The following is a 57,671-nucleotide window of genomic DNA, read 5'->3' as shown; positions in this document are numbered from 1 at the left end:
TTTATTATCCAGAGTTCAGGCTAAGTACTTATCCTACGAGGCTAAAAATATCGTACTGCGATTAAACCGCCCCTAGATAGAACAAATTTTAATCCTGAAAGGTCAGCAGGCCTTAGAGTTTATATTATGAAATACGTATTTTTGTTTTGCCAAAAACTGCAATTAACACAATCTTTTGCCATATTTTTAATGGTTGTATTTTCAACAAACTTAGCTTGTAAAGAGCAAAGCCAAACGTTGGTTTTAGCCGGTAGCACATTTTCGGTATGCTCTAGTTCGAATTTAAAAAGTTGTAAAAATAACACGAAAGTTCTAGGTAAAAAGCATCGTTTATTTACAATCACAAGCGCTAAAATTAATCAAATTAACTCACGCTGGCCCAATAATAACAGCGTAACTAAGTTGGAAACGTTTAACTCGTTGACCGCATTACATCCTAAAAGTACTTCACCAATGACTAAAGCTGAATTGCTTTGGCTATGGCGTGATATAAATAACGAAGAGCTAAGTCGTTTGACAGATCAAGAGTTCGATTTTTTGTTTGATATGTTAGAAACACATCAATTAGATAATGATGGCGAGCGTTTAAAAGAACAAGTAAACACTGAACTCAATAACGAGAGCGCGACTAATAATATTTTACAATTTGTGTCGGGCAGTTTAAAAGTTAATAACGCAAAACCTACAATGCTTGCTATTACGGCATCGAGCCGCGACCCTTATGAGTCGGCAGATGTAGCGCAAAGTCTTTTGGCACAATCAAATATAAACACTCAATGGTTAGCACTAACGCCAGCGCTTGCTAAAGCGATTACGAGTAACTCGTGCGATAAATTACCAGCGCTCAGAAATACATTAATGAATGTGTATAACCGTGAAGTGATTTATCCCGATCGCACAAAGGCCGAATACGCTTTATGTAAAAATGGCACTAATGCACTTGTATCACTTATTAAAAATAGTACCGGTGTGATGTTTAATAGCGGTAATGCAGCATTAACTCATAAGGTATTATTTGATCAAAACAATAACCCATACCCGTGGACGCAAGCATTGCAAACTCGCCCAGTAATTGTAGGTGAAGGAGCGGGCGCAGCAATCCAAAGTAAAGTGACGGGCATGCTTACAAATACGACAAGCCTTGAGGCACTTCGTAAAAGTGAAAATAACACTAATGCTGGTGGGCTGGGCAGTTTTAACTTTGGTGTACTAGATACTCAATTTAGCGAGCAAAACCGTACATTTAGGCTTGCAGCAGCGCTAAATAAAAACGAAGTCAAAAATATTAAAACAGAGATTCAACATGGTTTTGGTATTGATGAAAATACGGCTTTGGTTGTTATTAAATCACCAGAAGATAGTTTAATAACCGTAATAGGCAAAAGTGGTGTAGTGCATTTAGCTAACCAAGGTAAGGTACAGCCAAATAGTAAAAGTTATAGCTACTCCTACTGGCCTACAGGCAGTGTAATTGATATTACCAATAACACGTTTACTCTAAGTGATCGCACTATAAGCCAAGCGTTACCGGCTATAAAAATACCTCCACTGCCTGTGCAGCGTTTTGGTGCAATTTTAACAAATTCAAAACTGCGCTCACTAACTCAAGCTATGTGCCTAAGCCAAGAGCAAAGTGCGGTAGCCCAACAAGACGAGTTTATAATTAGCCTCACAGCAACGAGTGACACACAGTATCATCGCATCAATGCAAAAGAGTTTGGTTGTGCGCTAAGCAATTTAGAGTTAGCTATAAAGTCGATTTAGTGACTAACCTGAGCCAAGGGTTTAAGTTTTTGGCTCTTCTCTATAAAATAGCCACCATAATGATTTAAAAGCCTTACTAAAAGAGTATTAAAATGAATAAAGAAAATGATGTAATTTCTAGTCTAGCCGAATTAGAAAGCTTTTTATTAAATGTAGAAAACGGCGGTCTTGGCCTTAAGGGTGTTTCGGGCGTTGGTATGGCAACAAACAATAGTGATAGTAGTCGTTTTGTAGCCGTGTTTGACGACCAACAAAAATTACTTTTAGCGCGCGGTATTACAGAAGACGTATTCCAAACCGGGCAAGACATGGTACGCAATGGTGTAGGTCGTAAGCACTAAAGTAGTACCTTTTAAATATTATAGATGCGCCTTTAGGCGCTTTTATAACTTAGTTTTTATAAAATAAATGCTTAGCTTGTCATCTTATCTTAAAGTTAAACTATCAAAAAATTCCTTTCATAAAATAACCAATGTGAACTCTGATATAAATATTTAATAACATAGATTTATTATCGATTTGCTCGGTTTTTACTTAGCCCACAAGGGTACTAAAGCATGTCTGTCATACCGTTTAAAAAGTAAGAATATTTCTTTTAAAGGGAATTAATAAAATATAGAAGTAAATGCACCAAAAGAGAGCATTATTTTTCGTTATCATCATAATAGTTAATTACTTATAAATTAAAAAATAAAATACTGTTTAAAATCAGGTCATTAAATATTGGTTCGTATCTTGCAATTAAAAATCATCCGCATTCTTAATTGGACTGCACTACTTTGATAATATTTTTACCTATAACTTTATTAATAAAAAATTTAGGATTAAAAATTTATTTTTGGATAACATTAACTATCTTCTTTGGCTTTTTTGTAAGTTTATTTTATTTTCCAATAGTGAAGTTAATCTTTGTTTTTGTCGTTCTTTTATATCTTCTATCGGGCATTGCTTGTATTGCAAGTTCACAATTAAAACAAATAAAGAGTGTTATTGAACACATTAATACTAAAAATTTCGATCACCGCGATATTCATTTTAACAGTTTGGCAAACTCAGAATTTATTGAGGAGTTACTAGTAAAATATCGTGAGTTAGGTCGAGTTATTACCCATCATAATGAAAAAAATAAAGAGGTTGAGTATTCCGCGATTCAGGTTATTGAAATTTCATCGGAAGTAAAAAATAATGTTTTGCTTCAATCCGACGCTATAAATTCAACAGCATCAGCAGTGACACAAATGAGCCATTCACTAAGCGAGATCAATAACGAAATATCTAAAACACATCACTCTTCATGTTTAGCTTCAGAAATAGCTAATCAGGGTAGAGACACTTTAGTGTCACTAAGTAATGCGGTAACCAACGTAAATAAAAGGGCCAAAATAACCCAGCAGCGTATGGTTTCGTTGAATGAATTAGTTATAAATGTTGAAAAGATCACTGAATCGATACAACAAATTTCTCAACAAATAAATCTACTAGCACTTAATGCTTCAATTGAAGCGGCTCGAGCAGGAGAGTTTGGTTTAGGTTTTGCTGTTGTTGCAGAAGAAGTTCGAGCTTTAGCTAAACGTACACATAATTCTACGGACAGTATTGTGGCCAATATTGATGATGTATTGAAAGAAAGCAGTGAGATTGTTAGCACGATGAGTGAGGTCGTTATACAAACTGATGTTTGCCTTCAAAAAGTTAATGAGGTCGATATTTCATTTAACGATATCGAAAAAGCAACTGAGCAGGTTAAGCATCAAATGGAAATAGTGAGTAATGTGTCAACCGAGCAGGCAGCTGCAACCCATGAGATTTCTGAACATATTGCGCAAGTTGTTCTTGGTGCACAAGCTAATTCAGATATAGCGGTCCAATCTCAATTAGTTGCAAATCATTTACGTAAATTAACCCAAAGGCAATAGTCGTTCTTATTAAGGAGTGTAATATGCAATGGATAACCTTAACTACAGCTACTTTTTGTATCCTTATTATTTTTTTGATAAAAAAATGAAAATAAGCAACAATAAAAAAATACAAAAAGACGGACTCGTACATATTTGTCAGATCAAAAGGATAATTATTTTCGCTCAACAACACCGAGGACTCACTGCTGCTTGGTTAAATGGCGATACTAACGCAGAGGCTAAATTGACTGGTATTAAAAAATTAATTTCTCAAGAAATTAACTCTTTAATGCTTTCACCTGTTGCTAAAAATGAGCGTTGGGCAGCCTTTACTGATCATTGGGGTAGACTTCTTAGTTTTAACAATAAATCATCGGTCAGTAATAGTTTTGAACAACATACGATGATGATTAAAAACTTAGCCTATTTATTAGAGGATACCGCTGAAAGCTCGCATTTAACGGCCGATTTTTTACCAAAAATAAATAATATAGGGTATGTTTGGCGCGAGTTAATATTAACGACAGAAAATATAGGCCAGTCACGAGCCATTGGAGTGAGCGTTGCTGTTCAACAATGCTGTTCAAGTGTTGATAAAATCAGGTTAAATTTTTTAATTCAAACAATGGCAAAAACCACTATTGATACTTTACAACGATTATCACACCTACCAGAAGAGCACCATACCCATACTAATCTAGTGAAAAAAGCGACTGAAAGTATGAATAAATTAATAGAAGTGATGACGTCAGAATTAGTTGGTGCAGCTAAAGTTGCGATAGATAGTAATCAGTACTTTGAACTCGCAACTGAGACTATGTCAAAGATGAATGATATTTTTGATCACCAAGTGAAGCAATTAAATAAAGTTATATAAGATTTAAAATTAATTTCATATAGCTCTGCGGCCTCCGTTAGAAATGGAGATTACCAACGCTCAACCCAAGAAAGTAAATTTAGTGCATAGGTTTGCTTAATTAATGAGGCTGTCTAATTTAGTTAATGATAGTAAAACTCATTTACCTCACCTCTTAATGGTTATATGCTTTGATACCATTAAAAAAATAACCCTTAAGACACTTAGTTTTCTAAATGGCTGCCTTAAATCTCGATAATTTAAATCTCATTTACAAATCATGCAAAGGAATACAGAAGTGCGTCTTTATAAATTAGCAGTGCTCTCAGTACTAGCTTCAGGCTGTCTTTCAGCAAATGAATCAACCATCCCACTAAATGAAATTGCCCTAATGGATCGTAAATCTTTAATTGAAATCTTCAAAGAATCTCCGACGGTTGAAATCGAAGTTAATCTTACCTTCAATGAGATTGGGAGTGATAAAGAGGATTTATTAAAAAAATCACAGCTAAACCATTACCTAATTTTGAAGGTTTAACCTTTTCCGTACCCAATAAGCAACAATATTTATCGAAAAAGAACAATCTCATTTCCACACAACCTATTTGCAAAGTAGGACTAGTATCTGCGGGTAAAACTGTTTATAAAAAATCTAAAACGAGTGCATTAGAGTTAATTCATAGTTGTGGTACGAGTGGTTGTGGGTATGACTTCAAACTCCACCTTTTACCTGCTAAGGAGGTTTGCAAAGTGCTGTAGTGGTCAAAAGTTAATTCATTAAACGATGAAATTAAGGGAGGCAGAAAAAGCAGCTACAGACACTGCGGTTAAAAAGCAGTTAAAAAACCAAAGAAACGGGCGAAAAACCAACTCAACAGGCTGCTGTACTTTATACCAGTCTTAGTTTAAGAACATAAAAGGTATTGGATAGCATAATGTGACAGGGCACTTAGATTAAAATTAAACAGCAAAATATGAAACTGAGACAATAAGGTTTAGAACTTTCAGGACTAGTTCCCCGACCGCTTAGTGCCAAGGGCAGCCGTTGATAACCTTAGCCTATTTTTTATAATTCTAATTTTACAAGTGCATCTTGCTCACCTTGATATAAATAAACTGGGACGATTTCATGTTTTCCATTATTTTTTCTAAGCTGAAAGTAATTTTCAGTACACTCATAAGAGTACGAGTTGTTTTCCCGGGGTATGATTTTTAGTTTATTCTCACCTTCATATTGGGAATAAAGTGTACCGTTTTCGAACGAAATATTTAAAATTTTCGAATCGGAAGAACGATAACTTCCAACTAAAGATGCTGCTAGGGCCTTTGCTTTTTGACTATTTACTTGCTTAGGAGATAAGTTTAGTTGTAGCGCTATCATGTCTAATAGAGCAGGGCCTGGGTGTTTTGTGTCGATGTTGGTTAAAGCTGTAGCGGTTAAATCTTCATTTGGGAAATAGACATGCCAAGCAAAAAATCCGGGAACCTGACCTTGGTGGCTAAAGCTATCTAATCCACTTATTTTGTATATATCTAAGCCGTATCCATAATCCACATGCGAATTATTATTTAATAATGCCTTGGTGGTCATTAGTTTATAGTTTTCTTTTGAAATTACATGCCCTGACTTTAATGCATTTTGCCAAAGGTGCATATCAGCAAGTGTAGAAGCAATAGCGCCCGCAGAATAGATCCAACTACGATCAACATTCCATTGCCTTTCAGTTGAATCTTCAGGGTTAATATACTTTTTAGGCTCATTACGACTAGTAGTGTAGCCGTTTACTTTCCCAGCAGATGTTCCTTTAGTAATAACAAAAGTATTATCCATTTTCAGAGGTTTAAAAAATGTGTTTGACATGAACTGGTCATATGGAGTATCAGAAGCAACTTCAATGACTTTTCCCAGAAAGACGTAACCCAAATTTGAATAACTATATTTTTTACCAGACTCAGAGTTAAGAGGTTGTTTACTTATACTTTGTATAACTAAGTCAATAGAAGCATACTTATCATAAATTTTACTTACTGAAGGTTCCCCTAAGTAATCTGGCAGGCCAGAAGTATGGCTTAAAATTCTATCAATCGTTAAATACCTAAACTCAGGGTTAATATCAGGAATAAATTGCTCTAATGTATCTTGTAATGATAGCTTTTTTCTTCCGATAGTTTCAAGATCGCTGCAGCAGTAAATGTTTTCGTGACAGAACCTATTTGAAATATGTCATCTACATTGAGAGGCCTCTCAGTATCAATATTTGCCAAACCAACCGCACCACTATAAATATGTTTACCTGACTGTTCTAATCTAACAACCATGCCAGGAGCTTCTGAAGAGTTATGGCACTGCATTAATTCAGCAAAGTTGTGTTGTTGTGCAACAGCTTTTACTCCATACAACCCTACAAAAAGACAAAAAAATATATTTTTTCCCATAAACTATGTTCCCTTAATCATTTAATAAATCTGTAAATAAAAACACAGATTACACTTGTAATCAATGATATTACATATAGCAGCTGCTTGCAATTTAATAAATAAAACCAATATTATTCAATAGCTTATTTAATTTTTTCAATGAAGGTATATTTGCTTATAATGGCCAAGTGAATGTAACAGCTTTATCAGAGGTCATTTTTTACCTTAACGTGGTAGGGTTCTTATTTTAGTCTTTTCTATTAATAGTAAAAGGGTAAGTTATTGCTAATTAAGAGTATTATTAGAAGCGAAGATTGTTTTTATATAAAAACTAAAAAACTTCTTTTATCATATTACTTAGATGGTACGAGTTAAATCAACTAGCTACTCAATGTCTACTTTATCGGGTCAGGTCAACCCGCTGCTTAGTCCCAATTGCGGACATTAGTCACGCCTCGTTAACGGGACGATTTTAAAAATGTAATTTTTCTGACCGTCTCTGACATAACTGATTTCCATACACTGGCCTTCAGTGATGAAGTTATCGGTATGATCATCGCCAGTAAAATATAAACTTTGAGTGTAATTGCTAAATTGGAATTTTGTATTTTCGATTACGAACGTTTCCGTACGGTAGTTTGTTGGTGAAGTCTCAGAATTGTAATGTTTCACGCATCCAACTACCATCTGATACTTTTTCTCATCAATGATTTGGCGTAAATGTGAAACTTTAAAGTAACCAAAGATACTATCCGATACCAAAACGCAAGATAAAAAACCAAAACCCAAAAGAAATTTGTTGCTACTTATTTTTAAAATCTCTGAAATATATTGAGTAACGTCAGAAAATTTAAATAATATAAATAAAAGCAGTGCTATCGGGAAAATAGGCAAAAGCTGAACTAAAGCAAAACCTATCTGAGTTTCAAAATATGCACCTGAGTTCAATTTAGTCCTGCTAATAATTTAATAGTGCGATAAAGAAGATAATTTAATTTGTAACAAGTTGAAATAAAGAGGGATTAATTGGTCGGTATGGAGAGATTCGAACTCTCGACCCCTGCCACCCCATGACAGTGCGCTACCAAGCTGCGCCACATACCGATTTGTATGCAATAGTACGTGTATTTTTTTAAAAATCAATAAGCGATTGTTTGTTTGGATGTTTATTGCGCAAGAACGCTAAAATAGCACATCTTGCGATGTACTAATTGGCTAGTCTTTATTTAACCACTTTTTGATCGAGTCATACATCTCATCTCGTATTATTGGCTGAGCTTTTTTGTTAGGGTGTAAACTATCGTTTTGCATTAGCTCAGCTTGGCTGGCAATGTTTAGCATAAAAAAGTTCATTAAATGCGCACTTGTCTCTTCGCTAACGCGCGAAAAAGTGTCAGTAAACATTTTACTGTAACGCGGGCCGTAATTAGGGGGAATGTAAATCTCCATTAAGGCGGTCATCGCATTAGCTGCTTGGCTTTTTTGAATAAGAGACGTTAAGTTAGTTTGCATTTTTTTTACTGGGAAACCACGTAAACCGTCATTAGCACCTAGCTCAATAAGTACATGAGTGGGCTCGTATTGCTCAAGCAATGCATCTAAACGGCGTAGGGCTCCACCAGATGTTTCGCCACTAATACTGGCGTTGATAAGTTCAATGTCGGCTTGTTCGTCATCGTATTTATCTTGTAACAATTTTACCCAGCCTTCTTCTTGTTGAAGTCCGTAGGCTGCGCTTAAACTGTCACCGAGTATTAAAATCGTGTTGTCGGCTGCTGCGATCAGCGGTTTGATAACTAAAAATAAAATGAATACTAAACGAAGGATTGAATGAGTCATATGTCAGCGCTTTCTCAATTAAATATAATTCAGGTTAATGGTTTGTCTAAAGTAGTCTCTACCTTTGAAGGTGAGCTGCCCATCCTCAGCGACATCAGCTTTAATGTCAAGCATGGCGAGTCTGTTGCTATTGTTGGCACGTCGGGCTCTGGTAAATCAACGTTACTCAGTTTATTAGCAGGGCTGGATACCGCAAGCAGCGGAGAGGTGTTTTTAGATGGTGAGCCATTACACAATTTAGATGAAGAAGAGCGTGCTGCACTGCGCGCGGCTAAAATTGGATTTGTGTTTCAATCGTTTATGTTAGTACAAAGCTTAACGGCACTTGAAAACGTTATGCTACCAGCAGAGCTTGCTGGCGAAAGTGATGCGAAAGAGCAAGCAATTGCTTTGCTTGAAAAAGTAGGCTTGAGCCATCGAATTGATCATTACCCGTCGCAACTTTCTGGCGGTGAGCAACAACGTGTTGCTATTGCGCGAGCATTTATTGGTACACCTAAAATACTATTTGCTGATGAGCCTTCGGCTAATTTAGACAGCAAAAACGGTAAAATGATTGAATCCTTATTATTTGATTTAAACACGCAACACGGCACTACCCTTATTTTGGTGACTCACGATGAAGGGCTTGCACAAAAATGTGAGCACATTATTCAAATAGAAGCGGGTTTACTGGTAAAAAGCCAAGTAGAGGACGTTGCCGATGTGGGTTGAGTTAGCGCTTAAATTATTTTCGCGAGAATTTCGCCGTGGTGAGCTCACGGTTATAAGCGCAGCTATCGCTCTTGCTGTGTTAACCGTGCTTACATTGTCGATGGTTACTGAGCGAATAGGGCAAAGTATTGCGCAAAAAAGCAGTGCTTTTATTGCAGCAGACCGTGTACTTGCAAGCGATCATGTTCTGGACACCGCTTTTATTACTCAAGCACAGAGCCAAAATTTAAAAACAGCGCAAATGGTGTATTTCGACACTATGTTGTTTGCCGATGATGAAATGCAGTTTAGCTCAGTAAAAGCGGCATCTAATGCGTACCCGCTAAAAGGGCAGTTAAAAGTTAAAGATACCCTAACCGGTGAAACTAAAGTTGCTAATAGCGGACCAACGACGGGTAATGTGTGGCTAAGTGAGTCGGTATTTTACAGTTTAAATATTGATATTGGCGCGCAAGTAGAGCTTGGCGCTGCATTATTTAATGTTTCAAAAGTTATTGTAGAGGAGCCAGACGCGCCATTTAATGTATTTTCAAGCAGCCGTCGTGTGCTTATTAATATTGACGATGTGGCAAAAACTGAAGTCGTGCAGCCGGGTAGTCGTGTTTATTACCGCCAACTTTATGCAGGTAGTGAGGCCGACATAAATAGCTTTTACGAGTGGCTTAAACCACAAATGAAAGAAAACCAACAATGGTATGGTGTTAAAGACCGCCAATCACCCATTTCAAACAGTTTAAACCGCGCAGAGAGCTTTTTATTACTTGCCGGCCTATTAGGTATTATTTTGGCTGCAGTGGCTATAGCTGTTTCAGCAAAACGTTATTGTGAACGCCAATACGACCCAGTAGCGATGATGAAAACGCTAGGCGGTAGCCGCTCAATGATCCGCAAAATATACATGCTGCATTTATTGCTTGTATGTGCAATGGCGGTAAGTATAGGGCTGTTAATTGGTTATGGCTTGCAAGAAATAGCAACAAGTTACTTATCAAAAAGTATGGGCACAGAGTTACCCTTAGGTGGCTTTAAACCTTGGCTGGTGGCTATAAGCACTGGCGTAATTTGTGCTGTTATGTTTTCTATTAAACCATTATTTGATTTATTTGATATTCCGCCGCTTAGAGTACTGCGCCGTAACTTAGGTGACAAGTTGGCAGTAAGTCGTGTGCATTTAGGTATGAGTGCGCTAACCGTGTTTTTATTAATGTGGTTATTTAGCAACAACATAAAAATAACGCTTATTTTGTTTATATCAACACTTGCGCTAATTGGTGTGCTGTTTTTAGTATCTAAATTAATATTTGGTGGTGGTCGAAAACTAGGATTAAAGCCAGGTAATAGTTGGTCGCTTGCAATTGCATCTATTCAAAAGCGTGCAAATGTGAATGCGGTACAGTTAATTAGTTTTTCGTTAGCGATTAAATTACTGCTGTTTTTAGTGGTACTTAAAAACGACATGATATCTGATTGGCAGTCGCAACTACCAAACGACGCGCCTAATGCGTTTTTAGTTAATATTACGCAAAATGAGCTTGAGCCAATTAATGAATATTTAGCTCAAAAAGATATTCAGGTATCAGAGTTTTATCCGACTATTCGTGGACGTGTAAATGCGGTAAACGGCGAGTTGGTAGCACGTTCTGTATCGCTGCAAGACAACGAGAAAAAAGACGAAGAAGCACGTGCAGGTATTGGTCGTGAGCTAAATCTTACATGGCTTAAAGATGTGCCTGATCAAAATGAAGTAACACAAGGCACGTGGTTTGGTGAAAATGCGATGGCTGAGGCTTCAGTAGAGGAGTCGATGCTTGAGCGTTTAGATGTTGAGATAGGCGATACGCTTACATTTTTAATTGGTTCGCAGTCGTTCGACGCTAAAATCACCAGTGTGCGCAAAGTAAATTGGGCCACGCTTAAACCTAACTTTTTTATTATTTTAAGCCCAGATGTACTTGCAGATTTTCCGGCAACGTATATTTCGTCGGTGCGTATAAACCCGGATCAAAAGCGTGACTTTAGCCAGTTATTACGTACTTACCCTACTATTACAGCCATTGATATTGATAACTTTGTTAAGCAAATACAAACAACTATTTCGCAAGTATCACTCGCCATTGGTTTTGTACTTGCAATTGTAGTGCTGTGTGGCGCGCTTGTACTTATATCGCAAGTTCAAGCTAGTTTAGGTGAGCGTATGCAAGAAATTGTCATACTGCGAACGCTTGGCGCTAAAAGCCGATTAATTAAAAACGCGACCTTGTATGAGTTTTTATTACTAGGCGGTTTAGCTGGTTTAGTGGCCGCACTTTTTAGCGACATAGCGCTTTTAATTGTGCAGCAACAAATGTTTGATTTAGCAGGTAAGTTACACCCACGTATATGGATTATAGGTCCGGTAGCTGGCGGCGTATTTGTGGCAGGTTTAGGTTATTTAATGATTGCCCGAACACTTAAACAAAACACCCAAGGATTAGTGCGTGCCCTAGGGTAAGCTTAAACTAACATGCTCTGTAAATGCCCACCTAGTACGTGGGCATTTTTGTTTTTCTTTGTACTGGTAATTTATACAGTGCTCTGGCATTATTAGCGTAATTTAAAAATAATAACAATGGAGCGCTGTTTGGCCATCATTTTAGGGATCGATCCTGGTTCACGTTTGACCGGATATGGTGTTGTTGCCCATCAAGGTTCTAAATTTACATACTTAGGCAGTGGCTGTATTAAGTTAGCCGATCATCCTTTTCCGGTTAGGCTTAAAATGATCTACCAAGGCATTACACAGCTTATTGAGCAGTTTTCGCCAGAAACCTTTGCCATTGAAAAAGTATTTATGGCGCACAACCCCGATTCAGCTTTAAAACTAGGCCAAGCTAGAGGCGCTGCGATTGTTGGGGCGGCAATGGCCGACTTACCTGTATTTGAATACTCAGCTAGGCAAATTAAGCAAGCAGTAGTAGGCAACGGTGGCGCAGATAAAACACAAGTGCAACACATGGTAAAAAATATTTTAAAACTACCCGGTACGCCACAGGCCGATGCAGCTGATGCACTCGCTATTGCGATTTGCCACGCTCACTCAGAACAAAATTTAATTAAACTAGCGGGCAGCGCAAGCAAAACCGTTAGAGGACGTTTAAGGAAATAATTATGATAGGCCGCTTAAATGGTATTTTAGTCGAAAAACAGCCACCAGAAATATTACTCGAAGTAAGTGGTGTAGGTTACGAAGTACAAATGCCAATGACCTGTTTTTACGATTTACCAAAAATTGGTGAAAACGCGATTGTTTACACTCACTTTGTAGTGCGTGAAGATGCTCAACTATTATTTGGTTTTAATAATAAAGTTGAACGTGCCTTGTTTAGAGAGCTTTTAAAAGCAAATGGCGTAGGGCCAAAACTTGGCTTAGCTATTTTATCGGGCATGTCGGCAAAACAATTTGTAAGTTGTGTAAATAACGAAGACTCAACATCGCTTGTTAAATTACCCGGTGTAGGTAAAAAAACAGCCGAGCGTTTAGTACTCGAAATGAAAGATAGACTAAAAGATTGGGGTAATGATTTATTTACGCCATTTAGCGACAGCGCAGTAATAGAGCCAATGAGCGATGCGACAATAGCTAATAACGCAGCCGATGATGCCGTATCGGCACTGCTTGCATTAGGTTATAAATTGCCACAAGCTCAAAAAGCAGTAAAATCGATAAGCAAACCCGATATGTCTACTGAGGTTCTTATTAGAGAATCTTTAAAATCTATGTTGTGAGTAACCCATGATTGAAGCGGATCGCTTAATTGATGCGACTGAAAAAACAAATGAAGACTCTATAGATCGTGCAATAAGACCAAAACTTTTAGCCGATTACAGAGGCCAGCCTCATGTTAAACAGCAAATGGAAATTTTTATTGAAGCTGCCCGAACCCGTGGTGAAGCGCTCGATCATTTATTAATATTTGGCCCACCTGGGCTTGGTAAAACCACGCTTGCAAATATTGTCGCTAACGAATTACACGTAAGTATTAAAACAACATCAGGCCCTGTACTTGAAAAAGCAGGCGATTTAGCTGCGCTGCTCACAAATTTAGAGGAAGGCGATGTACTGTTTATTGATGAAATACACAGACTCAGCCCGCAAGTTGAAGAAATACTCTACCCCGCAATGGAAGACTACCAGCTTGATATAATGATTGGTGAAGGCCCAGCTGCGCGTTCTATTAAATTAGACCTACCTGCATTTACACTTATTGGAGCAACCACCCGAGCAGGCTCGCTTACATCGCCACTACGTGACCGTTTTGGTATTGTGCAGCGATTAGAGTTTTATTCTGTAGAAGATTTGTCGCACATAGTAGGGCGCTCTGCACATTATCTAGGTTTAGAAATGTGTGACGATGGCGCAACCGAAATTGCACAGCGTTCGCGCGGTACACCACGTATAGCTAACCGCTTATTGCGCCGTGTACGTGATTACACACAGGTAAAATCTGACGGTACAGTAAACGCCGAAGTAGCTAAGCAAGCGCTTGACATGATTGACGTAGATAAAAGTGGTTTTGACTATATGGATCGCAAATATTTACTCGCCATAATTGAAAAATTTATGGGCGGCCCAGTAGGGCTCGACAATGTAGCGGCTGCTATTGGCGAAGAGCGCGAAACAATAGAAGATGTGATAGAACCATTTTTGATCCAACAAGGATTTATTCAGCGCACACCTCGCGGGCGAATAGTCTCTGACAGTGCATACCATCACTTTGGATTAATGCCAAAAAAGACGACTTAATCTAAATTTCAATTAATCACTTGCGCTTGCATAAGTAAATGTACAGCAAGCGCGTATACCTAATTTTATAATGTTACCCACCATATTTTCACATCGTTACTCTAAACCAAGTTATTACAATTTTACCCACTATATAATCAGTTAACGCTTAATTCACAGAGCGTTAAGACTTGCGTGGCTATGCTGCGGGCTATTCGATAGATAGAGTATATTGCATAGCCGTTATCGTATTAGGCTGTTACAGTGTTGTTTAGTTTGCAATAATACTTAATCAATTAGAGGGGTTGAATCTGACGTTAACCGTGTTAAAAATTTCTGATATACGACTGCATGGATGCAGAGCAATGCAGGAGCATGAGTGATAACAACTAAATAACGAAATTTTTGCCTTGTTATAGATACGATTTTCTTACCTCAAAATAGATCACTCAATTAAGCAAATTGGTATTAAATGATTTCAATTTTTTTGGCAAAAAAAACCCGCAAAAAATGCGGGTAAACAACAAGTTGAAGGAAGTAATCTTGGGGAACTACATTTTACACAACTAGGTTTTATCCTAAAAATGTAAAACAATGTAATACGATAAAATATCCTATTACTAAGAACTTTGCTTAATGAAGCTATTTCACTCAGTGCCAGCTCGGTATGGGGAGATAATACGCAATATATATTTATTATTCAAACTAGAAAATTTATAATTTCGGATTATAAAAACTAATGCAATGAAATTTCTGGTTGTTTAAAACTTGTTCATTAATGTTTTTTTCTGTTTGTAAGTTAATGAAAATTAGTGATTAAGTTTGAGTTTGCACTGCTTGTCGCTATTAGTTTTACTATTACCTTTAGGTTTTGTTTAAGTTTTTTGAGTGTTTATGCAGTGATTTTGAATAAATGAGGCGTTTTATGGTGTTTTGCTTGTATATTTAAGCATATCTTGAGCGCATTATTAAATAGCGGAAATGGCTTTAAATTCTTTTGCTAGATAATTGCGAAATAAAGGTTATTTCAACGTTTTTTGTTGCTTGTTCATAGCAATATCGTTGTCAGTTTGAAATGGACTCGATACACTATGTGCAACTTTTGGCTGCACGAGCGGTCATATTTACACAAATCAATCAATTTGACGTATTTTGATACTATTTAGGAGTTTCACGTGGGATCAGGGCTTAATTTTTTGGATTTAATATTAGAAGCCAGTTTGCTTGTTCAACTAGTAATGTTAGGGCTAGTTGCTATGTCTGTAATGTCATGGGCAATTATTTTTCAGCGTAAAAAAGCAATATCAGATGCGTTAGCAAGTGCTAAAAAGTTTGAACAAAAATTTTGGTCTGGTATTGATTTAAGTAAACTATATAACGAAATTTCATCACGTAACGGTCAATCTGAAGGTATTGAAGCTCTATTTACAGCTGGTTTTAAAGAGTTTGCGCGACATAAGAAAAATACCTTTCAAAGTGCGAGTATTGTAATGGAAGGTACACACCGCTCTATGCGCGTGGCACTCTCTCGAGAAATAGAGAAAATAGAGTCAAGCTTATCATTTTTAGCGACAGTGGGTTCAATTAGCCCATATATAGGCTTGTTTGGTACTGTATGGGGCATTATGAATGCTTTTATAGCATTAGGTGAAGTTAAACAAGCTACGTTGCAGATGGTAGCACCTGGTATAGCAGAAGCACTTATTGCCACAGCAATGGGTTTGTTTGCAGCTATTCCTGCTGTTATTGCTTACAACCGTTTTTCTAATAAAGTTGAAAAGCTAGAATCTCACTACATTAATTTTATGGAAGAGTTTGCTAATATTTTACACCGTCAAGCAGCTACACAAATAGAGGCCCAAGCGAATGTATCAGCGTAAGAAGCGCCGTCCGGTCGCAGAAATTAATGTAGTTCCTTACATTGATGTAATGTTGGTGCTACTGATTATATTTATGGCAACAGCGCCACTTATTACACATGGTGTTAAAGTCGACTTGCCTAAAATGACGGAGTCAGATTTAGTTGATACTAAAGATGCGCCACCTATTATTGCTTCGATTGACGCACAAGGTAAATATTACGTTAGTGTAGGGACTGATCCAGAGGCTCCGATGGAGGCGTTTGATGTAGCGGCTGTGATTAAGTTACAGCTAATGAAAAATCCTGATGTACCTGTAATGATAAAGGGATCTGGAAAAGTATCATACCAAGAGGTATTGCTCTTAATGGACTTTTTAAAAAGTGCTGGTGTACCGTCAGTTGGATTAATGACAGAATCCTTCGAAGGGACAAAATAACGGTATGAGTAGTTCATTAATTAAATCAGTAGTTTTGCATGTGGCGCTGGGTGGTTTTTTATATGCATCGGCAAACATTCACCCGCCAGCACCAAAGGTTATGGAAGTAACGCTTAATAAAGCTATACCTGATGTTGATAAAGCGGTGTCAGCTGTGACAGTTGACCAAAAAATGGTTGAGCAGAAAATAGCTGAACTCCAAAAGCAAGAAAAAGACAAAAAAAGGCAGAAGACAAACGCATCCGTGATTTAGAGCGCAGAGCTGCAAATGCACGCAAACAGCGCGAGTCAGAAACCCGTCATATTAAGAAATTAGAGCAAGAACGTAAGGCTAAAGAAAAAGAAACAGCCGAGGCGCAAGCACAAGCTAAAAAAGCACGCGCAATAGAACAAAAGGAACGTGCTAAAGCAAAACAAGCCGAAAAACAAAAGCAAGAGTCTGAAAGTGCAGCAAAAGCAGCTGCCGATAAGCGTAAAGCTGAGGAAGAAGCACTTAAAAAAGCTGAAGATGAACGTAAAAAGCGTGATGAAGAGGCTAAAGAACGTGCTAAAAAGGCTGAACAACAGCGTCAACAGGCCCTACAAGAACAAATGTTACAAGAACAACTTGCTAAAGAGCAGGCTGCGCGTAGTAAAATACGTCAACAACAGGTCGTGGGTGAAGTTGATAAATATCGCGCTCTAATTATGGCGCGTATTCAGCAGAACTTACTGATCGACGAGAAAATGAAAAATCAGCAGTGCCGAGTAAATATTCGTTTAGGCTTTAATGGTTTAGTAACACAAGTTAAATCATTAGGCGGCGATAAACTAGTCTGTGAGGCTGCACTTAGGGCTGTTCGTATGGCTGACACATTACCGGTATCTAAAGACAAAGACGTATTCGAACAACTTAAGAATATTAATTTAACAATCAAGCCAGAATTTTAAAGGAATGATATGTTCAACAAAGTAAAAATTGCCTCGTTTAGTGCTGTTATTTGGTTTTCAGGGCATTGCTAACGCAGCCCTTGAAATTGTAATAACAGAAGGTGTAGATGGTGCAAGACCTATTGCAATTGTGCCGTTTAAATACAATGGTGTTGGTCCAATTCCTGAAAAAATAAGTGATGTTATTGCTGCAGATCTCATGCGTAGTGGTAAGTTTAAGCCTGTAGATGTTATGCAAATGCCGCAACAACCAAACAAAGATGCTGACATTGATTATGCATCTTGGGTTAATAAAGGTGTTGAAGCGATACTTGTTGGCGAGGTTGAGCAACAGACTGATGGACGTTATTTAGTACGTTATGAGTTAGTCGATGTTATTCGTGGTCAAATCACGGGTGGTGAAACGCAAATGATGAGTAATGGTAAGTTACTTAAAAGCCAAGATCATATTTTAGAAGCACGAGATAGTGTTATTGGCATAAGTGGTTTCCGTCGTTATTCACATCGTATTAGTGATGTCATTTATGAGAAATTAACGGGTGAGAAAGGTGCTTTTTTAACCAAGATTGCGTACGTAATTGTACGTGATGGTGATGATAAGCCTTATCAGCTTGTTGTATCAGATTATGACGGGTTTAACGAACAGGTGTTACTACGTTCGAAAGAGCCACTAATGTCACCGGCTTGGTCACCTGATGGCACAAAATTAGCGTATGTGACATTTGAAAACCGTCAAAGCCAAATTTATATTCAAGATTTGTATACCGGTAAGCGTGAAGTTATTGCAAGTTATCGCGGTATTAACGGTGCTCCGCAGTTTTCGCCAGATGGTAAAAAGCTTCTTTTAGTGCTCTCTAAAGACAAAACGGGTGCTACAGAAGTTTACTTATTAGACTTGGCAACACGCAAAGAAATACGTCTTACGCGACATCGTAGTATAGATACTGAACCATCTTGGTATCCAAATGGTCAAGATATAGTGTTTACCTCTGAAAGGGGTGGTAATGCTCAGATTTATAAGTTAAATTTAAAAAATGGTAGGTCACAGCGATTGACCTTTGATGGTGATATGAACCTTGCGGGTTCGATAACACCAGACGGTAAAGAATTAGTGATGGTTAACCGTACCAACGGGCAGTACCATCTTGCTAAGAAAGAGCTTGCTACGGGCGCGTTTCAAGTATTAACGCGAACTCGCCTAGATGAATCACCGAGCATAGCACCAAATGGTTCGATGATTATTTATAGCACGCTTCATAATAATAAACAGGTACTCGCGCTGGTATCAATGGACGGTCGCTTTAAAGCTCGTTTACCTGTGCTTGACGGACAAGTAAAGGCGCCAGCTTGGTCGCCATATTTACAGTAATATTACTGGTTTACTCAAAATAGGAATCTACTTAATGCAACTTAACAAAATACTTAAAGGCCTGCTAATTGCTGTGCCAGTAATGACATTAGCAGCTTGTAGCTCATCTTCGGATATTGATGAAGGTGCTGCAAATCAAACAAATGAAGCTGTTGTTGAACAATCGACAAATACAGACACAGTTGAAGTGGCTACAATTTCTCCTGAGCAACAAGCAGAAGAGCAACTTCGTCAAAAATACGAAGCACTACGCCAAGAGCAAGTAATCTACTTTGATTTTGATAAAGCGACAGTTGAAGGCAAATACGCTGACTTACTTCGTGCTCATGCTGAATTTTTAGTTCAAAATTCATCAGTTAAAGTACTAATTGAAGGCCACGCAGATGAGCGCGGTACGCCAGAGTACAATATTGCACTAGGTGAGCACCGTGGCCAAGCTGTTGAGAAATACTTACAAAGTTTAGGTGTTTCAGCTAGCCAAATGTCAGTAGTAAGCTACGGTGAAGAGAAGCCAATGGTTAAATCTCGCACTGAATCAGCTTTCGCTAAAAACCGCCGTGCGGTACTCGTTTACTAAGATAAGAGATATTATGAAGCCGAAACTTATTTTGGCAGCCATGATATTGAGCGGGAGCACCCAGTTAATGGCTGCTCCCGCTCCTGTTTCAGAAGCTGCAGGTTCACAATCAAGTATTGAGAAGCGTTTAGCATCATTAGAGAGCATGATGCAGTCGCGTAATTTTTTACAAGTAGAGTTACAGCAACAACTCAATCTATTACAAGATGAAGTAAGTCAAATCCGTGGCGTAACTGAAGAACAAAGCTATAAGCTTGAAAAAGTACTACAGCGTCAACGCGAACTTTATCAAGAAATTGAAAATCGCGTAAGCCAAGCATATGCACAACCTGCTGTAGCGCCTGCAGCTGATTATACGCAACCAAGTGATGCACAGACATACAGTAACGATTTATCTGAAAACGAAGCATACGAGCGTGCTGTAGCGCTTATAATGAAGGATAAGCGTTATGATCAAGCAATTCCTGAGTTTCAAACTTTTTTAACGTCATACCCAAACTCAGTTTATGCATCTAATGCACATTATTGGCTTGGGCAATTGCTGACGATTAAAAATACGCCAGTAAAAGCAATAGAGCACTTTAAAGTGGTTGTTAATGAATTTCCTAATTCAAATAAACGACCAGATGCAATGTTAAAGCTAGGAACACTTTTGCAAGAGCAAGGTTTAGCAGAGGAAGCTCTAAAAATTCTGAATGATCTTGTTAATCAGTATCCAAGTACAACTGCTGCAAAATTGGCCACAGAACGCTTATCAAAATAATTGAATCGGCTTGATTAGACTGCTTTTTGTCATAAGCGGTCTAAAATTGGTCAACTAGGCATAAAAACTTAAAAAAAGAGACAATTTCGGTTGCACTCATTTTATAAATAAGTATTATAAGCGCCCGCAGCAAACGAATGGTTACCCCACTCGAAATGCGGCAAAAAGAGCGGGTTATTAGCTCAGTTGGTAGAGCAGTTGACTTTTAATCAATTGGTCGATGGTTCAAATCCATCATAACCCACCATTTTTAAAATGGTCTTTTATCGGCGGATTTACGTAGTATTTAAAGTTGTTAAATTAGAGCGGGTCATTAGCTCAGTTGGTAGAGCAGTTGACTTTTAATCAATTGGTCGATGGTTCAAATCCATCATGACCCACCATTTTATATTTATAAATAATATAATGGTTTAACTTAGACTTTAGTACAGACAATTATATCAGAGCGGGTCATTAGCTCAGTTGGTAGAGCAGTTGACTTTTAATCAATTGGTCGATGGTTCAAATCCATCATGACCCACCATTCTTTATTCCTTGTGAATACGGTTTGGTATCAATCGGCGGATTTACGCAAGCTTATTTATTTTAAATAGGTGCATGAGCGGGTCATTAGCTCAGTTGGTAGAGCAGTTGACTTTTAATCAATTGGTCGATGGTTCAAATCCATCATGACCCACCATTCTTTATTCCTTGTGAATACGGTTTGGTATCAATCGGCGGATTTACGTAAGCTTCATTCATAATTGAATAAGTGCATAGAGCGGGTTATTAGCTCAGTTGGTAGAGCAGTTGACTTTTAATCAATTGGTCGATGGTTCAAATCCATCATAACCCACCATTCTATGAAAATTTATATAAGAGCGGGTCATTAGCTCAGTTGGTAGAGCAGTTGACTTTTAATCAATTGGTCGATGGTTCAAATCCATCATGACCCACCATTCTTTATTCCTTGTGAATACTGTTTGGCATCAGTCGGCGGATTTACGTAAACTTCATTCTTAACTGAATAAGTGCATAGAGCGGGTTATTAGCTCAGTTGGTAGAGCAGTTGACTTTTAATCAATTGGTCGATGGTTCAAATCCATCATAACCCACCATTCTATGACAGTTTTAATCGGCGGATTTACGCAGCTTTTTACAAAGCAGATTTATATTAGAGCGGGTCATTAGCTCAGTTGGTAGAGCAGTTGACTTTTAATCAATTGGTCGATGGTTCAAATCCATCATGACCCACCACTCTCTAATACTTTCCTTTATATTCTTTTTTAAATTCCCACTTTATTTTTTATAAACAGCCTCGCTAGTTTGCTGTTATTTGCTTTGATATTCTCGTATAATTCGCCCTAATTAATGCACTGTAGATAAGTGGTCGAGAACATGAGTCTAGCTCAAACTATTATGCCTGAAGGTTATATCTTTCCCCCTAAGCCAGCACCGTTAACACAAGACGAGCAAGGCGAATATAAAGCGCGTATAAAGCAATTACTAAAAGATAAAAATGCAGTACTTGTTGCCCATTATTATACCGATCCTGAAATTCAAGCACTTGCTGAAGAAACCGGCGGTTGCGTTGCCGATTCGCTAGAAATGGCACGTTTTGGCGCACGTCACGATGCAGATATGATTATCGTCGCGGGCGTAAAATTTATGGGCGAAACAGCTAAAATATTAACACCCAATAAAACGGTTGTTATGCCAACACTTGAAGCAACATGTTCGTTAGATATTGGTTGCCCGATAGACGATTTCTCTGCGTTTTGCGATCAGCACCCAGATCGTAAAGTTGTTGTATATGCAAATACCTCTACTGCGGTCAAAGCGCGTGCCGATTGGATTGTAACGTCATCGTGTGCACTTGAAATTGTAGAGCACCTAGATGAGCAAGGCGAAAAAATCATTTGGGGACCAGATAAGCACCTTGGTAGTTATATTCAAAAAAATACCGGTGCTGATATGCTTATGTGGAATGGTGCATGTATTGTACATGACGAATTTAAAACTAAAGCTTTAAAAGATATGAAGGCGCTACACCCAGATGCAGGCGTATTAGTTCATCCAGAATCGCCAGCAGAGATTGTTGCACTTGCCGATGCAGTAGGATCAACGAGCCAACTCATAAAAGCTGCGCAAACAATGCCCAACAATAAATTTATTGTTGCAACCGATCGCGGTATTTTTTATAAAATGCAGCAACTATGCCCAGATAAAGAGTTTTTCGCGGCTCCAACGGCAGGTGAGGGCGCTTCATGTAAAAGTTGCGCTCATTGCCCTTGGATGGCAATGAATGGCTTAAAAGCGATTGAGGAAGCCCTAATTGACCCGAAAGGCAAAGAAGTATTTGTTGATATGGATTTACGCGAAGGCGCACTTAAGTCACTTAATCGCATGCTTGAATTTACCGCGAGTATGGCTAAGTAACCTGAGCTCTGGCTAGAGAAAATAAATTTAAATATCATCATATTCAATACGTAGTTAATCTCTTAATCAGAGTTCAGGTTAAGTCATTTTAAAGTTTAAATTAAAAACGGTTAAATCTTGAATTTAGCCGTTTTTTATACTTAAACGTAAGTTATTGCTTGATAAGTAAGCACTTGAAGGTTGATATTTAAAAATGCCTTGCACCTTGTGGGCCTATTTCATACTATAGCGTGCCGTTGCATTATACAATTGCAACACTGTGGAGGGATGGCTGAGTGGCTGAAGGCGCACGCCTGGAAAGTGTGTTTAGGTTTATCCCTAACGAGGGTTCGAATCCCTCTCCCTCCACCATTATTCTTAAGGCCCAGTTATTAATTTAACTGGGCTTTTTAATGTAAAGTAAACTCTGCTCAACTATTGTTTAGGCGCGACAAAGTAATTTGGAGTATGTTGTTAATTCAATCTACTTAAACTTGATTTGTTGAGGCATATCAAATGTTTTCCTCTGTATTATTCATATGTAGTGCTTTTATTAATTCTTGTTTTTCAATAGGCTTAGAAATATAGCCATCAAAAAGTTGTTTATACAATTCTTTTTGTTCAGTAAAAACATTGGCCGTTAGGGCTATAATGACTTGTTTACTATTTATTTTTTTATTTTTTTACAGGCCTCAAAACCATCCATTTTCGGCATCTGAATATCCATAAGAATAATGTCAGGTAACAACGATTCATATAATGCAATTGCTTCAAGCCCATTATTAGCTATTACAATATTGGCTTTAGTCGGCTCTAACATTGCAGTTGCAACCAGTTGATTAATTTTGTTGTCTTCTGCGATTAAAATTGTTTTGTTTGATAAATCAGGAAATTCTAAATACTTTGTATTTAGATCTATTGCTTTTATATTTGCTTTCTTCAGTGGTAAATAAACACAAAATTGGCTTCCAGAGTTTAATGTGCTGGTCACTTTAATTTCACCTTTCATGAGGCTAATTAACGATTTTGTTATTGGTAAGCCAAGCCCTGTTCCACCATATTCTCTGGTAGTAGACGTTTCTGCTTGCTCAAAGCGTTCAAATAATCGATCAATTGCATTTTGTGATATACCAATGCCTGTATCTGAAACAATGCCGTATATTTTATTATCGTCAGTTAACTTAAACTCAACGGTTACACCACCTTCGTGGGTGAATTTAATGGCATTAGAGATTAAGTTAATGAAAATCTGTCTCAGCCTAACCGGATCACCTATCCAATAGTTGTGATCAATATTAGATATGAAACGTAAGTAAATGCCTTTCTCATTAGCAAAAAGTGCGAGATCCGACTCTAAATGGTTTATCAACTCATTCAGTTCAAAGTGCATGCTTTCTAATGATAATTTACCGGCTTCGATTTTAGAAAAGTCGAGAATATCGTTGATGATGGTTGTTAATGCTCTTGTTGAGTATAATGATTTTTTTAAATATTCTTGTGATTTTTCATTAAGTGGCTGCTCTTGTAGTAGTTGCAAAGTACCTAAAATACCATTCATTGGGGTACGAATTTCGTGACTCATATTTGCTAAAAACTCTGATTTAGCCTTAGAGCTTTGCTCTGCTAATTCTTTTGCTTGTGCAAGTGCTTCTTCATGTTTTATTTGCTGTGTTAAATCAAATGCGATACCTAAAAAACCAACTACTTGACCTCTATTATTGAGCAATGAGGTAATGCTTAAATTAATTTGGATATGCTTACCGTTAGAATCTATGTATGTCCATTGGTTTATATCAGGTTCGGTGGGGGTTGCTTTAACGACAAATACTTCAAAGCCAGGTTTAATAGGTTTGTTTAATTCTTTTGTTAATTGCTGCGCTTTTTTAACTACTTCATCTTCTACATGAAAAATACTCGGGTTTTTGATACCAATAATTTCGCTGGCTTTGTAGCCAAGTAGTTTCTCTGCAGCAGGATTAAATTCAGTAATTAGGCCGTCTTTGTCTGTAGCAATAATAGAGTAACTCGCACTGTCTAAAATACTGCGTTGTAAAGTACTTATATCGGCTATTTGTTGGGTGCGTAACTTTACTTCAATTTCTAGTTTTGAATTTGCTTGTTCAAGTATTTGTTCGTGCTTTTTAGCGGCTTCTACTTTGAGTTTTATTCTTTGTGCCCTGCGATAAAAAAATAGCTGTAGAGCGAATATAAAAAACATTGAGAAGACGGTTAAAAAGACTCCATCAACGAGTGCTTGATATTTATTAGCTAAATGGAGGTTGGCGATAAAAGATTGAGAACCATGCAGTGTTACTTTCCAGCTTCGTCCCATAATATTGATAGTATTAGAAGTTTGAAACGCGGTGTTATTATTCTTATTGCCGTAATTAAAAAAGGTAAATTCAGTACTGTTATTTAAATCACTGATGCTTAAACTATTTTCGTCTACTTGAGAAAGTGACTCTAAAATATTATTAATTAATAGAGGGGCATAAGTCCAACCTACTAATTTTTCTAGGCGGTGTTGTGTATTTTTTGGCACGATATTTTGTTGATATACAGGGAGTAAAATCAAAAAACCTTGCTGTGGTTTTTTGTCAGCCTGTACTAAGGTAATTGGCGCCGATAATTGGGTGCTATTGTTTATTGCTGAGTTGAGTGCTGCTTGTCGGCGTATGTTCTCAGAGCCAATATCAAGACCAAGTGCTTTTGAATTATTTTTTTCAGGAAAAATATACTGAATAATAAAATGCTCATCGTTGTCGTCTTTGAGTGACTTTAAACTAAAGGTATTATCGGGCCGCTCGTTTTTAGCGTGTTCTAAAAATTGAGCTAAATGCGCTGGTGATACTCTTTTAATAAAACCGATACCATCTGCACCAGGGAATTCTAAAGTATAATTTCGGCTATTTGAGTAGTTTTGCATCGCTTGATAATTTAAATTATCAATGCCAATACCGTGTATAAATCCTTTTAAGCCGAATAGCCCATATTGATATAAATTAACCCTATTGATGATACCTGTGGATAATGAGGAAAGTCGGTTGTTTAGAGCCGTTGAAATAACAGCATTACGTTCGCGTTGATATTGAATATGCTGAGAATAAGTGAAAGTAGCACCTATAATGAGGATAATAATTTGGATGATTACTTGTAGTAAAAGCCCATTATTAATCCTGCTTTTTGCAAGCATTCATTCGTCCTTTTATATGTACTTATATAAGCGTTTAGTATCTTATGCTCGGACTAAATATAGCACTTATTTTGAATGTTACAACTTAGGCTTTTTTTGTAATTTATATAATGGACAATACCTTATAGAGTTGTATCGACTTAAATTCGAGGTAATATGTTAATCTTAAGTTGTTACTTATTGTGTTATTTGAGCTGGACTTATGTGTAATAAGAAATAACTAAAAATGTAGTTTTATATTAAAGATATAAAAATGAAAGCCCCATAGAATCAACATAAAGGGCTTTTTACTTGGGAAGGTTACTGAATTGTTAATTCATCTATCGTAATAGTTGCCTCACTCTCTGTACGGATAGTTATAAAAGAGGTTGGTGTGGCAACAAAACCATCAACAGTATAGGTTTGCCCCAGTACTAGCTCTTCCAGCTTTATAGAGTAAAACTTAGAACTACCGTTATGTATTGAATTAGCACTTCCTGAGGTATTGTTGTCTACGTATATCTGAAAGCTTTTAGCTGTATTACCGCTTACAGCATCCACCTTGAACGTTACTTGGTAGTTATTTGATAGGTCTAATAATCCGCTTGTTTGCGTATCGCCACCCGTGGTGTTAATGGTCGGTGTTGTATTTGCAATACTAATACGTGTACCGGTCATGGTTAGTTTTCCATTACTTACCTGAACACTGCCTGTAACACGGTGAAATAGGGGTGTTGCTCCCTGCAAGGCCTGATAAGTCACGGTAACGATTACTGAAAAATTCATCAGCGTTGTTTGCAGAAAAATTTTCAGTAAATGGTAGCCCTAACGGCTCTTGAATCGGCGGCTCTGTAGGCTCTTCAATCGTTGGGATATCTAAATCACTTTGATCTATTTTACCAATACCTGCATGCGCAATAACATGATCTTTAATAGCCATAACAGGGGTTAGTGTGTACTCATAAGGCACTTGGTAGCTACTTGTTGGTGTAATTCCATTTTCGGTTACTTCACCCGCTACGTCACCGTCTGGTACTTCACCCCAGGTAACGGTATCACTGAGGTAGTTACCCGATGTATTCCAATAGCCAATAGTATCTGAATAAAACGAGATCACCGGGTTTTTGGTGTTTTCAAAGTAGTTACCTTCTATTTGAAGCTCCGCCCCCATACGTGAATTTATGGCACTAGAGGTAATGTTGTTGTAGTAGTTATTAAATACATGGCCGCGACCGAATCTAAATAAGGGTACTCGCGATACAATATTTTCAAATCGGTTATGGTGAAAAGTAATAAAGCGATTTTTGTTGGTACTGGTGTCATCATCACTATGACCGTGTAATGAGGTTTTCCAGCTATCGTGTAAGTAGTTATAAGAAATTGTGATGTTTTGCGCGCCAGATTTAGAATCAATTAGGCCATCATAAAAATCTTGATCTGAGTCTAGCGATGAATATAACTCATTGTGGTCAATCCAGATATTAGAGGTACTTCCGTTTTCATCGCCTTCAATTGAAATACCATCCTTACCACCGGTAAGCACTTGATTAATTTTTAAATTTTGAATTATGATATTATTCGCTCTGCGAATTTCGATGCCAATACCATCCAAATGACCACGATCTGCTACGCCCACAATAGACACATTATCCATATCTTTTATCTGAATTGATAAGCCATCACCGCCACTGTTCGCATCAGTAATAACACCATCAACATAAATGATAATAGGTGTACTGGTTGCTTTTGCTTCACTTAATGCTGCTTTTAATGATGAGCCATTATCTACAGTTACCACAGTGCCATTAGTACCACCGGTCACATCAAAGTTATAACCAGCAAATCCTAAATTCACGTTAACAGATATTACTTTTACAGGTTCGTCAGGTAACACTGGCACTGGTAAAGGGGTTGGGGTCCACCCTGCGCCATCGCCATAACTTGCAAAAATACTATCACGTTCAAGCAGTTGAGCTACTTCACTTGTTTGTAAAATATAACCACCATTACGGGTGCTTAAATCTAGTGCGTTACCTTGCATATCCATGCTGCCGTATTCACGCCAGCCGCTTGTTGCTGAAGGTGCTTCTGGATTTGGAGCTGGTTGATTTTCAACACCTTGAACAGCCCAGCCAACAGTTGCAATGTGGGTATCAAACTTGTTATTGATAAGGGTTACATTATCAAAGTATGAAGAGCTACCACTACTGCGGGCAAGATATGTTGAATTGTCTAGTACGCCATTACCAATAGGGCCAGGACCATTGGTAAACTCATTGTTTAAGAAAATAAAGCCAGGATCGGTTTCTACCGGTACACGCGCTTGTAAAACATAGCCACCTTTGGTGTCTTGGGTTGGATCTCCATTTTTAGAATCACCTAGGGTACGTATTTCGCTATCTTCAAATAACGAAGTAACTGGGTATCCCCATATGAAGTCTACGTTACCGGCAACTAGCGTGTTGTAAAACCAAGTATAGCCTTTTAGTAGTAGGGTATCTTGCTCACTAATAAAGTTTGCGTTGTTGGCAACTAAACGATATTGGCTATTGAAATAAATAGTTTCAGCTTGATTTGATACGCTGTTACTACGAATGTGCGTGTTTTTTAACGTTAGATTGTTAATAACCAGCATATCTGTGCCTTCAACCAAAAATACACTACGGCCACCGTTTGGAGTACCACCGCCAAGTGCCGCGCTACCACCTGAACCGCTATTAAGTGTTTCGTAGTTTTCGTACTGAATAATAGTGTTGTTTTGGCTTTCACCTTGTAGCGTTATATTATTTTTATTGCGCAGAAATAGCAGCTCATTGTAAGTCCCGTCTTTTATTGAAACCGTTGTTTGCTCATCTTTATCAAGATGCTGCATTGCAAAATTAAGTGCGCCTTGCACGGTTCTAAAGTCAGCAACGTCATTATCGTCCACGAGTAGCTCATTTCCTACTGGGATATTTACTTTGGTTGTAAATGTCCACTGACTGTTATTGCCAAGTCCAGCGAAATCCATGTCATTTAATTTAGCACCAGTAACAACGTCGTCACCGATAACTACACGATAAGTTTGGCCATACTCAAGCACACTGTTGCGAGGCTTAATGATTAATGTATTGTCCTCTAAGCTAATAGGGAAGTAATTTACAGCACGTATGCGATCTTGCCCATGGTAACCAATTACATCGATGTTTTTACCTACTTTTAGGGTATCAACTAAAGTGTCATCACTTTGTTTATAAATCCTAACTTCGCCAATACTACCTAAGGTTGGTGTTACACCGGTAGTATCAAAATCAATTGAAATTAACGTATCAACAAATTGATTATCTGCTGATTTTTCAGGCATTAGCTTACCGCTTAGGTCACCATAATCGGTGCTTGGCATCACAAAGCCTTCGACAACATTTACTTCAATCGTTCTGATTATTGTTTCATCAGAACCTGATACAAACTTAATTGTTGCTTCACCAGCACTGAGCGGGCTTAACGTAACTACATCGCCTGAGACATCAGCAGACACTACGTCTTTATTACTCGATGTAACGCTGAAGGTATCGGGTGTAACACCATCGTCTTTAATTGCTGTCACATTAATTATGAGCGGATCAGTGGTTGTACTGGCATCCCATGCAGGATCTTTATAATCAAGGGTTAATTGAATTGGCTTAATACTTGGATCGCCGACTTTAACGTTATCAAGTTCAAATGAGCGGTTGTTAGTAAACAAACCAATTAGGCCACGAGCGCTATACGTGCTGTCGCTAATTGTGCCCATTTTTTCACCATTCAGGTATGCAGTAAGCTCTGAGTCTATCATTTCAAAGCGGGTGGTATACCAAACGCCATCAGTTGTACCGCCTTTTTCACCTAATAAGATAGGAGACTTAGCTTGTACAGGTCGAGAAATAGAACCGTCAACAGTCACAGCCACTTCTACTTGTGTGCTACTTGTTGAGTTTTGTACATTTAAGCCACCAGCAAGCCAGTTGCCTTCACTTTCATAACGAGCCATTAAGTAGAGCTGTTTGCTCGCTGTTGTACTGTTTTGACGTGGTCGAATATCAGCTTCAAAAAAGTAGTTACCGGTATCTGGCACATTTTGTAATGCGTCTTCAGTGGCTAAAATGAGCTCACCACCAACACCACCGGCGGTGTAACGCATAACGTTGTTACCACTTAAATCTAAAATATCAAATTCACCCACGGCGCCCGCTGTGTTATCTGGTTTTGCAATAATTTTCCAGTTGGATAAATCGCCTGCTGAAAAGTCATCACAAAAATACAGCTCAGGAGAGCTATTACATTTAAACACGCTCGGATCGTCTAAGTATTCGATACGTAGATTTTTAATAACAACCGTCCCGCCATTTTCAGTACGCAGCTGTAAAAATGAAGTTGCTGTTGCAACTTTACCTTCAACAACTAGCGTAGTGTCAGGTACTAAGGTGTTAATTAATTCATTGTAAAATTTTGAGCTAGAGCCATGAATTGACTTTGAGCTGCTAGAGGTATTGTTATCCACGTAAATTTGGAAGTTATTATCACCATCAGGATCGCTCACACTCACGATATCTATCAAAATTTGATAGGGGCGCGATAAATCAAAGCTACCAGTTGTACTTTGATCTGTTTCGGTCGTCTCTACATTTGGCGTTGTATTACCCATTGTAAAGCGGCCACTATTAATTTCTAAACCGGTATCAATAACAGAAACCGATCCACCTGTCTTTTTAAACATAGGGACGATAGAGCCGTCAGCTGCTGTAATCGCGGAAAAATCAGTTGAAAATAAATCACCTGTTACCGTTGTAAAATCAGTAACAAATGGGAATGGCGTTGTCGTGTCTCCCCCTGTTGGTGGTGTGGTTGGATCAGTAGGCTCTTCAATTTCAGGTACATCTGTGGCAACCGTAATTAACTCTAAATTATCTAACGTAATTGATGCCGCGCTATCAGTTCGAATCTGTAAAAATGAGTTTTTAATCTCTGCATTTAATACGCCTTGCGCGCTTTCGCTGTCCAGATCAGGGCCTGTTACTACGTCTTCACCTGGTTTATAGGTATATGTAAAGCGTTGACCTTGAGGTAAATTTTCAGCTGTAATAGCTTTTGAATAAAATTTAGATGCTTTGCCATGTACTGAGTTGTCTTGGCCAGTCGTATTATTGTCAACATACAATGACAGAGTACCCGCATCATTATGGGCAATAACATCAAAGCTAATTGTAAAGCCTTCACTTAAGTTATAAATACCTTTACCCAATGTGTCACTTGGGCTTGTTTCTTTGCCTGGCAGTGTGTTACCAATACTAAAGCGGTCGCCTTCAAGCACTATATTGCCATTTTCAGCATCAAGTTCTAAGCTACCACCGGTTTTGAAGTAAAGAGCAGCACTGCCAATCTCATCACTTACGCTTTTATAGGTAGACTTAAAGAAGTCTTCAGTGGTGGTGTTAAAATCTTCAATAAGTGCTTTGCTGTTCTGTTCTGCTAAATTGTTGAGGTTTTCAAGCTCAATGGCAGCTTGCTCTTCACTAAATACGATAACGTTATTTTTAGCATCGTCGTTACTATCGCATTTTGCAATCATGTCGCTAAGCGATGCGTCATCAGATTGGTGGCACAAACTATACACACTATCAACCGTATTAAATGAACGTGAAATTAGGTATTGTGTATTTGACTCACCATTAACAGCAGTTGTAAAAGCGAGTACGCGATCACCAAATATAAATTCATAATTGCCGTTGCCAATAATTTCACCATCAGCTGTTCTAGTAAATGTGCCCGTGGAGTTAGTATCATCAGCGGGGCTAAAATTAAGTATTTCAATACCGGCAGTACTGCCTTTTACCAAAGGGTTGTATACATCACCGGTAAATAGTGACAAGTTAAATGCATTAGGCTGTGTACTGTTGTATTGCTTATACACAAAATCAACAAAATGTAATATAGCCTGATCAGCATCAATGAGTTCCGTTGTTGGTGTGCCTGCATTTGCTAGCCAAACGTTTACATCTGCCGCAAATTCATCTTCACTACGACTAAAATAATCGGTAATTGTTTGGCCTTCTGATAAGTTGATCGTTGCTGCATCGGCTGTTGTGGCACTAATGGTAATACCGTTACTCACATCGCCATCACTATCAAGTGATTGAAATAATCGCAAGCTGTTTACAACAGCAGGATGAAATACAGTATCGGTTGAAAATAAATTTAAAGGTGACAAGATATTACTTGCCGCAATAGATGGAAACGCAATATCTCCTATTGCAAACGTAATCGCTTCGCCGCGAAAATAGTTAAATTGACCGTTGGCATCGGTTACACCATCAGGTACTGATAAACTTGTGTAACTTAAGCCTGCAACAGGGCTATCTACAAAGGTTCCTTGAATAGCAGGGGCGGGTGCTTCTTTAACGTTAATTGAACTTTCTTCCTGGCATCCCGTTAATATTGTACTGAGTAATAATGTGGTGATTACACTTATTTTTGTTTTCATACATCCCTCCAAGGATGAACTTTTTAGCGTCTGTGTTGGCAGTGTGTGATGCACACGTAGAGTGTGCTAATTTTTAGTTTTGTGTATTTAATCTGTACTCTGGTTAAGAGATTTATTATTTAGAGTTCAGATTATTTAGTAGAATTTATAATTCATACCAAGTTGAAAGGTTCGTCCATAGTTCTCACGCTGATACAGGACAGCACCACCAGATAGCTCATTACCTGCGAAATAGCGAAGATCAGATTGATCGGTTATGTTAATTGCATCAAAGTAAGCGCTTAGGTTTTTGCTAAAGTCATACTTGAGTTTAAAATCTACGGTAGTAATTGCGTCTTGATATATATCCGCCCATTTTTTACATTCGTGGGGATCAGATATATTTGCAGAAGCAGGGCAAGCACCAACTTCTTCAAGGATTTTTGAACGGTAATTACTGATTAAACGAAGTGACAAATCGTCATCTTCCCAACCGAAAGAGATGTTAGCAGTAATATCTGCTTGTCCAGGTAGTGGCATTTTATCTACACGTATAGAATCGTCTAGCGTTGCTTCACTGCTTACTACCGTCATATTACTTTGCCAAAACAAACCATTTTCAAAAAATTGATTAAAGCTCAATTCCATACCATATACATTGGCAGTGTCACCATTGAGTGTGATATCTACTTGATTTAGTTGTAAGTCTTGTAAAATTGCAAACTCAGAAACTTGATTAACGGGCAATGTTAAAGGCAATTCATCCAAGCGCATTTGAATACCTGAAACATCAACGATAAAATTATCAATATCCTTATAAAAAACAGCAAGTTCCATAAAGAGTTCTTTTGAAGGATACCAACCAATTGATGCATCGAAGTTAGTTGAGCTCATTGCAACTAAGTTTGGATTACCTACTTGTAATGCGTTATCAGGGCCTAAAACATAGTTTTGTAAATCAAGTGCGCTTTGGCCATCCTGCGAGTTAAAACAGTCATCGGTGGCTGGATCACACAAGCTAATGTCATTATCAAATTTCGCATAACCACGTGCTTGTTTAAACGAAGGTCGGGTATAACTAGTCCAAAGTGATGAACGTACTAATACCGTATCAGATGGCTCATACCGTATATGCATACTCGGAAAATATTCACTGTAAGTGATACTACTTTCGGGAAGGGGGACAGCTAGATCGAGTGTGTTTATACCATCGAACTTCCAATCATCATTCTCAAGTGACATAAAACCAGTGGATGAGAATTCAGTGTGCGCATAGCGTACCCCAGTGATTACTTTTAAGTTATCCGCTAGACGTAGCTCAGTCATTACGTAGGCGGCATAAGTATCTTCGTTTAATGTATAATCTTCTTTAGTACTATCAATTGACGTTTCACCACCGGTGGCACTTTCGCGCGTAATTGATGTTGCATCAACCATGTATTCCATTTGCGAGCGAGATACAAACGGATAAGAGAAATCACTATTATTAGGTATTGCGTAGTCATAGTTAGTTATATTAGAGTTCGCAACAGTAATACAAGTTTCATCCCCATTGCAGTCACTATCATCAATGCTATAACTCCAGCGATCTTTGTTGTTATAGTGCTCGCGTTCATTATAGGTACCACCAAACTTGATATAATTTATATACTCCGAGTCAAACTGTTTGGTTAAATCTAATTTTAAGCTACTAATTTCGTCAGTACGAGTGCTGTCTTCCATAAACAAGTTATCGTATTCCATGTTGGAAAGATCGCTTAAATCTCCATCAGCTTCACCGTTGAATACATCGCCTTCGTTACTTAATGCAAACCCGCCTAACTCAGCGGCTTCTGCGGGAGTAAGTACACGTGCCACAATACTGTTTTTAGACGCTTTGCCGTAGACAATATTTTCTCTTTCACGAAATTGCACACGACGGTCACCTACAGACTCATCATCTGTTTTTGAATATGCATACTCATAATTTATTTTCCAGTCATCACCTACGTAATTTTCACCCCCAATACTCATATTAATAGTGGTTTTTTCGCCTTCTTGAACAAAATATTGGTTCATTACATCAATGTCAGACAGTGCAAATTCTTTAGTTTCTGAATTTACATAAATAACTTCGTCATCTTGGTCGCCATTATAAAAATTATAGAATTCACGTAGTGCTATATCTTCATCTGTATAGTTTGAGTAATTGGCACGTAAATAGTAGAAACCAGAGTCTGTTGGTTTAAATTCGATATTAACCGTTGCGGTAGTTCTTTCCCTATTTGCTATTTCACGGCGGTTTTCTAATTGCGCAGGAGCTAAAATTTCAGGTGCGCTTTCAATGTCTTCCGCAGTTAAGCCTATTCCACCTTTTAAAAAATTTAAATCACGGGTACTGTGATGCCTATTTTCATCCACTTGTGTTTTACGATCTTCGTAAGATAAGGCAAACCCAATACCAATGGTGTCATCAAGAAACAATTGAGTCCCATCAATACTAAATTTAGGAGAGTGTTTTTCGCGCAGCTCATTGTAAGCGTCTTGAATTTTTATTTTTAGGGTATTCTCACCTCGATCATAAGCAGAGATCGATTTAACATTTACAGCACCACCAATTGAATTTAGGTTCATGTCAGGAGTCAGTGTTTTAAAAACTTCAATGGAACCAAGAGAATCACTCGTTATACCGTCCAAACCTACTTTTCGGTCATCTCCTGCGCCAGATAACTCAGCACCGTTCATATTTATTGCTACAAACTTAGGTCCTAAACCACGAACAGCTACGTATTTCCCTTCTCCTTCACTTCTTTCCAGTGTTACACCTGGCATTCTTCTTAATGACTCTGCGACATTTTGATCAACAAAGTTGCCCATGTCATCAGTTGCAATAACTGAACTAAATGCATTACTGTCTCGCTCAAGTGCACGTGCTTTTAAATCAGCTTGGTAAATACCGGTAACACTAATAATTTCAATATCATCTTCTGGTGTTTGAGGTTTACCTTCTTGTTTCGATAATGCACTAGAGATCGGCTTTTCTTTATTGTTAAGCTCATCAGCGGTTGAAGAGCTTTGCCCATAAGAGGGAAGGGCTAATAATAATGCAGCTGCTATTGTGCTGAGTCTCATGCTTTTCATGATTTTTCCTTTATATAAGAGCGTTGTGTGTAACAAAAATGATACTTAGATGTCTATTGCCACCGGTGGCATTTGTGTTTTATGACGTTAACACTTCATTAATAAATATGTCAATCGTTTAATATTCGGGCAGTTGATTTGTGACTACGTAGTTGAATATAGTTATAAAGTATTATTTGAAGTTTTAGTATGTGTTATTTAAGGCGCTGTAATCGTGGTTTGTTCATACTTTTAGATGTGTTCTAATTAAAAAAGAAAATAAATCAGCTTGGGTCGTTAATCTACTTATTTAAAAATTTATTATAAATACGAAAAGAGTATAAGGTTTTGTGCTAATAAACTTTTTATAGTTAAAAAAGCGACTGACTGTTTAGTTAGCCGCTTTTTAAATTTATTTAGGAGCTGTTGATTTTTTCGGATTAAAATTTTTCCTAAATATCAATTTTATTACCTCTTCATATCACTCTTATGATAGAACTACACAAATAAATAATAAAAATTAAGCTAATACATGGTTTCCCTACAGCAGTGGCAGTCTCAGGGTTCATTTACCCAAATTAATGGTCATCAAATATTTACAAAAGTAGCCGGCGATGTAACAAAACCTGCAATACATGGCTTTCCAAGTGCTAGTTGGGACTGGGAAGGTATGTGGCAAGCGCTTAGTGAACATTATTTTGTAATTACACTCGATATGCTAGGTTTTGGTTTGTCAGATAAACCTAAAAATGCAGGCTATAAAATTACTGAACAAGCCGACTTATATACTCAATTTTTAAAAACGTTAAATATTAATGATATACATATTTTAGCTCATGACTATGGCGATACTGTGGCTCAAGAGTTATTAGCAAGGCAAGTACATAACCAAAGTGCCATAACGATCAATAGTGTTTGCTTTTTAAATGGTGGACTGTTTCCAGAAGTGCACAAACCCTTATTTATACAAAAATTATTATTATCTAAGTTTGGTTGGCTAGTGCCAAAATTAATGAATAAACAAAAATTTGCCAATAATTTAGTGACTATTTTTAGTAAAAGTACACCCCCTTCAAAACAAGTGGTAGACACACTTTGGGAGTTGCTAATTCATAAAAATGGTTTAGCCGTTATGCCTAAACTCATTAGTTATATAAAGCAGAGGCAGCAAAACAGAGAGCGTTGGGTTGGTGCCATCATAAATAGCAATATACCACTTACGTTTATAGCAGGCGCAGAAGATCCCATCTCTGGTAAGCACATGATTGAACATTATAAAAAGCTGGTCCCCAATGCGCGCGTACAAGAGTTTGTAGAGCTTGGGCATTATCCGCAAGTAGAAAATCCAGATGCAATTACGCAGGCTTACTTGAATTTTAGATATTGCCAATAAAAACGCGGCTACTAAATTAAGTGCCGCGTTTATAAATTTTAGAACTCTGAGTATTTAGGCTTTGAACCTTAATATTTTTTCTTCGGTGCTCTTAATTGTTTTTCAAACTCATCTGAAAACAATATCGTGCCGTCGTCTTCCTCAGTAGGAAAGGCAGCAATAAGTAAATCATCCTCTTCAAGGCCTGGTGTCCAGCGACTAAACCAATCAGCAAGTGGAATTGCTTTAGCGCTACAACCAACCCATTCGCCAGTTGCCCATGCCTCTGCAAATTCGCGAGTTGGCCAAACTGGAACACAGTCGTCATCTTCGTTGGCAAGCATAACGCAGCCATCATCATCGTTTAAAATCCATACTTGTTTAAATTGTTGTACGGTTTCGAACATATAGGCTAGGCGTTTTTTTGCCCCAAGCCCTAAAATTACTGCGTGTTCTTCACTTAAATTTGGCGTTGTCATAATTAGCTCACTCTTAATTACTATATCTAAATTATATGCACACAAGTATATCGAGTTATATGACAGAGTGTTGAAAAGTTGTTATTTAATTTCAGCAATGCAGATCTAATTTGTATATTGACCAGTATAAGTCCTCACTAATTTGAGCGATCACTCAAGATAAGCTTGAATGTTTGTAAAAAGGCCACATTGTAGTAAGCATATATTTAATGAAGGATTAAAAAATGACAACCGATCTACTTGCTCCGTTTAAACTAAATAACACGATTGAGCTTAAAAACCGCGTACTTATGGCGCCATTAACGCGTTGTATGGCTGACGATAACTTAGTGCCAACACAAGATATGGTTGAATATTATGCTCGCCGTGCCGAAACTGGTTTAATTATTAGTGAAGCAACTATTATTCGTCCAGATGGACAAGGTTACCCAAATACACCGGGTTTATTTAACAGTGAGCAAATTCAAGGTTGGAATAAAGTAACTGACGCAGTGCACGCTAATGGCGGCAAAATGTTTGCACAGCTTTGGCATGTTGGCCGTGTTGCACACCCTCACTTTTTTGATGGCGATGTACTGGCACCATCGGCAATTGGCGTTGAAGGCTCAGTACCTCGTATGCGTGAGCTTACATACATCACACCAAAAGCAGCGACTATAGATGACATTAAGGGCCTGGTAGCTGATTACGCAAAAGCGGCAGAAAATGCGATTGAAGCGGGTTTTGACGGAGTAGAAATTCACGGTGCTAACGGGTATTTGATTGACCAGTTTTTACATTACGCTGCAAATACACGCAGCGACGAATACGGTCAAACGCCTGAAAATATGTCGCGTTTTGCACTAGAAGTAACCGATGCGGTTATTGCTGCTGTAGGCAGTGATCGTACTGCACTTAGATTAACACCGGGTGCTTACTTTAATATGAGCGAAGATAACCGTGATAAAGCGGTATTTGATTACTTATTACCAGAGCTTGAGAAGAGAGATTTAGCATACTTACACGGCGGTATTTTTGACGACAGTACAGCGTTTGAGTCGCTTGAAGGTAAAACAACGTCTGAATTTTTACGTGCAGGCTACAAAGGTACATTAGTAGGCGTTGGCAGCTATACTTTTGAGTCAGCAAAAGAGGCAATTAACGATGCTAAGTTTGATCTTATCGCTATTGGTCGCCCGCTTATCGCAAACCCAGATTACATTAGCAAAATTGCAAACGGTGAAGAACTAGTACCTTACAGCGATGAAATGCTAGCTGAATTAAAATAACAGCTAAATATCATATTTAGTTATTAAGGCACCTTAAGCCAAACCTTTGGGTGTCTTTTTTTGTACATATTCCCGCCATAAATCTTCCATATTTGTTTAACCTTTATGTAAATAAAGTTCATCCTCGTTGTCATATTTAAAATTCATACTGTGCTCGTTTTCATATTTCATAATTAAAACTAAACGGGACAACAATGTACGCCTTAAAAAACAAATCGCTATTGAGCATGGCTATTGCCATGGCTGTATCAACATCTACTTATGCTAACGACAGCACCATAGAAGAAGTAACCGTTGTAGCTAAACCAACGAGCTACGCTAACAATGTTATTGAGCCTGCAATGCTTGAGCAGCAAAGTTCGGTATCGAGCATATTATCGGTTATTGATAACTTACCAGGTATTAGCATAAACGAAGGTGATGCATTTGGTGGCGACGATTGGTCTACTACAATCACTATGCGTGGTTTTAGTATTGATGGGAACCAACAACAATTAGGAATGACCGTTGATGGCATTCCCAATGGTGGCTCTAATTACGGCGGTGGTGCTAAAGCTAACCGTTACTTGGAGAGCGAAAATTTAGCAACGGTAGAAGTAGGTCAAGGTACGTCTGATATTAAGTCGGCTTCACTTGAAGCACTAGGCGGGACATTTAACTTTGTAAGTAAAGACCCAAGCCTTGAAAAAGGCACTACCTTTGCTTATACATCAGGCAGCCACGATGCCACGCGTTATTATATTAAACACGAAACAGGCACTGTTTTTAATAACACACAAGCGTACGTAAGTTACTCGCAAACAGATACAAGCCGCTGGATTGGTTCAGGCAGTAATGGGGGCAAAGACAACCAACACGCTGAGCTTAAGTTTGTATCTAATTTTGACGATTTAACGCTCACTGGTCGTTTATCTTACGATGATGTAAGCGAGACAAACTATAACAGCGTAAGCCTTGAGCAGTTTGAACAAACACCCGATTGGGATCAGCTAACATGGAATTGGACAGGAGTTCCGCATTTTGACCAAATGTTTGCAGAAGGTTGGGGAACGCTTCGTGAAAATACCTTAGGCTATTTAAAATTTGAATACGCGATTTCGCCAACTTCATTATTAACCGTTAGTCCTTATTATCATAAAAATTCAGGTCGCGGCGATTGGATCCCACCTTATTTAACAACGCCTGTTGATGAAAATGGCGACCCAACAACCGAGGGTGGCACTAATGCAGGCTCTTATGGTTTTGCTGATAGTGAAGGCAACCCGCTTGCACCCAATGCCGATTGTACGCAAAGTTTGAGCTGGCCATGGGAGTCGGGTCCTGGTTTAAATCCTGCGTGTTACGATGCAACAGCAACGCCTGTTATGTCTTACCGCCATACGCATTACAACAAAGATCGTTTAGGTGTAACGGCAAATTACCAAGCTACATTTGGTGATCACGATATCGAAGCGGGCTTTTGGTATGAGCAAAGCGAACGTGATGAATCGCGTGATTGGCACAAAGTAATTGATGCGCGTATTTATCATCACTTTGATAGCACGCCTTACTGGACACAATACAAAAACACTTTTGATACCGATACATTCAAATGGTACCTACAAGACTCGATTAATTTTGGTGACTTAACATTAAATATTGGTGCAAAACAATATTTAGTTGAATTACAAAAATACGACCACTTTGCTAACGAAAGATCAGATAAAGTAGATAGCGATTCAGACGTGTTATTTAGTGGTGGTGTATTGTATCAGCTAAATAACAGCACAGAATTATTTGCCAGTTACAGCGAGAATTTTTCAGCAATTAAAGACGGTGTACTTGAGCGAGATAGCTCAACACTTACAAACATAGAGCCAGAAACTGCCGACAACATCGACTTTGGTGTACGTTACCAAGCCGACAGATTAACCCTTACAGCAACGGCTTACAGTGTTAAGTTTGATAACCGCATTACCTTTATTGCCCCTGGTAGTGGCACAGATGGAATTGATTACACCATTGGTACAAATGGCTCGTACGTAAATGTAGGGGGTATTGACTCAAATGGGCTTGAGCTTGCAGCAAGCTATATGTTAACACCAAGCTGGAGCGTGTACTCGTCGTATACTAATAGCAGTTCTGAGTATTCATCGGATGATCCAAATGCATACGATTCACAGGGTGTAATATTAAGAGATGAAAGTGGTAATGAGGTAGCACCGAGCTTTAGAAAAGGCGACAGCATAATAGATTCATCAGAGGATTTATTTGTGGTATCTACCGATTACTTTAGCGATGGCTTTCGTGTTGGTTTATCGGCTAAATACACCGGTGAGCGCTTAGGTGCATGGCAAGACGAAGACACTCGCACGCGTAATAAAGTAGACGGCTACACCGTACTTGATTTTAATGCAGGTTATTCAACTGACGTAGATGCAGGTCCGTTTAAAGCCATTGACGTATCGTTTGTTGTTTATAACGTTACTGACAAAAGCTACTTAGCAGGTGGTACTGGTAACGGCGCTACTTATTACATTGGCGCGCCACGCACCGCAGCAGTTACATTTACTGCTGACTTTTAATTAAGTTTTAGTAATTGAATTAAAATAAAGCCCATCATTGATGGGCTTTATTATATGAAAGGGCGCAAAACGCGATGAAAACGATTTTAAAAGTAACACTATTTAGCTTAAGTGTATTAGCGAGTAACTTTGCAACAGCAGCGCAAAATGTAGTGCTGGTAACGCTTGATGGAGTACGCTGGCAAGAAGTATTTAATGGGGCTGATAATAGCTTAATGAATAATACTGATTTTGTTAAAAAGCCAGAGCAATTAAAGACCCAGTTTTGGGAGAAAACAGCAAATGAGCGCCAGCAATTACTAATGCCTTTTTTAACGCAAGTAGTGGCTAAAAAAGGCATTATAATTGGCGATAGAGCTAACGGCTCTACTATGTCGGTAAGTAACCCGTGGTATTTTTCATACCCTGGTTATAACGAAATACTCACCGGTGAAGTTGACGAAAATATAAATAGTAATAACAAAGTGCTCAACCCAAATAAAACTATTTTAGAGCGTTTAGATAAGTTACCTGAGTTTAAAGATAGCACAGCCTTATTTGGTAGTTGGGATGTATTCCCATACATTGTAAATACTAAGCGCAGTAACGTGTATGTAAATGCAGGTTTTATGTCAATTGAAGAGAATTTATTCACAGATGCGCCACTGTTAAATGCGCTACAAAACGAAATCCCCAGTCCTTGGTATAACGTACGACTAGACAGTTTTACATATCGCTTTGCTAAAGCGTATATGTTGGCTAAAAAGCCTAAGTTGTTAGTGATAAGCTTAGGCGAAACCGATGACTTTGCGCATGATGGACATTACGATCAATACCTTAAATCGGCAAGGCAAAGTGACGCGTTTATAAAAGACTTATGGGCAACCATTCAAACTACAGCAGGTTATAAAAATAACACCACACTAATTATTACTACTGATCACGGCCGTGGCAATAATGCCAACGATTGGCAACATCACAGCTCTAAACGTGCGCTTGCTGAGCTAGAGTTAGGTGAAAATAACTACCCAGAAGGAATTGTCGGCTCTGAACATATTTGGCTTGCAGCCATTGGCCCCGCAATAAAAGGTAGTGGCTTAATTAAAACTAAAAATGAGCTTAAACAAGCGCAAATAGCGGCGACCGTTTTAAAGGCGCTTGGGCAGAACCCAAATGAAATAAATTCAAATATGGCGCCTGCTATTAGCGAGATTTTAAAATGAAGAATCTATTAAAACCATTAACCCTATCTGCCTTGGTGTTGAGTTTGGTTATTAGCGCGAGTGTTAATGCCGCGCCATCTAAAATCCTATTTGGTTCGTGTGGGCATCAAGATAAAAACATACCCATATTTAATGCAATTAACAAAGAGCAGGGGGATTTGTTTATATTTTTGGGTGACAATATTTACGGCGATACCAACGATATGGATGTACTTGCCGATAAGTACCAACGTTTAGAGGCAAAGCCTGGTTTTAAAACGTTAAAAGCGCAAACGCCTATCATTGCCATGTGGGATGACCACGATTATGGCCAAAACGATGCAGGTAAAGAGTATCCGCATAAAGAGCAATCACGCCAAATTATGCTTAATTTTTGGGATGAACCTGTAAACTCAGCGCGTCGCACTCGTCCTGATGGAATTTATACCTCGTACATGTATGGTGAAAATGAGCAAACCATACAAGTAATAATGCCTGATTTACGTTGGAACCGTGATGCGCTAAACCATGTAGGTGAGCTTGAATACTACACTAAGCGCAAACTTAATAACCAAGGACCGTATAGTCCCAGTGAAGTGAAGGGTGCATCCATGTTAGGTGAAGCCCAGTGGCAATGGCTTGAACAAGAGCTTAAAAAGCCTGCTGCAATAAAATTGATTGCCTCAAGCTTACAGCTTTTACCCGATTTTACAGGTTGGGAGTCATGGGCAAACTTTCCTGAAGATAGAAACCGTTTATTTGCATTGATTAAAAAGCATAAGGTAAATGGGGTAGTGATCATCAGCGGCGATACACACTGGGGTGAAATATCAAAGTATCAGCAAAATCTTGATTACCCATTAATTGAGATGACCAGCTCTGGCTTAACTGAAAAATGGAAAGACGTAAGCCCTAACAAACACCGAGTAGGGGATTTTACTCATAACGTAAATTATGGTGATTTAAGCATCAACTGGCAGCAAACAGATCCCACTATTTCACTTAAATTAAAAGGCGTTGATGGCGAAGTAATAATGCAAAGTGACTTTAGTTTATCAAGTATTAGCCCTTATAAATAAACTCACTACTACGCACAGTATATAAAATAGATGCTGTGCGTATAAAAATCTGTAAATTAGTTCTTAACTCTCTGATTTATTAAAGCCAATTACCCGTTTGCGCTACCCCTAATATTGAAAATATCTTACACTGGTTTTATCTCAAGCAAGGTCAGTGTTATATGCTAAATATTATTCAATCAAACCGGATGGAAGCCCTGCAAGCGCAGTTCCACCAGCTGTTAAAAGTAAACCCATTGCAAAGCCCGTTCGACAAAGAAGTGGTGCTAGTCCAATCGCCGGGTATGTCGCAGTGGTTAAAAATAGGTTTGAGCGAAAACTTAGGGGTTGCAGCGCAGGTTGATTTTCCGCTGCCGTCGAGCTTTATTTGGCAGTTGTATCAGCAATTGCTGCCAAATGTCCCTAAAGAGTCGGCATTTAATAAGCCCAACCTTGCTTGGAAACTGTTTGCAATTTTACCAAACTGTATTGACGAGCCATTATATTTGCCGCTAAAAACCTATTTAGAAGGCGATATAGACGGGCAAAAAACCTTCGCGCTGTGCGAAAAAATAGCCGATGTGTACGACCAATATTTAATGTACCGACCGCACTGGATAGCCACATGGGATAGCGGCAAAGATGAGCTTGATGACGTAGATGTAGCCATTGCCCCATGGCAACCTGATTTATGGCGACGCATTGTAAAGCTAAGCCAAGAACTTGGGCAAAGCCAATTTCATCGCGCTAACATGCAAGGGCAGTTACTTGCAGCACTTGAGACTATGGATAATAGTTTACTGCCACAACGCATTAGCTTATTTGGTATATCGGCGATTGCCAGCTCCCAGCTAGACGTATTTGAAGCGCTGAGTAAAAAAACTGAGGTTATATTATTCTTTTTTAACCCAAGTGAGCACTACTGGGGCGATATTATAGATGAAAAAACAGCAGCTAAAATAAGCGCTAAATACGCCAAAATGCCGCTGGTGGAAGCGCAACAAAAAAACAAACCAATCCAGATGAAGAATACTACTTTATAGGTAATCCGTTGTTATCGTCGTGGGGTAAATTAGGTCGCGACTATTTTGAACAACTTGTACAGTTAGATGCCCGTTGGATTGATGGTTTTATTGATGTGTTTGACGACACCTTACTAGGGCAAGTACAAAGCGAGATTTATCAGCTTGCATTTAAAGGCGAATCACTGACTGATAACAAAGAGTGGTTTATTAACGACGAAGGTAAATTACCAATCAGCGCAACCGACACCAGTATTACGCTCAGCGATTGCCATACACCGCTTAGAGAAGTTGAGCGCTTGCACGACTACTTACTTAACTTATTTAATCAAAACCCAACGCTTACTCCCAAAGACATAATTGTCATGATGCCCGATGTAGGCACTTACAGCCCCTACATTGAAGCCGTATTTGGCGGGGCACAAGGCAGCCGCTTTATTCCTTATGCATTGGCCGATTTAGCCATAGAGCAAGAAAAGCCCGTCCTTAGCTCATTTGCGAGTTTAGCTAACTTACCGTTTTCGCGCTTTGGTGTGTCGGATATTCTCGATTTATTACAAGTTACGCAAATAGCCGAAAAATTTGGGCTTGAAGCACACGAATACGAGCAAATTCAATACTGGCTTGAACGTGTTGGGGTTAAATGGGGTATAAACGCAGCGCATAAAAGCAGCTTTGATTTACCCGCTATCGATTTAAATACCTGGCAACATGGGCTCAACCGTTTATTGCTTGGCATTGCCATGCGCGACGAACAATGCCCGTTTAACGGCATTTACAGCGCTGACGAAGTAGAAGGTATGGCGCTTGATACACTCAATAAGCTCGTGCACTTTATTGATGTACTGCAAAGCTTTAAAGAGCAGCTAACGCCTGATGACACGCTCACTAATAAAGCGCATATTTTAAGCGAGCTATTAAACGCCATATACGAAAGTGAAAGCGACGACAGCTGGGATTTATTAGTACTTCAAAACGTGCTCGAAGAGTTACAAAAACACCACGACAACGGCGATTACAGCAAGGCGGTTTCGCAGCGTATTGTTAGTTACTTAGTTAAACAAGGCATTCAAGAAAAAGGAGTAGGGCAGCGGTTTTTGGTCGGGCAAGTAAACTTTTGTACGCTTATGCCAATGCGCGCAGTGCCATTTAAAGTGGTGTGTATGCTGGGCTTAAACGATGCTGACTACCCGCGTAACGTACAACCCATTGGTTTTGACTTAGTGCCTTATTCTAAAAAACAAAAAGGTGACCGATCACGTAAATTAGATGACCGCTACTTATTTTTAGAAGCGCTACTGAGTGCCCGCGACAACTTATACATGAGTTACATTGGTCGCTCGTGTTTTGATAACCAACCGCGCATGCCATCAACCCTTGTAAGCGAGCTGTTAGAATACATAGGGCGCAGCTTTGTATTAAACGAAAAGAGTGAAAAAACGCTGCCCGCATGTCTAATCAATCAGCAGCATTTACAGCCCTTTAATAGCCATTATTATTTAGCCGATGAGCAAGCCAATACGGTGCTGAGCAACCACAGTTACAATCCAATTTGGCTGCCAAGTGAATCAATTAAACCAGAGCCAGTTATTGCGCTTGATGTGACTGTGCCAGATCAGCTAGATCTCGATGTGTTTATTAGAAGTGTGTGCAGCGCACAAGAGAGCTTTTATCAACAAACATTAGGTTTACGCCTGCCACAATTTAACGAAGTAGCAAAAGATGAAGAACCCTTTAGCCTAGATGCGCTGCGCCGTTATTTTTATCTTGATGAAATACTTGAAGCCAATATTAATGAGCAGCCGCTGAGTACCGAACAAATACTGCAGCGAGGTGAGTTACCTCAAGCCAATGTAGGCAACCTCATATTAGAGAGTATGGAGCACCGAGTTGATGCGCTTGCAGGGCAAGTAAAAGAGCACATAAAAAGCGGGAAAAATGAGCCAATAGAAGTTTTGCTTACCATTGAAGGCACCAAAATAGAGGGCTGGCTCAATCATGTTTATTTGCAAAAACAAGTGTTTTACCGCAGTGCGAGTATTAAAGCGAAAGATTTAATTAAAGGCTTTATTTATCACCTCGCAGCGCAAAGTATGGATCAACAAGTAGAAACATTGTTACTTGGGCTTGATAAGCAAATTACCTTTGCGCCAATTAATAAAGCTGATGCCGATGCATTGTTACTTGATTGGTTTGAGTTATACAAAGCGCTGCGCGCAGAGCCTGTGCCGTTCTTTCCGGTAAGTGGTTATGAATACGTTAAAAGCGGCGGCGATATAACAAAAGCAATGAGCAAATTTAGCCCGCAATACATAGGGCGAGGTGAGGGCGAAAATCCGTATATTCGCTTAACGGTGCAATCGCTAAACGACTGCCAAGAAGAATTTATAAAATGGAGTGATAAATTGCTCACGCCGTTATTTGAACACGCAAAGGAGAGTGACCATGCAAGCACTTAATCCTCTTACTATGCCGCTCATTGGTCAAAGCTTAATAGAAGCCAGTGCGGGTACTGGTAAAACTTATACAATTACGGGGCTGTATTTACGTTACTTACTAGGTATGCAAATAGAGGGTGAGTTAAATACGCCGCTCAGTGTTGAGCAAATTTTGGTAGTAACCTTTACCGACGCTGCCACCCAAGAAATTAAAGACCGCGTACGTAGCCGAATTATTGCTGCGCGCGACGCATTGCTTGGGCAAGACCCAAACGACGAACTCATTGAAGGCGTAATTGCCAAAATTGATGATAAGCACCGCGCGTTTGATTTACTCGATGCAGCTGCTAAATCAATGGACGAAGCCGCTATTTTTACTATTCATGGCTTTTGTCAGCGGATGCTAAAACAACATGCGTTTGAGTCGGGTGTGGCGTTTAATCTCGAATTTATTTTAGATGAGCGCGACATACTGCTCGAAACCATTAAAGATTTTTGGCGCGCGTTTGTATACCCACTTAATAAAGAACGCACCGATGCTATTTTAGATGTATTTGCCGCACCAGAGGCTTTATTCGCTCAAGTGGCGAGCATTTTAAACAAGGCTAATGCGCACATTACACCACAAATAAATTTAGATGATGTATGGAAAGCCCGTGACGAGTACATAACCCGTGTGCCTGCATTTAAAAAAGGGGTGTTAGAGCAAGAGTTTATAGGTGCTATTAAAGGCTCGGGTTTAAGCGGGTCTAAAACGCCAGCACGAAAGGGCAGCCTTGGTGCGCTTGAGGCATTTTGTTTAGGCGGCGATTTGTTTTTTGAATTTGGCACTAGCAAGTATTCGTTTGAAGTATGGAGTACAGAAAACTTAAGCGATGTAGCTAATTATAAAAAAATCAGCCATTATTTGTGCATCCATTACTGAGTCAGTTTGACGAGCTTGCCGCCCTAAATTACACCATAAACCAAGGGCTCAAAATAGCAGTTATACAACATGCAGCACGCTGGGTAAAAGGTGCAATAGTTAAGCGTAAGCAAGAGCAAAGCGTGATCACCCCAGATGACTTACTTACCAATTTACACAGTGCGCTTAATAACGAGCAAGGCGACGTACTGGCGCAAAAAATTGCGCAGTTGTTTCCGGTTGCCATGATTGATGAATTCCAAGATACCGATCCGATTCAGTACGGTATTTTTAGTAAAATTTATGGGCAACAAAATACCACGCTTGCCATGATAGGCGACCCCAAGCAGGCTATTTATGGCTTTAGGGGCGCGGATATTTTTACGTATATTGGCGCAAAAGAAGCTGTACAGACTGATCAGCAATTTACGCTGGGTACTAACTTTCGCTCAAGCACCGACATAGTCAATAGCGTTAATAGTTTATTTGGCAAACATGCTAACAGCTTTATTTATAACGACGCTATACCCTTTAACGCAGTAGCTGCTAAAGGTAAAAAAGCGGAAGACTCTTTTTTAATTGATGGCAAACCCGCGACCGCATTCGAATTTAATGTATTTGTGGATGAAGCCGCCGATGAAAAAAACAAACCAACCAACAAAGGTGTAGGGCAAGCACATTTAGCCACTCACTTTGCTAATAAAATAGTGACCCTGCTTGAAAAAGCAAAACAAGGGGATGCGTGTATTGGCAGTACCCCTGTCAGCGCTGCCGATATTTGTATATTAGTGCGCGACCGTGTTGAAGCGCAAATAATGAAAAAAGCGCTAGGTGATGCCAAAATAGCCAGCGTGTATTTATCGCGAGAAAGCGTTTTTAGTCAAGAGCTTAGCCATCACCTACTTAACTTTTTAACAGCGCTGCATGGACAATATGATGAGTCATTGCTGCGCGGTGTTTTAGCTGGTCCGCTATTTTGTTTAAGTTATAACGAAATACATGCACTCGCTGATGATGAAAATAAATGGCAAGACTACTTAAACTTTTTTGCACAACTTAGCCACATTTGGAACAAGCAAGGCGCTATGGCAATGCTTGAGCGCTTAATGAGCTATAACCAGCTAAGCGCTAAATGGCAAGGGTTAGGATATAACGTTGAGCGTTGGCTGACAGACTTTAGGCACTTGGGCGAAATACTTCAGCAAAAACAAATAGAGCTTGAAGGTACGCTACGTTTACTGCGATGGTTTGCACAAAAGGTAAGCCAACAAGACGGTGAAACAGTACAAGTGCGCCTAGAAAGTGACGCCAACTTGGTTAAAATTGTTACTATGCATGCCTCCAAGGGGCTTGAATACCCTTTGGTATTTATGCCGTTTGCCAGTGGCTATCGCGAAACAAAAGAAGCGCTTTATCATAATAATGGCAAGCTAGTTTACGATTTAAGTAAAGACGAAGATGCCCTCCAAAAAGCAGAACAAGAACGCCTAGCTGAAGATTTACGCCTGCTTTATGTAGCACTTACTCGCGCTGTGCATTTTTGTGCGCTTGGTGTTTATAATATAGGGCAAGGACAAAGTAGCCGCTTGGCTATGCAAAGTAGTGCACTTGGGCATGTTTTATTTGCAGGGCTTGAACTTGCCAGTAGCCAAACATGGCGCACGCATTTAAGTGAGTTTTGCGACGCTAACAGCGCGATGAGCTATCAGCAGTTTACCTCACAAACGTTATTAGAGCAGGGAACACTTTGTTTTAATAATAGTGAAAGTGCGCAGCAAACGTTAAGTGTTAATAAAGTAACGGCAAATATTGAGCGTAACTGGCGAGCAACCAGCTTTAGTGCGTTGAGCTTTAAAAAGCACAGCGACAAATTAGCCCCAGGGCGAAGTGATGAAGATCACGAAAAAGACGAGTTTGCAGTGCAAGAGGACGAACTACCATCACCTTATAGTTTTCCTAAAGGGGCAAAGCCTGGTAGTTGTTTACACGAAATATTTGAAAAAATAGATTTTACTAGCCCAATAGTTCACCCAACTAATACTGAGCAAAACTTATCTGAGGTAGTTAAGCGCAGCCTTGAAAAGTACCACATAGGTGAGCAATGGCGAGAAGTGGCTGAAAAATGGGTGCTTGATGTTCTTGCGTGTCCCCTAGATAACAGCCTTCTTTCATTGGGTGTGCTTACACCCAATGATTGCCTAGTCGAAATGGAGTTTAATTTACCCCTTGAGAGCTTAAGTGCACCTAAGCTAAACGAAATGCTAATTAAACATTTTGGTTTTGCACAAAGTAAGCTTGAATTTTCGCAAGTAAAGGGCTTGTTAAAAGGCTTTGTCGATTTAATATTTTGCTACCAAGGCAAATATTATATTTTAGATTATAAGTCTAATTATTTAGGTAGCACGCCAGCGGATTACGAGAGCGACATGCTTGAGCAAGCGATGAGCAGTCATCAGTATCATTTACAGTATTTAATCTACACGGTAGCGCTGCATCGTTTATTAAAACAACGTATAGCTGATTACTCGGTAGAAACCCATTTAGGCGGCGTGTATTACACGTTTTTACGTGGGATGCCCGCAGGGCAAGGCGTGTACTTTAAAAAGCTAACTGAAGAACAAGTGATTATTTTAGATGGCTTATTTAGCCAAGGAGCCATGCTATGAGCGATTTAAATGAGCAACCTGGCTTGTTTGACGATATAGACGAGACACTTAATAATGAAGCCGTAGAGCCTCTTACTTCAAAAAATGTAGCACAAGATGCTTCATTGGAGGACATTGTGTTAAATAATACGATTATCGAAGTCCCGTTACTTGAATATTTATTAGCGCAAAATCGACTACGTGTGGTTGATGTTAAACTCGCAGAATTACTGTGTGCTAATGACATTGAGCAAACTCATAATGAGCTGTTTTATATTATTTTATTACTTTGCTTATCGCAGCAAAGTCAGCATAGCTGCCTAACTTTAAATGAGGTTGATTGGAATAATCCTTTTAACTTGCGCAATAGTGACTTTAATAAACTCGATGGCAATGTACCCAGTACGCTAAGCCCGTTTGGTGATGACTTTAACGTACACACAGCGCTTAGTTATTTACAAAGCCATGAAAGCGTAGGCGAAAATAAACCACTGCAACTGTTTAACGAGCGACTTTATTTTGCGCGCCTTGCCGGTTATGAGCAAACACTCGCTGACAGATTACTAAGTATGAGCGAGCGAAAGCTCAATATTAACAATGAAGTATTGGCTGAACTTTTAAATACCTATTTTCCTGCAGATTCTGCAATTGAAACTGATTGGCAAAAAGTGGCATGTGCGATTGCCGCCACCAAAGGCTTTAGCGTGATCACGGGTGGTCCTGGGACAGGTAAAACTACCACAGTGACTAAGTTACTGGCTATTTTACAGTCACTTTATAAAACCGCGCCGCTTAGCATTAAGCTGGTGGCACCGACTGGTAAAGCCGCTGCACGTTTAAGTGAGTCTATTTTGGGCGCTAAAAATATGCTCACAACGATTCCTGATGATATAAAAACGCTGATACCGCAAAGCGCCCAAACTATTCATCGCTTATTAGGCGTAAAACCGTTTACTAATAAATTCAGACATAACAAAAGCAATCCGTTGCATTTAGATGTACTAATTATTGATGAAGCCAGTATGGTCGATTTATCGCTGATGGCTAAATTAATAGAAGCACTTCCTGCGCACGCGCGATTAATACTCCTAGGTGATAAAGATCAGCTTGCCTCGGTAGATACCGGCAGCGTAATGAGCGATTTATGCCAAGGTTTAACACTTGGACAAACGCCACGCTACTCGCAAGCACGTTGTGATGTGCTAAATAGCTTATGTTTTAATAATGAGCCTAAGCTCGTAGCGCAAAGCGTGAGTGAATTTAAACTCGCAGATTGCGTTGCCTTTTTACAGCACAGTTATCGATTTGATGCACAAAGCGGCATTGGTCAACTCGCACTTGCGGTAAACACCAATAACACCGGTATTTTAAATTACGTTGAGCAAGAAAGTACTGAAGGGCGTTTTAACGATGTAATTTTAGATTACGACTTTGTAGCAAAACCGATTGAAAAGCTAGTTAAAAGTGCAGCAAGTCATTATGCAAAATACCTTAACTTAATTGCCCAAGGTGCAGATGTTGCACAGGTGCATGCTGCTTTTGCTAGTTATCAGCTTTTAGCTGCGGTACGAGAGGGCGATTACGGCGTGCATAGCTTAAATCAGCGAATAGAGCGCGTGTTGCAACAGCAAGGTTTAATTACCGTAAGTCCTAATACTCACCACTACACGGGTATGCCTATTATGGTGAGCCAAAACGATTATCAACTTAAGTTATTTAACGGTGATATTGGTATTTTAATGCCTGATGAAAGTAATCAACTCAAAGCCATATTTATTGATGAGCAAGGTAATCAACGAGCATTTTCACCTGCACGACTCCCTGCGCACGATAAAGTCTATGTAATGACTATTCATAAATCACAAGGTTCAGAGTTTAGCTACACAGCCATGGTACTGCCACCGCTAAAACAAGCGCGCATGGGTATTAACAGGCAATTAGTGTATACGGGAATAACCCGCGCTAAAAACACCTTTGAGCTGGTGGCTGACAAAAAAGTACTGCAACTTGCAATGAATAAAAGCGTATCAAGAGCATCTGGTTTGTATGAAAGGTTACAATTTTAAGCTTAGTTTGAATTTTTGATTAATAATTTAGCTTCAAACTACTTGTTATTTATCGCGTTATTATAAATGTCTTCTATACTAAAATTAACTTTATATTGAATGTATTCGGGTGTGTTGATCTTTGGTGGGTGAATTTGCAGCAGTGTGTTTGGTTTTTAGGCAAGGCAGAGCCTATGTAGTGTGGTATTCCCCATAAATAGGCGATAACGTAGTATAAATACCAAACATACGCTGCCCTTTGGGTTCTTTCTAGGGACGATTAACTCTTTGTTGCTCGGTTTTTACTTAGCCCACTAGGTTACAAACCTCGCGCCGTGATTTAATCGCCCCTAGATTGAACAAATTTCAATCCACAAAGGTCAACACGCCCTAGTAAGGATATTAATGTTTTTTTCTAAAAATAAGCAAAATGAAATAGCCTCTTTAAAAGCAGAACTCTATCCGTTACAACAAGTGTGGGAAGGGCTTTACCGAGAGATGTTAGTACTAAACATTCTTTATGATGGTAGAATTTCGCACGCTAATGATAGGTTTTTAGAAAACTTAGGCTACAACGAAGACGATCTTACTAATAACTCTTTTGATGATTTTATTACTGAGTCGTCTCGTCAATCTTCAGAATTTAAAAGCCTACAGCAAGCTATAAAAAAAGAAGGACATTGGGGAGGTGCATTACAAATTGCGCGCGGTGATGGTAAAGCTGAATGGTTACGTTTAATAGTACACCCAGTAAAAGGTGAGCAAGACCAGCTGCTCTATTTTTCTATATTCGGGAGTGTACTTACAAAAACAATTACAGCTTCTCGCGAGCAAAGCGACACTATTAAAGCAATATATCGCTCTATGGCTGTAATCGAATTTGATTTAGAAGGACATGTTTTAAAAGCTAATGATCAATTTTTGGTAGCTATGGGCTATAAAGAAAGTGAAATTATAGGCAAGCACCACCGTACATTTTGTGAGGGATCAGAAGCAAACTCTCAAGAGTACTTGCAATTTTGGACTAAGTTGCGGGAAGGAAAATTTATTGCGGAACGTTTTAAGCGCGTAGATAAACATGGCAATATTGTATGGTTAGAAGCGTCATACAATCCAATCTCAAATGATGCAAATGAACTTTATAAAGTAATGAAATTCGCGACAGTTATTACAGAGCAAGTAAATCAAGAAATAGCAATATCACAAGCGGCCGAAATTGCTCATGGCACCTCAACCCAAACCGATAAAAAAGCAGAGCAAGGTGCGCTTGTTATACAAGATACAGTCGCTGTTATGACTGAGTTGGCCGTTAACATGGAGCAAGCTGCTAGTGAAATATCAGCGCTCGATCAGCAGTCACAACAAATTGCGAGCATTGTACAAAGTATCAGCAGTATTGCCGAACAAACAAATTTATTAGCGTTGAATGCCGCAATTGAAGCAGCTAGGGCTGGAGAGCAAGGTCGAGGTTTTGCTGTTGTTGCAGACGAAGTAAGGTTGCTTGCATCGCGTACCTCAAAAGCAACAGAAGAAATTGTTGAAGTTGTGCAGCGTAATCAATCACAGACACAAAATACGGTGGCTGTAATCGAGAAAGGTAAAGAGAAAGCAGAGCAAGGTTTAGCATTATCTAAAGAGTCAGGTGATGTGATGCAGGAAATTCAACAAGGTGCGCAAGAAGTTGTGAATGCTATAGGGCAATTTACTAATGAACTTAAAGCTAATGGTTAGCCTAATTGTCTCCTCATTTTAAAGCTGGTCTTCCTAAAGCACTTAAACATTAAAGGTTTAAATGCTTTAGAAAAACTTAGCCACATTTGCATTCATAAACACGAAGCTAACCGAATTAGTTTAATTTTAATACTCCTCAGTGTAATCTTTTAAATCAGTCCAATAATTTCAAATTTAACAATTATCGTTTTGTTAACCCATTAATAAATGTGAAATAAATTATTTTCCAACACAAATGATAATAAAATGTTGCATTTTAGTGGTTTGTTCCTAATACTGTTGAATGCCTGAGCTGACAAGCTCAAGTACATTGAACATGAATACCTTAAATATAAATAACCTGAGCTTTAGATAGTAAATCTATCTCAAACTGCTACTTCAGCGCCAACTGCGATTGCAACAGATCCACTACTGACGAGTGAATTAGCCTTGTTTTCACTGAAAATCGCTGGCTTAGAGAAAAACAAATTTGACTATCATTGTGGTTCAATATGTTAGTAAATCTATTAGTTAGAGTTGAGGTTAAATAGTAAATATAAAACACACCACATTAAGGAATTGTATGAACAACAACAAACGCACACACAAACTAATAAAACCAAGCCATTTACTTGGTGCGGGACTCGCTATGTTAATGAGTTTTTCCGCTGCGAGTAAAGATTACAAAATTATATTAATTCATGGCTTACAAGTGTCGCAAATAACAAATAAATCAGGCAGTGATGTTGTCAATGATGGTGAAACATATTGGCAATCGTACTGGAATAATCGCGCTGACGAACGCATTGATTGGCCTTCATACGAGCGTGTAGAGGGTAAAATAGCCACTGATTGGGTTTGGCCTAAGTTGAAACAAATTTCGCGTTCTAATTTGTGTAACGATGGCTGTGTGCTTGTAACTCATTCTACAGGTGACTTAGTTGCACGCCATATTATTGATAATCAAGAAAACTGGTTAGAAAACGCGGGGCTACAACCGCTTAATATTGTTGCTACGTTTGATTTGGCAGGGGCTGGCGGTGGAAGTGAGCTCGCTGATATTGCAGTGAGTGCATTAACCGGTGCTTCATGGAACTTTGCGATAGATGCTGCACTCAAATGGTGGTTAGGCAGCGATGTAACGCAAGCAATTGGTGTATTACACGATTTAAAAGTAAATAATGCACGTAAAATTTCACCATTTCCTGACGCACGCACACCACGCTTACGTTTTGTTGCTGATGGTAATGCATACTTAGGCCTAACGGGTGGTTTTTTAAGAGGTAACGATGACTCCGTTGTAGCATCACACTCATCATGTGGGGCAAGTTCTGTAGGATCGTTTGGAAGCTGTAGCCGCAGTATCGATACAGATGGACAGTTAGATTCACAAGGCGATGCAGTAACAAGCTTTATGCCAAACCATTATCCTATGATGATGAGTGATAGCTATAGCCACAATGAAATTCATAATGCACAACGCAAAGGTAATGTAACTATTGCGATGAATAATGTGAATGTTGATGGCCAAAACGTAGGTTTTAATACGTTTGATGAATCAACAGGTACTTGGTTTTGGAAAAAACAATACCGGTACATAAAGGATTCTAATAATTTAAGTGCATCGGCGCTTATTTATAATGTGATTCCATAATATAAAAGCGTGCAGTTACTAACTGCACGCTTTATGCAGGATATGAATATAGCCTATGAAAAAATTTTATCTGATCACTTTAATCATTAGCGTTGCTTTATTTGTGCTGTGGTTTACAAATAATAATGACTCAAAAAAACTGGATGAGACAGAAAAAAACCAATATCAAAGTCTCTTAGTGCCCCAAATACAGATCCTGTAAAAGTAATAGCCATTGATGTACCTAAAGTAAAAAAAACACCATCTAAACAACAAATTGCTTTTAATGAAGATTTAACAAAAGCAGCTGAACAAATAGTTATGCAATACGAAAGTGCACTTAAATTTCCTCCTTATTCTCAACCGTTGAGCACATTAGATGAGGATCGTCTAAAGCCAAACCAGTTTTATCCGGTATCGAGCCCAATTGACGAAACTGGCTCTGCGCTTACGTTAAGCCTTGAGCAGTATCGTTTTGTATACCCAGAAGAAATAAGGTTAAACGTAAGCGCGCAAGGGCTCGGTAAAGTGGTGGTTGAGCTGGCAAATACAGACACAAAAGAGGTATTAAATACTCATACTGGCAGTGCACACGAAGGAGAGGCGAGTATAACGTTTAAAGCTAAAGAAGATTATCCTCGTAGTTTACAATTGTTTGTAGAGGCTGATGTGGCAGGTAAAAAAGTACCCGTAGTTGCGCAAATTCAATATATGCCACCAAGTGCAACCTTAATTGGCTTTAATACAGCCTATGCACAAAATGAAAATATGCTTATACCAGCAAATCTAACCGTCATAAAAAGCGGTTTATATCGGGTGAGAGCTAATTTATATAATGGTGATACACCACTAGCTCATTTAGTATCAAAGAAGAGGTTAACGCAGGGGAGTCAAACACTTAATCTAAAAGCTCACTGGTCTGTATTACCACAAGGTATTACAGAAATGCGCTTAAGTGACTTTGTTGTTGAGAGAATGTCACCAAGCCCAGGTGAGCGAAACAGCTTTGGGAATAGTGAAATAAGTCAATTTGATATTAACGATTTTTCGTACGATAGCTTGCAGCAATTACCCTATCAGGCTAATGCACAAGAAAAGCTGAGCTTGGAGTTTTTACAAGGCTTAGCTGAGAGTTGAAAATAGAGCGTAATACTAAATTGGTAAATTATAAGGGTTTGTATATAAATACAAACCCTTAAATTAGTTAGCTTAGGTTTATAGTTATAGTAACTACACTTGGCGCTTCTTGTTCATCAAGTTCATTTGTAACAGGCACTTTAGGAATGTCGGGTTTATCAAGGGCGATATCACCACCATTAATTACTTCACCGGTTTGTAAATTTTTAAAATCAAATAGATCAGCATCGGCCAAATGCGAAGGAACTATATTTTGCATTGCAGTAAAAATGCTTTCTATACGTCCTGGGTGCTCAGCATCCCATTTAGCGAGCATCGCTTTTGTATGTTTACGTTGTAAGTTTTCTTGCGAGCCACATAAATTACAAGGAATAATAGGGTAACCTTGTGCAAATGCATATTGGGCTATATCGGTTTCTCTGCAATATGCAAGCGGGCGAATAACCATGTGCTCACCGTTATCACTCATTAATTTAGCGGGCATACTCTTTAGTTTACCGCCGTAAAACATATTTAAAAACAAGGTTTCAATCATGTCGTCGCGATGATGGCCAAGCGCAATTTTTGTAGCACCTAGCTCTTTTGCTGTGCGGTATAAAATACCACGACGTAAACGAGAGCAAAGTGAACAGGTTGTTTTCCCTTCAGGAATAATATCAGTAACAATACTGTAAGTATCTTCTTCTACAATTTTGTATTCAACATTTAATTTATCAAGGTATTGGGGCAATACATGCTCAGGAAAATCTGGTTGTTTTTGATCAAGGTTTACAACAACTAGATCAAACTTTATTGGTGCAACACGTTTTAAATGCTGCAGCATTTCAAGCATTGTATAGCTGTCTTTGCCACCTGATAAACACACCATTATACGGTCACCT

Annotated in this window: 31 protein-coding genes, 10 tRNA genes and 6 pseudogenes (1 of these 47 running past the window's edge); 37 read left to right on the top strand and 10 right to left on the bottom strand. The window is 38.8% G+C overall.

The genetic code is table 11. The features are described 5' to 3' along the window. The first annotated feature begins 126 nt into the window (after positions 1–126). The 5 genes from P4S65_RS15600 to P4S65_RS15580 all read left to right on the top strand — a co-directional run bounded on the left by P4S65_RS15600 (position 127) and on the right by P4S65_RS15580 (position 5,056). Positions 127–1,764 carry a cyanophycinase gene (locus tag P4S65_RS15600; protein ID WP_337120547.1) on the top strand — a complete coding sequence of 546 codons (1,638 nt, stop codon included), beginning with the start codon at positions 127–129 and terminating at the stop codon, positions 1,762–1,764. 92 nt (positions 1,765–1,856) lie between these two features. Next, positions 1,857–2,105 (top strand): hypothetical protein, encoded by a 249-nt coding sequence (locus P4S65_RS15595; RefSeq protein ID WP_096793383.1) that lies wholly within the window; start codon positions 1,857–1,859, stop codon positions 2,103–2,105. 438 nt (positions 2,106–2,543) lie between these two features. Further along, on the top strand, positions 2,544–3,680 hold the full coding sequence (locus tag P4S65_RS15590) for a methyl-accepting chemotaxis protein (protein WP_232525469.1): 1,137 nt from the start codon (positions 2,544–2,546) through the stop codon (positions 3,678–3,680). 55 nt (positions 3,681–3,735) lie between these two features. Next, on the top strand, positions 3,736–4,539 hold the full coding sequence (locus tag P4S65_RS15585) for a nitrate- and nitrite sensing domain-containing protein (protein WP_337120546.1): 804 nt from the start codon (positions 3,736–3,738) through the stop codon (positions 4,537–4,539). Between the two features lie 277 nt (positions 4,540–4,816). After that, positions 4,817–5,056, top strand: a complete 240-nt coding sequence (locus P4S65_RS15580) for a hypothetical protein (protein WP_337120545.1) — start codon at positions 4,817–4,819, stop codon at positions 5,054–5,056. 528 nt (positions 5,057–5,584) lie between these two features. Here P4S65_RS15580 and P4S65_RS15575 read toward each other — a convergent pair. The 4 genes and pseudogenes from P4S65_RS15575 to P4S65_RS15560 form a co-directional block, all read right to left on the bottom strand. Next, a pseudogene (locus P4S65_RS15575) lies at positions 5,585–6,837 on the bottom strand (serine hydrolase domain-containing protein). Positions 6,838–7,380: 543 nt separating this feature from the next. Beyond that, entirely contained in the window at positions 7,381–7,884 is a 504-nt protein-coding gene (locus P4S65_RS15570) for a hypothetical protein (protein ID WP_337120544.1), read from the bottom strand. A 79-nt stretch (positions 7,885–7,963) separates the two neighbouring features. Beyond that, positions 7,964–8,040, bottom strand: a tRNA-Pro gene (locus P4S65_RS15565). Positions 8,041–8,151: 111 nt separating this feature from the next. Then, on the bottom strand, positions 8,152–8,775 hold the full coding sequence (locus tag P4S65_RS15560) for an arylesterase (RefSeq protein WP_337120543.1): 624 nt from the start codon (positions 8,773–8,775) through the stop codon (positions 8,152–8,154). Here P4S65_RS15560 and P4S65_RS15555 point away from each other — a divergent pair, their 5' ends adjacent. The 21 genes and pseudogenes from P4S65_RS15555 to P4S65_RS15455 all read left to right on the top strand — a co-directional run bounded on the left by P4S65_RS15555 (position 8,776) and on the right by P4S65_RS15455 (position 22,957). Then, the gene (locus tag P4S65_RS15555; RefSeq protein ID WP_096793365.1) at positions 8,776–9,489 is read left to right on the top strand and encodes an ABC transporter ATP-binding protein; all 714 of its coding nucleotides are present in this window, start codon (positions 8,776–8,778) and stop codon (positions 9,487–9,489) included. Next, positions 9,479–11,980, top strand: coding sequence for an ABC transporter permease (locus tag P4S65_RS15550; protein ID WP_337120542.1), 2,502 nt, complete (start codon positions 9,479–9,481; stop codon positions 11,978–11,980). Before P4S65_RS15555 ends, P4S65_RS15550 begins: the two co-directional genes overlap by 11 nt. A 129-nt stretch (positions 11,981–12,109) precedes the next feature. Then, positions 12,110–12,634 (top strand): crossover junction endodeoxyribonuclease RuvC, encoded by a 525-nt coding sequence (gene ruvC / locus P4S65_RS15545; protein WP_002960649.1) that lies wholly within the window; start codon positions 12,110–12,112, stop codon positions 12,632–12,634. Positions 12,635–12,636: 2 nt separating this feature from the next. After that, entirely contained in the window at positions 12,637–13,254 is a 618-nt protein-coding gene (gene ruvA, locus P4S65_RS15540; RefSeq protein ID WP_002960647.1) for a Holliday junction branch migration protein RuvA, read from the top strand. A gap of 7 nt (positions 13,255–13,261) precedes the next feature. Beyond that, positions 13,262–14,272, top strand: a complete 1,011-nt coding sequence (gene ruvB / locus P4S65_RS15535) for a Holliday junction branch migration DNA helicase RuvB (RefSeq protein ID WP_096793363.1) — start codon at positions 13,262–13,264, stop codon at positions 14,270–14,272. 1,154 nt (positions 14,273–15,426) lie between these two features. Continuing rightward, on the top strand, positions 15,427–16,131 hold the full coding sequence (tolQ, locus tag P4S65_RS15530) for a protein TolQ (RefSeq protein WP_007378886.1): 705 nt from the start codon (positions 15,427–15,429) through the stop codon (positions 16,129–16,131). After that, complete coding sequence (tolR, locus tag P4S65_RS15525; protein WP_337120541.1) at positions 16,118–16,549, top strand: protein TolR; 432 nt, start codon at positions 16,118–16,120, stop codon at positions 16,547–16,549. Before tolQ ends, tolR begins: the two co-directional genes overlap by 14 nt. 4 nt (positions 16,550–16,553) lie before the next feature. Then, a pseudogene (tolA, locus tag P4S65_RS15520) lies at positions 16,554–17,479 on the top strand (cell envelope integrity protein TolA). 28 nt (positions 17,480–17,507) lie between these two features. Next, a complete protein-coding gene (gene tolB, locus P4S65_RS15515; protein ID WP_442961872.1) occupies positions 17,508–18,848 on the top strand; it encodes a Tol-Pal system beta propeller repeat protein TolB in 1,341 nt (446 codons plus the stop codon). A gap of 34 nt (positions 18,849–18,882) precedes the next feature. Beyond that, a complete protein-coding gene (pal, locus tag P4S65_RS15510; RefSeq protein WP_007378882.1) occupies positions 18,883–19,425 on the top strand; it encodes a peptidoglycan-associated lipoprotein Pal in 543 nt (180 codons plus the stop codon). Between the two features lie 13 nt (positions 19,426–19,438). Further along, on the top strand, positions 19,439–20,188 hold the full coding sequence (gene ybgF, locus P4S65_RS15505) for a tol-pal system protein YbgF (protein ID WP_033023873.1): 750 nt from the start codon (positions 19,439–19,441) through the stop codon (positions 20,186–20,188). 171 nt (positions 20,189–20,359) lie between these two features. Next, positions 20,360–20,435 (top strand) — tRNA-Lys (locus tag P4S65_RS15500). A 60-nt stretch (positions 20,436–20,495) separates the two neighbouring features. Beyond that, a tRNA-Lys gene (locus tag P4S65_RS15495) sits at positions 20,496–20,571 on the top strand. Between the two features lie 64 nt (positions 20,572–20,635). Then, positions 20,636–20,711: transfer RNA gene (locus tag P4S65_RS15490), tRNA-Lys, on the top strand. Between the two features lie 80 nt (positions 20,712–20,791). Further along, positions 20,792–20,867, top strand: a tRNA-Lys gene (locus P4S65_RS15485). Positions 20,868–20,950: 83 nt separating this feature from the next. Further along, positions 20,951–21,026, top strand: a tRNA-Lys gene (locus P4S65_RS15480). Between the two features lie 24 nt (positions 21,027–21,050). Beyond that, positions 21,051–21,126 (top strand) — tRNA-Lys (locus P4S65_RS15475). Positions 21,127–21,209: 83 nt separating this feature from the next. Next, positions 21,210–21,285: transfer RNA gene (locus tag P4S65_RS15470), tRNA-Lys, on the top strand. A gap of 63 nt (positions 21,286–21,348) precedes the next feature. Beyond that, a tRNA-Lys gene (locus tag P4S65_RS15465) sits at positions 21,349–21,424 on the top strand. 141 nt (positions 21,425–21,565) lie between these two features. Further along, positions 21,566–22,606 (top strand): quinolinate synthase NadA, encoded by a 1,041-nt coding sequence (gene nadA, locus P4S65_RS15460; RefSeq protein WP_096793361.1) that lies wholly within the window; start codon positions 21,566–21,568, stop codon positions 22,604–22,606. Positions 22,607–22,867: 261 nt separating this feature from the next. Further along, positions 22,868–22,957, top strand: a tRNA-Ser gene (locus tag P4S65_RS15455). A 140-nt stretch (positions 22,958–23,097) separates the two neighbouring features. Here the strand turns inward: P4S65_RS15455 and P4S65_RS15450 are convergent. The 4 genes and pseudogenes from P4S65_RS15450 to P4S65_RS15435 all read right to left on the bottom strand — a co-directional run bounded on the left by P4S65_RS15450 (position 23,098) and on the right by P4S65_RS15435 (position 35,355). Then, a pseudogene (locus P4S65_RS15450) lies at positions 23,098–25,778 on the bottom strand (CHASE domain-containing protein). Between the two features lie 300 nt (positions 25,779–26,078). Then, entirely contained in the window at positions 26,079–26,435 is a 357-nt protein-coding gene (locus tag P4S65_RS15445; RefSeq protein WP_337120540.1) for a hypothetical protein, read from the bottom strand. 13 nt (positions 26,436–26,448) lie between these two features. Further along, the gene (locus tag P4S65_RS15440) at positions 26,449–32,256 is read right to left on the bottom strand and encodes a pectinesterase family protein (RefSeq protein ID WP_337120539.1); all 5,808 of its coding nucleotides are present in this window, start codon (positions 32,254–32,256) and stop codon (positions 26,449–26,451) included. A 135-nt stretch (positions 32,257–32,391) separates the two neighbouring features. Continuing rightward, the gene (locus P4S65_RS15435) at positions 32,392–35,355 is read right to left on the bottom strand and encodes a TonB-dependent receptor (protein WP_096793358.1); all 2,964 of its coding nucleotides are present in this window, start codon (positions 35,353–35,355) and stop codon (positions 32,392–32,394) included. Between the two features lie 511 nt (positions 35,356–35,866). Between P4S65_RS15435 and P4S65_RS15430 the strand changes: the two genes are divergently transcribed. Further along, positions 35,867–36,727 (top strand): alpha/beta fold hydrolase, encoded by an 861-nt coding sequence (locus tag P4S65_RS15430; RefSeq protein WP_337120538.1) that lies wholly within the window; start codon positions 35,867–35,869, stop codon positions 36,725–36,727. Positions 36,728–36,795: 68 nt separating this feature from the next. Here the strand turns inward: P4S65_RS15430 and P4S65_RS15425 are convergent, their stop codons facing one another. Then, positions 36,796–37,185, bottom strand: coding sequence for a DUF2750 domain-containing protein (locus P4S65_RS15425; protein WP_008139141.1), 390 nt, complete (start codon positions 37,183–37,185; stop codon positions 36,796–36,798). A gap of 224 nt (positions 37,186–37,409) precedes the next feature. On the opposite strand from P4S65_RS15425, the gene P4S65_RS15420 reads away from it, so the two are divergent. From P4S65_RS15420 to P4S65_RS15375, 10 genes and pseudogenes are all read left to right on the top strand, one after another. After that, positions 37,410–38,453, top strand: coding sequence for an alkene reductase (locus P4S65_RS15420; protein ID WP_337120537.1), 1,044 nt, complete (start codon positions 37,410–37,412; stop codon positions 38,451–38,453). 194 nt (positions 38,454–38,647) lie between these two features. Beyond that, on the top strand, positions 38,648–41,017 hold the full coding sequence (locus tag P4S65_RS15415) for a TonB-dependent receptor domain-containing protein (RefSeq protein WP_008139144.1): 2,370 nt from the start codon (positions 38,648–38,650) through the stop codon (positions 41,015–41,017). A gap of 74 nt (positions 41,018–41,091) precedes the next feature. Beyond that, a complete protein-coding gene (locus P4S65_RS15410) occupies positions 41,092–42,219 on the top strand; it encodes an alkaline phosphatase family protein (protein ID WP_337120536.1) in 1,128 nt (375 codons plus the stop codon). Then, positions 42,216–43,277, top strand: a complete 1,062-nt coding sequence (locus tag P4S65_RS15405) for an alkaline phosphatase D family protein (protein WP_337120535.1) — start codon at positions 42,216–42,218, stop codon at positions 43,275–43,277. The genes P4S65_RS15410 and P4S65_RS15405 overlap by 4 nt, the downstream gene beginning before the upstream one ends. Positions 43,278–43,438: 161 nt before the next feature. Next, positions 43,439–46,737 (top strand): annotated as a pseudogene (gene recC, locus P4S65_RS15400) (exodeoxyribonuclease V subunit gamma). After that, positions 46,724–50,286, top strand: a pseudogene (gene recB / locus P4S65_RS15395) (exodeoxyribonuclease V subunit beta). Before recC ends, recB begins: the two co-directional pseudogenes overlap by 14 nt. Beyond that, complete coding sequence (gene recD / locus P4S65_RS15390; protein ID WP_337120534.1) at positions 50,283–52,331, top strand: exodeoxyribonuclease V subunit alpha; 2,049 nt, start codon at positions 50,283–50,285, stop codon at positions 52,329–52,331. The pseudogene recB and the gene recD overlap by 4 nt, the downstream one beginning before the upstream one ends. 384 nt (positions 52,332–52,715) lie before the next feature. Further along, positions 52,716–54,041, top strand: a complete 1,326-nt coding sequence (locus tag P4S65_RS15385) for a methyl-accepting chemotaxis protein (protein ID WP_033038416.1) — start codon at positions 52,716–52,718, stop codon at positions 54,039–54,041. 562 nt (positions 54,042–54,603) lie between these two features. Beyond that, complete coding sequence (locus tag P4S65_RS15380) at positions 54,604–55,674, top strand: hypothetical protein (protein ID WP_007375307.1); 1,071 nt, start codon at positions 54,604–54,606, stop codon at positions 55,672–55,674. Positions 55,675–55,729: 55 nt separating this feature from the next. Then, positions 55,730–56,790: pseudogene (locus P4S65_RS15375) on the top strand (hypothetical protein). Between the two features lie 67 nt (positions 56,791–56,857). Here P4S65_RS15375 and ttcA read toward each other — a convergent pair. Continuing rightward, positions 56,858–57,671, bottom strand: the 3' portion of a protein-coding gene (gene ttcA / locus P4S65_RS15370; protein ID WP_337120533.1) for a tRNA 2-thiocytidine(32) synthetase TtcA. Its footprint extends 107 nt past the window's final position; only the last 814 of its 921 coding nucleotides appear in the window; its start codon lies beyond the right edge, outside the window; the stop codon is at positions 56,858–56,860.

The sequence above is a fragment of the Pseudoalteromonas sp. B131b genome, assembly GCF_037162545.1.
Lineage (GTDB): Bacteria > Pseudomonadota > Gammaproteobacteria > Enterobacterales > Alteromonadaceae > Pseudoalteromonas > Pseudoalteromonas fuliginea.
Note: the sequence above shows the minus strand (reverse complement) of the source record. Positions and strands in the feature narration are given on the sequence as shown.

Coding starts and splice junctions, on each gene's coding strand:
- P4S65_RS15600 (WP_337120547.1), top strand. CDS start 127: ATGAAATACGTATTTTTGTTTTGCCAAAAACTGCAATTAACACAATCT.
- P4S65_RS15595 (WP_096793383.1), top strand. CDS start 1,857: ATGAATAAAGAAAATGATGTAATTTCTAGTCTAGCCGAATTAGAAAGC.
- P4S65_RS15560 (WP_337120543.1), bottom strand. CDS start 8,775: ATGACTCATTCAATCCTTCGTTTAGTATTCATTTTATTTTTAGTTATC.
- P4S65_RS15555 (WP_096793365.1), top strand. CDS start 8,776: ATGTCAGCGCTTTCTCAATTAAATATAATTCAGGTTAATGGTTTGTCT.
- P4S65_RS15550 (WP_337120542.1), top strand. CDS start 9,479: ATGTGGGTTGAGTTAGCGCTTAAATTATTTTCGCGAGAATTTCGCCGT.
- ruvA (WP_002960647.1), top strand. CDS start 12,637: ATGATAGGCCGCTTAAATGGTATTTTAGTCGAAAAACAGCCACCAGAA.
- ruvB (WP_096793363.1), top strand. CDS start 13,262: ATGATTGAAGCGGATCGCTTAATTGATGCGACTGAAAAAACAAATGAA.
- tolR (WP_337120541.1), top strand. CDS start 16,118: ATGTATCAGCGTAAGAAGCGCCGTCCGGTCGCAGAAATTAATGTAGTT.
- pal (WP_007378882.1), top strand. CDS start 18,883: ATGCAACTTAACAAAATACTTAAAGGCCTGCTAATTGCTGTGCCAGTA.
- ybgF (WP_033023873.1), top strand. CDS start 19,439: ATGAAGCCGAAACTTATTTTGGCAGCCATGATATTGAGCGGGAGCACC.
- nadA (WP_096793361.1), top strand. CDS start 21,566: ATGAGTCTAGCTCAAACTATTATGCCTGAAGGTTATATCTTTCCCCCT.
- P4S65_RS15445 (WP_337120540.1), bottom strand. CDS start 26,435: ATGACCGGTACACGTATTAGTATTGCAAATACAACACCGACCATTAAC.
- P4S65_RS15440 (WP_337120539.1), bottom strand. CDS start 32,256: ATGAAAACAAAAATAAGTGTAATCACCACATTATTACTCAGTACAATA.
- P4S65_RS15435 (WP_096793358.1), bottom strand. CDS start 35,355: ATGAAAAGCATGAGACTCAGCACAATAGCAGCTGCATTATTATTAGCC.
- P4S65_RS15430 (WP_337120538.1), top strand. CDS start 35,867: ATGGTTTCCCTACAGCAGTGGCAGTCTCAGGGTTCATTTACCCAAATT.
- P4S65_RS15425 (WP_008139141.1), bottom strand. CDS start 37,185: ATGACAACGCCAAATTTAAGTGAAGAACACGCAGTAATTTTAGGGCTT.
- P4S65_RS15420 (WP_337120537.1), top strand. CDS start 37,410: ATGACAACCGATCTACTTGCTCCGTTTAAACTAAATAACACGATTGAG.
- P4S65_RS15415 (WP_008139144.1), top strand. CDS start 38,648: ATGTACGCCTTAAAAAACAAATCGCTATTGAGCATGGCTATTGCCATG.
- P4S65_RS15410 (WP_337120536.1), top strand. CDS start 41,092: ATGAAAACGATTTTAAAAGTAACACTATTTAGCTTAAGTGTATTAGCG.
- P4S65_RS15405 (WP_337120535.1), top strand. CDS start 42,216: ATGAAGAATCTATTAAAACCATTAACCCTATCTGCCTTGGTGTTGAGT.
- recD (WP_337120534.1), top strand. CDS start 50,283: ATGAGCGATTTAAATGAGCAACCTGGCTTGTTTGACGATATAGACGAG.
- P4S65_RS15385 (WP_033038416.1), top strand. CDS start 52,716: ATGTTTTTTTCTAAAAATAAGCAAAATGAAATAGCCTCTTTAAAAGCA.
- P4S65_RS15380 (WP_007375307.1), top strand. CDS start 54,604: ATGAACAACAACAAACGCACACACAAACTAATAAAACCAAGCCATTTA.